The sequence below is a fragment of the Streptomyces termitum genome (assembly GCF_014650175.1).
In the GTDB taxonomy this organism is placed as follows: Bacteria; Actinomycetota; Actinomycetes; order Streptomycetales; family Streptomycetaceae; genus Streptomyces; species Streptomyces termitum.
In genome coordinates, this window is the sequence record NZ_BMUL01000018.1 from 53,931 (window position 1) to 111,601 (window position 57,671).

46 protein-coding genes (2 of these 46 cut by a window edge) are annotated in these 57,671 nt (G+C 73.8%); 24 read left to right on the top strand and 22 right to left on the bottom strand.

Annotated elements, in window-relative coordinates; genetic code table 11:
- Nucleotides 1-49: the end of a bifunctional DNA primase/polymerase gene (locus IE219_RS26850; protein WP_189982065.1), read on the top strand. It extends 725 nt beyond the left edge of the window; only the last 49 of its 774 coding nucleotides appear in the window; its start codon lies beyond the left edge, outside the window; it ends in the stop codon at nt 47-49.
- 25 nt (nt 50-74) lie between these two features.
- On the opposite strand, the gene IE219_RS26855 is transcribed toward IE219_RS26850, so the two are convergent.
- The 7 genes from IE219_RS26855 to IE219_RS26885 form a co-directional block, all read right to left on the bottom strand.
- The gene (locus tag IE219_RS26855; RefSeq protein WP_189982067.1) at nt 75-1,094 is read right to left on the bottom strand and encodes an SCO2278 family lipoprotein; all 1,020 of its coding nucleotides are present in this window, start codon (nt 1,092-1,094) and stop codon (nt 75-77) included.
- Entirely contained in the window at nt 1,057-1,932 is an 876-nt protein-coding gene (gene efeU / locus IE219_RS26860; protein WP_189982069.1) for an iron uptake transporter permease EfeU, read from the bottom strand. Before efeU ends, IE219_RS26855 begins: the two co-directional genes overlap by 38 nt.
- A 28-nt stretch (nt 1,933-1,960) precedes the next feature.
- Nucleotides 1,961-3,211: an iron uptake transporter deferrochelatase/peroxidase subunit gene (efeB, locus tag IE219_RS26865; RefSeq protein WP_189982070.1), complete on the bottom strand. Its 1,251-nt coding sequence runs from the start codon at nt 3,209-3,211 to the stop codon at nt 1,961-1,963.
- A complete protein-coding gene (efeO, locus tag IE219_RS26870) occupies nt 3,208-4,362 on the bottom strand; it encodes an iron uptake system protein EfeO (RefSeq protein WP_189982072.1) in 1,155 nt (384 codons plus the stop codon). Before efeO ends, efeB begins: the two co-directional genes overlap by 4 nt.
- Nucleotides 4,363-4,538: 176 nt before the next feature.
- The gene (locus IE219_RS26875; protein WP_189982074.1) at nt 4,539-5,408 is read right to left on the bottom strand and encodes a heme ABC transporter ATP-binding protein; all 870 of its coding nucleotides are present in this window, start codon (nt 5,406-5,408) and stop codon (nt 4,539-4,541) included.
- Nucleotides 5,399-6,484 (bottom strand): FecCD family ABC transporter permease, encoded by a 1,086-nt coding sequence (locus tag IE219_RS26880; RefSeq protein ID WP_189982076.1) that lies wholly within the window; start codon nt 6,482-6,484, stop codon nt 5,399-5,401. Before IE219_RS26880 ends, IE219_RS26875 begins: the two co-directional genes overlap by 10 nt.
- Nucleotides 6,481-7,485, bottom strand: a complete 1,005-nt coding sequence (locus tag IE219_RS26885; protein WP_189982078.1) for a heme/hemin ABC transporter substrate-binding protein — start codon at nt 7,483-7,485, stop codon at nt 6,481-6,483. Before IE219_RS26885 ends, IE219_RS26880 begins: the two co-directional genes overlap by 4 nt.
- A 127-nt stretch (nt 7,486-7,612) precedes the next feature.
- Between IE219_RS26885 and IE219_RS26890 the strand changes: the two genes are divergently transcribed.
- The 3 genes from IE219_RS26890 (at nt 7,613) to IE219_RS26900 (ending at nt 11,602) form a co-directional block, all read left to right on the top strand.
- Entirely contained in the window at nt 7,613-9,022 is a 1,410-nt protein-coding gene (locus IE219_RS26890; protein WP_189982079.1) for an HtaA domain-containing protein, read from the top strand.
- 115 nt (nt 9,023-9,137) lie between these two features.
- Nucleotides 9,138-10,817 (top strand): HtaA domain-containing protein, encoded by a 1,680-nt coding sequence (locus IE219_RS26895; protein WP_189982081.1) that lies wholly within the window; start codon nt 9,138-9,140, stop codon nt 10,815-10,817.
- 107 nt (nt 10,818-10,924) lie between these two features.
- Nucleotides 10,925-11,602, top strand: coding sequence for a PhzF family phenazine biosynthesis protein (locus IE219_RS26900; protein ID WP_373298893.1), 678 nt, complete (start codon nt 10,925-10,927; stop codon nt 11,600-11,602).
- A 49-nt stretch (nt 11,603-11,651) separates the two neighbouring features.
- Here the strand turns inward: IE219_RS26900 and IE219_RS26905 are convergent, their stop codons facing one another.
- Together IE219_RS26905 and map are read right to left on the bottom strand one after the other, a co-directional pair.
- Nucleotides 11,652-12,308 carry a biliverdin-producing heme oxygenase gene (locus IE219_RS26905; protein WP_189982083.1) on the bottom strand — a complete coding sequence of 219 codons (657 nt, stop codon included), beginning with the start codon at nt 12,306-12,308 and terminating at the stop codon, nt 11,652-11,654.
- Between the two features lie 126 nt (nt 12,309-12,434).
- A complete protein-coding gene (map, locus tag IE219_RS26910; RefSeq protein ID WP_189982085.1) occupies nt 12,435-13,292 on the bottom strand; it encodes a type I methionyl aminopeptidase in 858 nt (285 codons plus the stop codon).
- 61 nt (nt 13,293-13,353) lie between these two features.
- On the opposite strand from map, the gene IE219_RS26915 reads away from it, so the two are divergent.
- Complete coding sequence (locus IE219_RS26915; protein WP_189982086.1) at nt 13,354-13,605, top strand: hypothetical protein; 252 nt, start codon at nt 13,354-13,356, stop codon at nt 13,603-13,605.
- 62 nt (nt 13,606-13,667) lie between these two features.
- Here the strand turns inward: IE219_RS26915 and IE219_RS26920 are convergent, their stop codons facing one another.
- On the bottom strand, nt 13,668-14,975 hold the full coding sequence (locus IE219_RS26920) for an MFS transporter (protein ID WP_229850026.1): 1,308 nt from the start codon (nt 14,973-14,975) through the stop codon (nt 13,668-13,670).
- A gap of 89 nt (nt 14,976-15,064) precedes the next feature.
- Nucleotides 15,065-15,664, bottom strand: a complete 600-nt coding sequence (locus IE219_RS26925) for a hypothetical protein (protein WP_189982089.1) — start codon at nt 15,662-15,664, stop codon at nt 15,065-15,067.
- Nucleotides 15,665-15,757: 93 nt separating this feature from the next.
- Between IE219_RS26925 and npdG the strand changes: the two genes are divergently transcribed.
- Together npdG and IE219_RS26935 are read left to right on the top strand one after the other, a co-directional pair.
- Nucleotides 15,758-16,486, top strand: a complete 729-nt coding sequence (gene npdG, locus IE219_RS26930; protein WP_189982091.1) for an NADPH-dependent F420 reductase — start codon at nt 15,758-15,760, stop codon at nt 16,484-16,486.
- Nucleotides 16,487-16,615: 129 nt separating this feature from the next.
- Nucleotides 16,616-16,813 carry a hypothetical protein gene (locus tag IE219_RS26935; RefSeq protein WP_189982093.1) on the top strand — a complete coding sequence of 66 codons (198 nt, stop codon included), beginning with the start codon at nt 16,616-16,618 and terminating at the stop codon, nt 16,811-16,813.
- A 7-nt stretch (nt 16,814-16,820) separates the two neighbouring features.
- Here the strand turns inward: IE219_RS26935 and IE219_RS26940 are convergent, their stop codons facing one another.
- Entirely contained in the window at nt 16,821-17,615 is a 795-nt protein-coding gene (locus tag IE219_RS26940; RefSeq protein WP_189982096.1) for a site-2 protease family protein, read from the bottom strand.
- 157 nt (nt 17,616-17,772) lie between these two features.
- Between IE219_RS26940 and IE219_RS26945 the strand changes: the two genes are divergently transcribed.
- On the top strand, nt 17,773-21,063 hold the full coding sequence (locus IE219_RS26945) for an AfsR/SARP family transcriptional regulator (RefSeq protein ID WP_373298894.1): 3,291 nt from the start codon (nt 17,773-17,775) through the stop codon (nt 21,061-21,063).
- A 29-nt stretch (nt 21,064-21,092) separates the two neighbouring features.
- On the opposite strand, the gene IE219_RS26950 is transcribed toward IE219_RS26945, so the two are convergent.
- The 3 genes from IE219_RS26950 to panB form a co-directional block, all read right to left on the bottom strand.
- A complete protein-coding gene (locus IE219_RS26950; protein WP_189982099.1) occupies nt 21,093-21,950 on the bottom strand; it encodes an ABC transporter permease in 858 nt (285 codons plus the stop codon).
- Nucleotides 21,947-22,939 (bottom strand): ATP-binding cassette domain-containing protein, encoded by a 993-nt coding sequence (locus IE219_RS26955; protein ID WP_189982102.1) that lies wholly within the window; start codon nt 22,937-22,939, stop codon nt 21,947-21,949. The genes IE219_RS26950 and IE219_RS26955 overlap by 4 nt, the downstream gene beginning before the upstream one ends.
- A 109-nt stretch (nt 22,940-23,048) precedes the next feature.
- Nucleotides 23,049-23,912: a 3-methyl-2-oxobutanoate hydroxymethyltransferase gene (gene panB, locus IE219_RS26960; protein WP_189982104.1), complete on the bottom strand. Its 864-nt coding sequence runs from the start codon at nt 23,910-23,912 to the stop codon at nt 23,049-23,051.
- Nucleotides 23,913-24,284: 372 nt separating this feature from the next.
- Here panB and IE219_RS26965 point away from each other — a divergent pair, with 372 nt between their 5' ends.
- The 4 genes from IE219_RS26965 to IE219_RS26980 all read left to right on the top strand — a co-directional run bounded on the left by IE219_RS26965 (nt 24,285) and on the right by IE219_RS26980 (nt 29,355).
- Complete coding sequence (locus IE219_RS26965) at nt 24,285-25,877, top strand: MFS transporter (protein WP_189982106.1); 1,593 nt, start codon at nt 24,285-24,287, stop codon at nt 25,875-25,877.
- 76 nt (nt 25,878-25,953) lie between these two features.
- On the top strand, nt 25,954-26,622 hold the full coding sequence (locus tag IE219_RS26970; protein ID WP_229850028.1) for a TetR/AcrR family transcriptional regulator: 669 nt from the start codon (nt 25,954-25,956) through the stop codon (nt 26,620-26,622).
- 364 nt (nt 26,623-26,986) lie between these two features.
- Nucleotides 26,987-28,000 carry an endonuclease/exonuclease/phosphatase family protein gene (locus IE219_RS26975; RefSeq protein ID WP_229850030.1) on the top strand — a complete coding sequence of 338 codons (1,014 nt, stop codon included), beginning with the start codon at nt 26,987-26,989 and terminating at the stop codon, nt 27,998-28,000.
- A 122-nt stretch (nt 28,001-28,122) separates the two neighbouring features.
- Nucleotides 28,123-29,355 carry an MFS transporter gene (locus tag IE219_RS26980; protein WP_189982111.1) on the top strand — a complete coding sequence of 411 codons (1,233 nt, stop codon included), beginning with the start codon at nt 28,123-28,125 and terminating at the stop codon, nt 29,353-29,355.
- Here IE219_RS26980 and IE219_RS26985 read toward each other — a convergent pair.
- The 4 genes from IE219_RS26985 to IE219_RS27000 form a co-directional block, all read right to left on the bottom strand.
- Nucleotides 29,315-31,096: an NAD+ synthase gene (locus IE219_RS26985; protein ID WP_189982113.1), complete on the bottom strand. Its 1,782-nt coding sequence runs from the start codon at nt 31,094-31,096 to the stop codon at nt 29,315-29,317. The two genes, IE219_RS26980 and IE219_RS26985, sit on opposite strands and share 41 nt — an antisense overlap.
- Before the next feature lie 137 nt (nt 31,097-31,233).
- Nucleotides 31,234-31,653 carry a CBS domain-containing protein gene (locus IE219_RS26990; RefSeq protein ID WP_189982114.1) on the bottom strand — a complete coding sequence of 140 codons (420 nt, stop codon included), beginning with the start codon at nt 31,651-31,653 and terminating at the stop codon, nt 31,234-31,236.
- A 132-nt stretch (nt 31,654-31,785) separates the two neighbouring features.
- Nucleotides 31,786-32,421: a DUF305 domain-containing protein gene (locus IE219_RS26995; RefSeq protein ID WP_189982116.1), complete on the bottom strand. Its 636-nt coding sequence runs from the start codon at nt 32,419-32,421 to the stop codon at nt 31,786-31,788.
- The gene (locus IE219_RS27000) at nt 32,418-33,095 is read right to left on the bottom strand and encodes a thioredoxin-like domain-containing protein (RefSeq protein WP_189982213.1); all 678 of its coding nucleotides are present in this window, start codon (nt 33,093-33,095) and stop codon (nt 32,418-32,420) included. Before IE219_RS27000 ends, IE219_RS26995 begins: the two co-directional genes overlap by 4 nt.
- Before the next feature lie 932 nt (nt 33,096-34,027).
- On the opposite strand from IE219_RS27000, the gene glnA2 reads away from it, so the two are divergent.
- Both glnA2 and IE219_RS27010 read left to right on the top strand, forming a co-directional pair.
- On the top strand, nt 34,028-35,389 hold the full coding sequence (glnA2, locus tag IE219_RS27005; RefSeq protein ID WP_189982118.1) for a gamma-glutamylpolyamine synthetase GlnA2: 1,362 nt from the start codon (nt 34,028-34,030) through the stop codon (nt 35,387-35,389).
- A gap of 131 nt (nt 35,390-35,520) precedes the next feature.
- Nucleotides 35,521-36,021, top strand: a complete 501-nt coding sequence (locus IE219_RS27010; RefSeq protein ID WP_229850032.1) for a GNAT family N-acetyltransferase — start codon at nt 35,521-35,523, stop codon at nt 36,019-36,021.
- A 4-nt stretch (nt 36,022-36,025) separates the two neighbouring features.
- On the opposite strand, the gene IE219_RS27015 is transcribed toward IE219_RS27010, so the two are convergent.
- Nucleotides 36,026-36,457, bottom strand: coding sequence for a VOC family protein (locus tag IE219_RS27015; RefSeq protein WP_189982121.1), 432 nt, complete (start codon nt 36,455-36,457; stop codon nt 36,026-36,028).
- A gap of 266 nt (nt 36,458-36,723) precedes the next feature.
- On the opposite strand from IE219_RS27015, the gene IE219_RS27020 reads away from it, so the two are divergent.
- From IE219_RS27020 to IE219_RS27030, 3 genes are all read left to right on the top strand, one after another.
- Nucleotides 36,724-37,992: a cytochrome P450 gene (locus tag IE219_RS27020; protein WP_189982123.1), complete on the top strand. Its 1,269-nt coding sequence runs from the start codon at nt 36,724-36,726 to the stop codon at nt 37,990-37,992.
- Nucleotides 37,989-39,236, top strand: coding sequence for a cytochrome P450 family protein (locus IE219_RS27025; RefSeq protein ID WP_189982125.1), 1,248 nt, complete (start codon nt 37,989-37,991; stop codon nt 39,234-39,236). Before IE219_RS27020 ends, IE219_RS27025 begins: the two co-directional genes overlap by 4 nt.
- A 203-nt stretch (nt 39,237-39,439) precedes the next feature.
- Nucleotides 39,440-42,427 (top strand): bifunctional [glutamine synthetase] adenylyltransferase/[glutamine synthetase]-adenylyl-L-tyrosine phosphorylase, encoded by a 2,988-nt coding sequence (locus IE219_RS27030; protein WP_189982127.1) that lies wholly within the window; start codon nt 39,440-39,442, stop codon nt 42,425-42,427.
- A 25-nt stretch (nt 42,428-42,452) separates the two neighbouring features.
- Here IE219_RS27030 and IE219_RS27035 read toward each other — a convergent pair whose 3' ends face one another.
- Together IE219_RS27035 and IE219_RS27040 are read right to left on the bottom strand one after the other, a co-directional pair.
- Entirely contained in the window at nt 42,453-43,370 is a 918-nt protein-coding gene (locus IE219_RS27035; RefSeq protein WP_189982129.1) for a phosphatase PAP2 family protein, read from the bottom strand.
- Between the two features lie 136 nt (nt 43,371-43,506).
- The gene (locus IE219_RS27040; protein ID WP_189982131.1) at nt 43,507-44,541 is read right to left on the bottom strand and encodes a LacI family DNA-binding transcriptional regulator; all 1,035 of its coding nucleotides are present in this window, start codon (nt 44,539-44,541) and stop codon (nt 43,507-43,509) included.
- A 433-nt stretch (nt 44,542-44,974) separates the two neighbouring features.
- Between IE219_RS27040 and IE219_RS27045 the strand changes: the two genes are divergently transcribed.
- The 7 genes from IE219_RS27045 to pulA form a co-directional block, all read left to right on the top strand.
- On the top strand, nt 44,975-46,252 hold the full coding sequence (locus IE219_RS27045) for an extracellular solute-binding protein (protein ID WP_189982133.1): 1,278 nt from the start codon (nt 44,975-44,977) through the stop codon (nt 46,250-46,252).
- A gap of 19 nt (nt 46,253-46,271) precedes the next feature.
- Nucleotides 46,272-47,282 (top strand): carbohydrate ABC transporter permease, encoded by a 1,011-nt coding sequence (locus IE219_RS27050; RefSeq protein WP_189982135.1) that lies wholly within the window; start codon nt 46,272-46,274, stop codon nt 47,280-47,282.
- Entirely contained in the window at nt 47,272-48,141 is an 870-nt protein-coding gene (locus IE219_RS27055; RefSeq protein WP_189982137.1) for a sugar ABC transporter permease, read from the top strand. Before IE219_RS27050 ends, IE219_RS27055 begins: the two co-directional genes overlap by 11 nt.
- 62 nt (nt 48,142-48,203) lie before the next feature.
- Nucleotides 48,204-49,871, top strand: a complete 1,668-nt coding sequence (locus tag IE219_RS27060; RefSeq protein WP_189982139.1) for a glycoside hydrolase family 13 protein — start codon at nt 48,204-48,206, stop codon at nt 49,869-49,871.
- Entirely contained in the window at nt 49,859-50,926 is a 1,068-nt protein-coding gene (locus IE219_RS27065) for a LacI family DNA-binding transcriptional regulator (protein WP_189982141.1), read from the top strand. The genes IE219_RS27060 and IE219_RS27065 overlap by 13 nt, the downstream gene beginning before the upstream one ends.
- 184 nt (nt 50,927-51,110) lie before the next feature.
- A complete protein-coding gene (locus IE219_RS27070) occupies nt 51,111-52,829 on the top strand; it encodes a carbohydrate-binding module family 20 domain-containing protein (protein ID WP_189982143.1) in 1,719 nt (572 codons plus the stop codon).
- Between the two features lie 68 nt (nt 52,830-52,897).
- On the top strand, nt 52,898-57,671 hold the 5' portion of the coding sequence (gene pulA / locus IE219_RS27075; protein WP_189982144.1) for a pullulanase-type alpha-1,6-glucosidase. 521 nt of this gene lie beyond the right edge of the window; 4,774 of the gene's 5,295 nt are visible here — the first part of the coding sequence; its start codon is at nt 52,898-52,900; the stop codon falls past the right edge of the window.

Consider the following 57,671-nt stretch of genomic DNA (forward strand, 5'->3'; position numbering starts at 1 on the left):
CGAGGAGGAGCACGAGGGCCACGGCGTCGCCTGGCCGCTGCCGCGCTGACCCCGGGGCCGGGAGGGCGGCCGGGCTACGAGCCCCGGACGCCCACCACGCCCTGGAGGCGGCCCGCGAAGGCGACCGCGTCCCGGTCCGTGCCCGCGGGCTTCACCAGGACGGCCTGGCTCGACACCCACTCCTTGGTCACCGTGTTCTTGACCTCGCCCTTCATCAGGGCCTTCAGGTCGGCGCCCACCTTCGGCCGGTAGCCGGCGGCGGCCGTCTGCCGCTCGAAGTGGCGGCTGGCGAAGAAGACCAGCGCCCCGCCGTCCTTCGTGGCGAGCGCCAGCGGCGCGAAGTCGCCGTCCACGGCGGCCTGGTCGATGAACTGGGTGGCCAGACCGGGCCGCTGGGCGGTACGGGCCCGCTTCGCGCGCCACTGGTCGGTGTGCGCCCCGGCGGCGAACGGCCCCGCGCTGCCGTCCTTCAGATAGGCGGCGTACGCCGCGCTCAGCTTCCCCGGCGCCACCGCGAGCCCGGTCGCGTCGGCGGGCACCGCCACCGGGTCGCCGCCCTCCTCGGCGAGGGCGGGCAGCGCGTCCTTCCCGACGATCGCCAGATGGGCGGCCTTCCAGGACGCGTCGGGGCCGCCCCGCACGAAGACCACCAGCCAGCGGTCGCCGGCGCGGGCGGTGCCGTCGTCCCGGCCGGCGTCGGTGTCCGCGACGAACCAGCGCGGCCAGCCGGCCTTCCGGGGCAGCAGGTAGCGGGCGTCGCGGAGGACCAGCGGCCGGTGGTCCGGATTGCCGTCGGGCCGGGTCACCGCCTTCGCGCGGAGCCCGGCCTGGTTGATCGCGCCGAACGGGCCGGTGACCCGGTCGGCGTCGAGCTTCGGATCGTTGGCCTGGTCGGCGCGGTTGAACGCGGCGACGAAGCCGGCCAGCGCCGCCGCCGCCTCGTCCGGCGTCGCCCCCGGCACGACCTCCCGCTCGCCGTGCACGGTCACGCAGCCGCTCACGGCCAGCGCGAGCGCGGCCACCGCCGCCAGGGCCCGCGCGGGCCGCCGCCGTACCTCAGACCGCCGGGTCTGCTCCAGCCTCAGCCTTCTCATCGGTCGCCTTCTGCTTCTCCACGCGCACGGACGGACCCGACCCTATCGGGGCGAGGAACAGGACGAGCGTCGGGATCAGATACAGCGCCCACACCGTGACCTGAAGGACCGTCGGGTCGGGCTGGAAGTTGAAGACGCCCTTGAGGAGGGTGCCGTACCAGCTGTCCGGGGGGATCGTCGCCGAGACGTCGAACGCCTTGTCCGCGAGGCCGCCGAGGAAGCGGGCCTCCTGGAGGTCGTGCACGCCGTACGCCAGGACGCCCGCCGCGACCACGACGAGCATGCCGCCGGTCCAGGTGAAGAACTTCGCCAGGTTGATCCTCAGCGCGCCCCGGTAGAACAGCCAGCCCAGCAGGACCGCCGTCAGCAGGCCGAGGACCACGCCGGCCAGCGGCGCGTGGCTGCCGTCGGAGGAGGCGCGGACCGACGCCCACACGAACAGCGCGGTCTCCAGCCCCTCCCGGCCCACGGCGAGGAAGGCGGTGGCGACCAGCGCGCCGGTGCCCATGGCGAGGGCCGCGTCCAGCCTGCCGTGCAGCTCGGACCTCAGGTGCCGGGCGGTCTTCTTCATCCAGAAGACCATCCACGTCACGAGGACGACGGCGAGGATCGACAGCGACCCGCCGAGCAGCTCCTGCGCCTCGAAGGTCAGCTCCTGGGAGCCGAACTCCAGACCGGCGCCGAAGGCGAGGGCGAGGGCGACCGCGACCCCGATGCCGGTCCAGATCGGCTTCAGGGCGTCCCTGCGGCCGGTCTTGACCAGATAGGCGATGAGGATGCAGACGACGAGACTGGCCTCCAGGCCCTCGCGCAGTCCGATCAGATAGTTGCCGAACACGGCGGACTCCCTTGGGTGGTGACGGCGGCTAGGAGAAGAGGCCCCGGCCCCACCAGTCGTCCGCGTCGCGGACGCCCGGCGGGACGGCGAAGACCGCGGAACCGACGTGCTGGATGTACTCGTTGAGGGCGTCCGACCGGGCCAGCGCGGTCTGCACCGGGACGAAGCCGGACCGCACGTCCCGCTGGTAGGCGAGGAAGAACAGGCCCGCGTCCAGCCGGCCGAGGCCGTCCGTGCCGTCGGTGAAGGAGTAGCCGCGGCGCAGGAGGGTCGCCCCGCCGTTGGAGTCGGGGTGGGCGAGCCGGACGTGGGAGTCGGGCTTGAGCGCCTTCAGGAAGGGCTCGTCGTGCTCCTTCGCCTTGCCGACGGCCGCGCCCTCCTTCTTGTCGCGGCCGAAGACGTCCTCCTGCTCGGCGAGCGAGGTGCGGTCCCAGGTCTCGACGTTCATCCGGATCCGCCGGGCGACCAGGTAGGAGCCGCCGGCCATCCAGGCGCCGCCGCCGGTGGCGTCCTTCGCGCCGACCCAGACGTGCTTGTCGAGGCCGGCGGAGTCGTCGCCGGAGACGTTGCGGGTGCCGTCCTTGAAGCCGAAGAGGTTGCGCGGGGTCTGCGCGTCCGGGGTCGTCGAGGACGTCTTGCCGAAGCCCAGCTGGGACCAGCGGACGGAGACCGTGCCGAAGCCGATCCGGGCCAGGCTCCGGATGGCGTGCACGGCGACCTGCGGGTCGTCGGCGCACGCCTGCACGCACAGGTCGCCGCCGCTGCGCGCCGGGTCGAGGTTGTCGCCGGGGAAGCGGGGGAGGTCCACCAGCGCCCCGGGCCGCCGGTCCTTCAGGCCGAACCGGCCGTCGAAGAGGGACGGGCCGAAGCCGAGGGTGAGGGTGAGCCGGGACGGCTTGAGGCCGAGGGCCTCGCCGGTGTCGTCCGGCGGGGCCTCGGGGAGGCCGCCGTGGGCGCCGTCGCCGACCTCGCGGCCGGCCGCCATCCGCTCGGCGGCCCGGGTCCACTCCTTGAGGAGCCGTACCAGCTTCTCGCGGTCGTCGGTGGTGACGTCGAAGGCGGCGAAGTGTAGCCGGTCCTGGACGGCGGTGGCGATGCCGGCCTGGTGGGCGCCGTGGAAGGGGACGGCGGCGCCGCTGTCGGCGACGGGCGCGGCGGTGTCGCCGTCGCGGGTCAGCGCGACGGCGCCGCCGGTGACGGCGGCGCCGAGCGCGAGGCCGCCACCGGCGGCGAGGACGGTGCGGCGGGCGGGGCCCGCCGCGTGCGGCCCGGTGGTCACTTCACGACCGCCGCGGCGAGCTTGGAGAGCGGCTCGGCCAGCGCGTTGACGGCGTCGGAGAGCTCCTTGCGCTGCTCCTTGCCGACCTTGTCGTAGGAGGTGAAGTCGTAACTGGCCTTGTCGGCGCGGTACTGGTCGAGGAGCGTGTTGAGGGCGCCGAACTGCTTGTCGAGTTCGGCGACGAGCGCCGCGTCGTTCTTGGCGGCGACCGGCTTGAGCAGGTCGAAGGACATCTGGGCGCCCTCGACGTTGGCCTTGAAGTCGACGAGGTCGGTGTGGGAGTAGCGCTCCTCCTCGCCGGTGACCTTGCCGGTGGCGACCTCGTCGAGGAGCTCCTTGGCGCCGTTGGCCATCGAGGTGGGGGTGATCTCGGCGGTGCCGACGCGCTTCTTCCAGTCCGCGAGGTCCTTGTCGAGCTGGTCGGCCAGCTGCTTCTCGCGGGTGGTGATCTTCTTGTCGTGCCAGAGCGCCTTCTCCAGGCGGTGCCAGCCGGTCCAGTCCTTCGCCGGGTCCTGGCCCTCCTCCAGACCGTCCTCGCGGACGTCGACCTTGGGGTCGATGTCGCCGAAGGACTCGGCGACCGGCTCGGTGCGCTCCCAGCCGACGCGGGAGTTGGCGTACGCCTTCTTCGCGGCCTCCAGGTCACCGGCGCGGACGGCGTCGGTGAAGACCTTCACGCGGGGCAGCGTCTCCTCGGCCTGCGCCTGGACGTACTGGCGGTACGAGGCGACGGCGGAGTCCATCTCGGCGGAGCGCTTCGGGGCGGCGGCCCCGCCGGTGAGGGTGACGGCCTGGCGGATGCCGGCGCCGGTCATGCCGGGCTTGCAGACGATGGCGTACGCGCCGGCCTTGATCTCGGCGGTGAGCGTGGCCTTGGTGCCGGGGCCGATGTTCTCGCGCTCGGTGACGATCCGGTCGTCCGGGTAGAGGACGTACACCTCGGTGATCTTGGAGCCGCGGTTCTCCACGTTCAGCGTGACGTGGCCGGCCGGGAACTCCTTCCCGGAGACCTCGCAGGCGTCGTCCTTCGCGATGACGGTGATGCCGTCGGCGGCCGCCTTCGGGTCGCTCTTGGCGGTGCATCCGGTGACGGCGGCCAGGACGGCGGCGCCCGCCAGGGCGGTGGCGGCGGTGGTGCGGACGGCTCGCATGGACGGCTCCAGAACGGGGCGAGGAGGGGGACGTGGAACTGAGGCGGACCTAACTTAACCGAGGCTTACCTCAGTCAAACCCGCTCGTCCAGTGATGTGACTCTCACGTCCGGCGGATCGGACACGGGGCGGTCACGGCTCCGCCACGACCGCCCCAACCCTGAGTCAAGAACAGGTCAAGCAGGGTGTTTTGAGGGGATATCGGCCCCGGTGGTCCGCCGGTCGGGCACCACCAGCGGGACGCCCGTCCGCGGGTGGGGGAAGACCTCCACCGGCTGCCGGTACACCCGGCCGAGGAGCTCCGCGCCGAACACCTCCGCGGGCGGCCCCGCCGCCGCCACCGTGCCGCCGTGCACCACCCCCACCCGGTCCGCGTACGCCGCCGCGAGGCCCAGGTCGTGCAGCACGACCACCACCGCGTCCCCGGCCGCCGCCCGCTCCCGGCAGATCCGCAGCACCAGTTCCTGGTGGCGCAGGTCGAGGGCGGCCGTCGGCTCGTCCAGGAGCAGCAGCCCGGTCCGCTGCGCCAGCACCCGGGCCAGCGCCACCCGGGCCCGCTCCCCGCCGGAGAGCGCGGAGAACGGGCGCGCGGCGAACCCCGCCACCTCCGTCGCGGCCATCGCCTCCGCGACCGCCGCCGCGTCCTCGGCCTCCCGGACGGTCCCCGCCCACGGCGCCCGGCCCATCCGGACCACCTCCGCGACCGGGAAGGGGAAGGAGAGCTCGGCGGTCTGCGGCAGCACCGCCCGGCGCAGCGCCAGCTCCGGCGCGCTCCACTCCCCGGCGGCCCGGCCCCCGATCCGTACCGACCCGGCCGCCGGGGCGAGGTCCCCGGCGAGCGCCGCCAGCAGGGTCGACTTCCCGGCCCCGTTGGGCCCCACCAGGGCCAGCACCTCCCCGGCCCGCACCCCGACCGAGGCCCCGTCGAGCACCGCCCGGCGCCCCCGCAGCACCCGCACCCCGTCCGCCTCGGCCGCGAGCCCGCCGTGCGGCACGGCCTCCGGCAGCTCCCTCGTACGCCGTCCGAACACGCCGATCACGCCCAACCACCCTGCTTCCTGCGGGTCCTGCGGAGCAGCCAGAAGAAGAACGGGCTGCCGACCAGGGCGGTGAGGACGCCCAGGGGGAGTTCGGCGGGGGCCGCGAGCGTGCGGGCCGCCAGGTCGCCGGCGGTGAGGACCACCGCGCCGCCGAGCGCGCTGCCCGGGATCAGGAAGCGGTGCCCGGGGCCGTGCGCCATCCGCAGCACGTGCGGGACGACCAGGCCCACGAAGGAGACGATGCCGGAGACCGCCACCGCCGCCGCCGTCAGCAGCGCCACCACCAGGATCAGCGCCACCCGCAGCCGCTCCACCTCCACGCCCAGGTGCCGGGCGGGGCCCTCGCCGAGGGCCAGCAGGTCGAGCCGGCGGGCGTACAGCGGCGCGACCGCCAGGCCGAGCACCGCGCACGGCAGCACCGCGAGCACCTTCGGCCAGGTCGCCTGCGCCAGCGAGCCGAGCTGCCAGAAGGTGATCTGGCTGATCTGCGCGTTGTCCGCGAAGAAGACGAAGAGGCCGATGAGCGCCCCCGCGAAGGCCGTCACCGCGATGCCGGTGAGGATCAGCGTGACCACCTCCGTCCGGCCGCCCGAGCGGGACATCGCGTACACCAGCACCACCGTCACCAGGCCGCCCGCGAAGGCGAACGCGCTCACCGTCCAGGTGCCGAGGAACCCGGCGCCCAGCACGATCGCGCCCACCGCGCCCACGGCGGCCCCGGAGGAGACGCCGATGACGCCGGGCTCCGCGAGCGGATTGCCGAAGACGCCCTGCATCAGCGCCCCGGCGCAGCCCAGGGAGGCGCCGACCAGCACGGCGAGCACCACCCGGGGCAGCCGGATGTTCCACAGCACGCTCTCGGCCGTCCGGTCCAGCGGGTGCCCGCCGAGACCGGTCCGGTGCTGGAGCGAGGCGAGCACGTCCCCGAGCGGGATGCGGTACGCGCCGATGCCGGCGGAGGCGAGGGCGAGCAGCAGCAGGGCGGCCAGCAGCCCGGCCGCGAGCAGCGCGCCCCGGCCGCGCCGGGAGGCCCGTACCGGCTCCGTCCCGGTGTGCGCGGGCGGGTCCTGGAGGAGCGTCACTTCCCCTCCCCGTACAGCTGCTCCACGACGGAGGCGAGGACCCGGTCGGTGCGCGGGCCGTAGTTGAGGAGGACGCCGTCGTCGACGGAGACGATCCGGCGGGCGGCCCCGGCCGGGGTCTCGGCGACGCCGGGGAGCCGCACCAGGCCGTCGGTGCCGCCGACCGACTCCAGTCCCTTGCTCATGACGAGGATCGCGTCCGGCGCCGCCTGGGCGAGGGCCTCGCTGGTGAGCGGGGTGAAGTCCTTGCGCAGCCCGGACTCCTTGCCCGCGTCCACCGCCCCGGCGGCCTCCAGGAGCGAGGCCGCCCCGGAGTCGGCGCCGCCCAGGAGGTAGACGGCGGCCGAGCCGCGCAGGTAGAGGAAGGCGACCCGGGGGTGGTCGGCGCGGGCGGGGATCGTCCTGCGCACGGCGTCGATCCGCCCGGTGGTGCGGGTCCGCAGCTCCTCCCCGGCGGCGGGGACGCCGAGGGCGGCGGCCACGTCGTCGATCCGGCGGCCGACGTCGGCCAGCTCCTTGGCGGCGGGCACGACGACGAGCGGGACGCCCGCGTCGCGGATCTGGGCGACGGCCTCGGCGGGGCCGGTGGTGGCCTCGGCGAGGACGAGGGTGGGCCGCAGGGAGAGCACGCTCTCGGCGGAGACGTCGTGGGCGCGGGTCACCACCGGGAGGTCCGCGGCCTGTTCGAAGGTGGTGGTGACGTCGCGGGCCACCACCCGGTCGCCGAGGCCGAGGGTGAAGACGAGTTCGGCGAGCGAGCCGCTGAGCGGGACGATCCGCTCGGCGGAGGCGACGGTGACCTTCCGGCCGTCGGCCGAGGCGACGGTGACGGGCAGGCGGGGGACGGCGGGGGAGGACAGCGGCTCGACCCGGTCCGGGGCGGCGGCCGCCGCCTTCGCCGCCGGGGCCGCGGGCGGGGTGCTCCCGCCGCCGCACCCGGCCGCCGTGAGGGCGAGGGCGATCACTGCTGTGAGCGCTCCCGCGAGGCGAGTTCTGCGCACCGGGCACCGTCCTGTCGTTCCGCTCCGAGGGTCGTCCGCCCGGTTTCCGGGAGGGAGGGTTCCGGAAGGGGCTGGGTAAACCTTAGGTTAGCCTTACCTCACTCGCCAGCCCTCGGAGGGGTGTTCCATGCTGCTGTCCCGACCCTGCCGGGCCCTCGCCACGGTCCTGTTCGCGGCCCTGCTCGCCGCCCTCGTGCCGGCCGCCGCCGCCCGCGCGGACAGCCGCCCGGTCCAGGGCGGACGGCTCGACTGGGGCATCAAGTCCTCCTTCCAGAGCTACGTCACCGGGCCCGTCGCCCAGGGGAGTTGGAGCCTCACCGGCGGCGCCGCCACGGTCGGCGCCCAGTACCGCTTCCACACCGCCCGGGGCGCGTACGACCCCGCCACCGGCACCTTCGAGGCCGCCTTCTCCGGCGGCGTCCGCTTCACCGGCCACCGCAAGCCCGACGGGAGCCACGAGCTCGACCTCACCGTCAGCCGCCCCCGCGTCGTCGTCCGCGCCGGCGCCGGCACCCTCTACGCCGACGTGACCGGCAAGGACAAGGGCACCGGCCGCACCACCGCCCGCGCCCGGGTCCCGCTCGCCACCCTGAACCTCGCCGGCATCGACATGCGCGGCGCCACCGGCCCCGTCTCGCTGGCGAACGTCCCCGCCGTCCTCACCGCCCAGGGCGCCACCGCCTTCGCCGGCTACTACCCGGCCGGCACCGCCCTCGACCCCGTCAGCCTCACCGTCGACGTCCGCGCGGCGGCCCCGGAGAAGACCCCCGGGAAGGCGCCCGGGGAGACCCCCGCGAAGAGCCCGGAGAAGACCCCCGCCGCCACCGCGCCGGCCACCGGGGCCTTCCGCACCGCCGCCGTCGACTGGGGCGTCCGCCGCACCTTCCGCGAGTACGTCACCGGCGCCATCGCCCAGGGGAGCTGGAGCCTCACCGGCGGCGCCCAGGACGGCGGAGCCCTTTTCCGCTTCCCCTCCGGCACCGGCGCCTACGACCCCGCCCGGGGCACCCTCGACGCCTCCTTCGCGGGCGCCGTCCGCTTCACCGGCACCCACCTCGACCTCACCCTCTCCCGCGTCACCGTCCGCGTGAGCGGCGGCACCGGCACCCTCGGCGCCGACGTCACCACCGGCGGGAAGACCGAGAAGAACGTGCCCCTCGTCACCTTCGAGGCCCCCGCCCTGGCGCCGAAGGACGGCCTCGCCGCCGTCACCGAGGCCCCGGCCACCCTCACCGAGGGCGGCGCCCGCGCCTTCGGCGGGATGTACAGGGCGGGCACCGCGATGGACCCGGTCTCCCTCGCCGTCGCCGTCACCCCGACCGCCGAACTCCCCGCCCTCCCCGACCTCGGCAGCGCCACCGGCGCCCCCGCCCCGGCCCCCACCACGGCCGCCCCCGCGGCGGCTCCCGCCCCGGCCGGGTCCGGGGCCCCGGTGGGCCTCCTCGCCGCCGCCGGTGCGGGCGTCCTCGCCGCAGCCCTCGCCGCACTCCTCCTGGTCCGCCGCCGCCGCGCCGCGCGGGAGACCCCCGCCGGCTGACCCGCCCCCGACCACCGAGCACACCCCCCGCACGGGCCCGCGCACGACGCCCGCGCGACGGCCCCGCACGCCCTCGTACCCCCCGAACCCCCCTTCCCCGCCTAGGAGTTCCGTCATGGCCATCCGCATGCGCCGCCCCGTCACCCTGGCCGCCGCCGTCGCCACGGCCGCCGCCCTCGGGGCCGGCACGCTGACCCTCGCCCTGCCCGCCTCGGCCGCCGGAGACGGCCCGGCCCCGACGCTGTCCCTCGTCGACGGCACCCTGGAGTGGGGCGTCAAGCAGTCCTTCCGCTCCTACCTCGCACAGCCCTTCGCCAAGGGCCGGACCACCCTGGAGGGCGGCGCCACCCAGGCCGCCGGGAACGGCCCCTTCACCTTCGTCGACGGCACCGGCGCCTACGACACGGGCAGCCACGGCACCGCGACCTCCTTCAAGGGCGGCGTCCGCTTCGAGGCCCACGACGGCGCCCTGGACATCCGGATCTCGGACGTGCGGCTGCGGACGGCCGGTTCGGCCTCGCCCACCGGCGAGATCACCGCCGACGTCGTCACCAAGGAGAAGGACGGCTCCCTCACCACCCGCGACGACATCGCCTTCGCCGCCCTCGACATGACGGGCGTCCGGCCCGGCCAGGGCGCCGGCGGCGCGATGGTCTTCAAGGACATCCCCGCCACGCTCACGAAGGACGGCGCCGCCGCCTTCGCGGGCTTCTACCAGGCGGGCGCCGCCCTCGACGCCGCGACCCTCACGGTGAAGGCCGCCCCCCGGCCGACCCCGACCACCCCGACCACCGGCCCCACCTCCCCGGAGCCGACCGCGACCTCCCCCGAGCCGACGGCCACCAGCCCCGAGCCGACGGCCACCGGCCCCCAGCCGACCGCCACCGGCCCCCAGCCGACGGCGACCTCCCCGGAGCCGACCGCCACCGGCCCGACCGGCCCCACGACCCCGACGACCCCCACGACCCCGGCCACCCCGACCTCGACCGCGCCGACCTCGCCGACCGAGACCCCGGCCGAGATCGTCGCGGGCCGCCTCACCTGGGGCGTCCTGGGCCGCTGGCGCACGTACGTCGGCGAACTCTGCGGCGGCACCGTCACCCCCGCCGCCGGGGCCGCCCGGACCGGTTCCGCGTACGCCTTCCAGGTCGCCGGGGCCGACCTCGACGCGGCCGCCCGCACCCTCACCGCCTCCTTCACCGGCCGCGTCGACTTCACCTGCGCCGCCCACGGCATCGACTGGCGGATCGGCGGCGTGAAGATCTCCGCGAGCGGCACCACCGGCACGCTGACCGCCGACGTCACCACCGCCTCCGGCACCACCCGGGGCGTCGTCTTCGCCGAGCTGGACCTGACGAAGGCCGACTGGACCGCGAAGGACGGCGTCGTCACCCTCGCCGCGCTGCCCGCGAAGCTGACGGCGGCGGGCGCCGCCGGGTTCGCCGCCCCCGGCCGCGACGCGGTCTACAAGCCGGGCCAGGCCCTCGACCCGGTCACCGTCTCCCTCGCGGTCGAGGCCGGCGCCACCCTCCCGGAGACCGGCGGCGCGGCGGGCGGCTCCGGCTCCGGCGGCGGTACGGGCTCCGGCACGGCCGGCGGCACCGTCGGCGGCGGTACGGCCGGTGGCGGTACGGTCGGCGGCTTCGGCGCCGGTACCGCGGGCGGCTCCGGCGCGCTCGCCGCCACCGGCTCCTCCGCCCCCACCGGCCTGCTGGCCGGCGCCGCCGCCCTCGTCGCGGGCGCGGGCGCGGCCGTCGTCGTCGCGGCCCGCCGCCGCACCGGCGCCGAGGGCTGACCCGCGCCCGGCCCGTACGAGCCGCCACCCCCCCCATGAGGGCAGGGCCGCACCCCGGAAACGGCGGTGCGGCCCTGCCGTCCGTCCACGGATGGTTGAATTCCGCCATGAACACGACTGGGATGACCGGGATGGAGATCGACGTCCTGCGGGTCTTCTGCGCGGGCGACGGCGGCCACGGCAACCCGCTCGCGGTCGTCCGCGACGGGCGCGTCGTGCCCGACGAGGCGTCCCGGCAGGCGCTCGCCAAGGAACTCGGCTTCAGCGAGACCGTGTTCGTCGACGACCCGGAGCGCGGCGTCGTGGACATCTACACGCCCGGGGTGCGGCTGCCCTTCGCCGGGCACCCGCTCGTCGGCGTGGCCTGGCTGCTCGACCTGGAGGTCGTCCAGCCGCCCGCGGGCGAGGTGTGGGTGCGCGGGGACGGCGAGTTCACCTGGATCGAGGCGCGCGCCGAGTGGGCGCCGCCGCGCACCCTGCGCCGGTACGCCTCCGCCGCCGAGGTCGAGGCGCTGGAGGTGCCCGAGCCGGGGGAGTGGATCTACGCCTGGGCGTGGGAGGAGGAGGCCGCCGGACGGGTCCGGGCGCGGGCCTTCCCGGGCCGGGGCGACGGCATAGACGAGGACGAGGCCACCGGCGCGGCGGCCCTGCTGCTCGCGGCCGAACTGGGCCGGGCCCTGAACATCACGCAGGGCCGGGGGTCGCAGCTGCTGACCGCCCCCGGCCCCGACGGGATCGTGGAGTTGGGCGGACGGGTCCGCCTGGAACGCATGCTCACCCGCTGAACGCGGCACGCGCGCGCCGGGCGTTTCCGTGCCCCGCGCGCGGACGCGCTCACGCGCTGAGCGGGAACTCGGCCCCCAGTTCGCGGAAGACGGCCGTGTTGAAGGCGAAGGCCCGCTTGCACTCGTCGACGATCCGCTGCTTCTCCAGGTCGTCCGCGCGCACCCCGTCGAGGAGTTCGCGGTAGGACCGCTTGAAGGCGGCCGGGTTGCCGATCGCGTCGAAGACGTAGAACCGCACGCCGTCGCCCTTGCGGGCGAAGCCCCAGGTCCGCTCGGCCTTGTCGCGGATGATCTGGCCGCCGGACAGGTCGCCGAGGTAGCGGGTGTAGTGGTGGGCGACGTAGCCGGCGGGCCAGTCGCGGGCGCACTCGGCGACCCGGGCGGCGTACGCCTCGGTGGCGGGCAGCGGGGAGGCCCCGGCGCGCCAGCCGGGGCCGCGCAGGTGGGCGAGGTCCGCCTCCAGGGCGGCGGTGCGGAACAGCTCGGGCCGTATGAACGGCCCGGCGACCGGGTCCTCGCGCAGCGCTTCGGCGCCGTCCTCCAGGGCGCGGTACACGAACCAGAGCTGCTCGGTGTAGCGGGCGTAGGCGTCGACGCCGAGCCGTCCTCCGAGGAGGTCTCCCATGAAGGAGGAGGTCTCCGCCTCCGTGTGCTGCGCGTGCGAGGCCGTGCGGATGAGGGTGGAGAAGGGCGCGGGCGTGTCCAAGGCGTGCCTCCGGGACCGATGGGGCGGGAACCAGTGGCCAAATCATGCAAGGTTAGGCTTGCCTAAGTCAACTGGTTCCCGACGGCCTGTCGGTAAAGGGGTACCCCGGAAGCGCCGGGGGGAACGTCAGGGCAGCGTGAGGATCTCCGCCCCGGTCTCCGTCACCACGAGCGTGTGCTCGAACTGCGCGGTCCGCCTGCGGTCCTTGGTCACCACGGTCCAGCCGTCGTCCCACATGTCGTACTCGTGGGTGCCCAGGGTCAGCATCGGCTCGATGGTGAAGGTCATGCCGGGCTGGATGACGGTGGTGTGGTGGGGCGAGTCGTAGTGCGGCACGATCAGGCCGGAGTGGAACGACGTGTTGATGCCGTGCCCGGTGAAGTCCCGCACCACGCCGTAGCCGAAGCGCTTCGCGTACGACTCGATGACCCGGCCGATGATGTTGATCTGCCGGCCCGGCTTCACCGCCTTGATCGCGCGGTTCAGCGACTCCCGGGTCCGCTCCACCAGCAGGCGCGACTCCTCGTCCACCTCCCCGCACAGGTAGGTGGCGTTGTTGTCGCCGTGCACGCCGCCGATGTACGCGGTCACGTCCAGGTTCACGATGTCGCCGTCGCGCAGCACCGTGGAGTCCGGGATGCCGTGGCAGATGACCTCGTTGACCGAGGCGCACAGCGACTTGGGGAAGCCCCGGTAGCCCAGGGTCGAGGGGTAGGCGCCGTGGTCGCACATGTACGCGTGCGCGACCGCGTCGAGGGCGTCGGTGGTGACGCCCGGCGCGATGTGCTTGGCGGCCTCCTCCATCGCCCGCGCGGCGATGCGGCCGGCGATCCGCATCCGTTCGACGGTGTCGGGGTCCTGCACCTCGGGCCCGGTGTACGGGGTGGGGGCGGGCTTCCCGACGTACTCGGGACGGCGGATCGAGCCCGGGACGGAGCGGGTGGGGGAGAGCTCCCCCGGAACGAGAAGCGACTGGCCAGACATGCCAGCGAGTCTAACGACCGCGGGTGGGGCAGCATGGTCCCGAAGGAAGGAGCCGACGACCATGGCCCTGTTCAAGAAGCGCACGGTCGGAAAACCGGGCGAGTGGTACTACTGCCTGGAACACAAGAAGGTCGAGGAAGGGCCCGAATGCCCGGCGAAGAACCGATTCGGCCCCTACGCCACCCGTGAGGAGGCGTCCCACGCCATGGAGACCGCGCGCGAGCGGAACCTGGAGTGGGAGACCGACCCCCGCTGGCACGACGCCAAGCCCGACGGCACCGACGGCACCGGCGAAGGCGACGGCCGGGCCTAGAAGAGGCACGACGGCCGGGCCCGGGACGGGCGCGCGGCGGTCCGGTCCCGCTCCGGCGGGGTTCAGACCGCCCGCGCCGCCTCCTCCCGCCGGGCCTTGCGGCGCAGCGCGTCCTCGTCGGTGGCGGAGTCGTACCGCAGCAGCTTCGGCAGCACCGCGCACAGCAGCCCCACCGAGACCACACAGGCCACGCCGCCCGTCCAGACGGCCGTGCGGGTGCCCGTCCAGCCCGCCGCCACACCCGCCCTGACCTGCCCGAGCTGCGGTCCCACGCTGTACGAGAGCACCTCGATGCCCGCCAGCCGGCCGCGCAGCTCCTCCGGGATCGTCTGGTTCCAGATCGTCGACCGGCCCAGCCCGCTCAGCATGTCCCCGGCGCCCGCGCACGCCAGGCAGAGCAGCACCAGCCACACGTTCCCGAACCAGCCCGCCGCCGCGATCGACAGGCCCCAGCCCGCCGCGCCGCCCGCCACCAGCAGCCCGTGCCGCCGCACCCGCGAGGTCCAGCCGCTGGTCAGCCCCAGCACCAGCGACCCCACCGACCCCGCCGCGTACATCAGCCCCAGCGACCACACCGCGTCCAGCTCGTCCGCCAGGAACGGGAAGATCGTGTTCGGGAAGGCGAAGAACATCGCCGCCAGGTCGATCGCGTACGTCCCCAGCAGCACCGGCCGCGACCACGCGTACCGCGCGCCCTCCGCGATCGACCGCAGCGACGGCTTCTCCGCGCCGCCCGCCGGGGGCGCCGGGCTCAGCCGCCGGCACATCAGCACCGAGACCGCGAACCCCGCCACCGTCACCCCGTACGCCGGGGCGTGCCCCGCGTAGGCCACCACCAGGCCCGCCAGCGCCGGGCCCCCGATCGACCCCAGCTGCCAGCGCAGCGAGTTCAGCGCCGCCGCGGCCGTCTGCTGCTCGTGCGGCACGATCCGGGCCAGCAGCGAGTCCAGCGCCGGCCGCTGGAGCCCGGCCAGCGCCGACACCCCCGCCGCGACCACGTACAGCGGCCACAGCAGCGGCTCCTCCAGCAGCGCGTTCCCCAGCAGGAGCAGGGCCAGCAGCCCCAGCCCCGCCTCCGTCGCCACGATCACCCGGCGCCGGTCCACCGCGTCCGCCAGCGCCCCGCCGTACAGCCCGAAGACCACCAGCGGCACCAGCTCCACGGCGCCCATCGCGCCCACCGCCAGCGGCGAGTCCGTCAGCTCCTTGATCTGGAGCGGCAGCGCGACCATCGCCAGCGCGCTCGCGCAGTACGTCACCAGCCCCTGCGCCCACAGCAGCCGGAAGTCCCGCGACGCGTGCCAGGGAGCGGTGTCGGGCAGCACGGCCCGCAGACGGGCCCACGGCCCGGGAGAAGCAGAAGAAGACACGAAGCGCCATGCTCCGACCCCGCCCGGCCCCGGGCAAGCGAATTACCCCGCCCCCGCCCGCCCCCGCCCGCCCCGCCCGGGACGAGCCGCTACCAGCGGGACGGCGGCGGCGCCGTGAGGCGGTCGGCCAGCCGCGAGAGCCGGTCGCGCAGCCCGCCGCCGCGCGGCCCCGGCAGCGCGTTCTCGCCCGCCGCCGCGCTCACCAGGTGCTGCACCGTGTCGAGGTCCACCCCCGCCCCCGGCGCGACCGACAGCGCCTCGTGCGCCAGCCCCCGCACCTCCGTGTCCCCGGCGTCCAGCGAGAGCACCGTCGCCCCCGCCCGCCGCGCGTCGTGCACCCGCTGGAGCAGTCCCGCCCCCGGCCGCCCGGGCGCGACGACCAGCAGGGTCGCCCCCCGCCCGGCCGCCTCCAGCCGGCCCAGCCCGGCGGCCAGGTGCGCCGGCGCGTCCGGCCCCACCCGGTGCCGCACCAGCGTCGGCGCCAGCTCCGGCTGCCCCGACCAGGCCGCCTCGTCCACCAGGTGCGCGGCCAGGTGCCACGGCTCGTACGCCTCCGTGCCCACCAGCAGCAGCCCGCCCCGGCGCGGCACCACCGCACCCCGCAGCGCCCCCGCGAAGCGGCGGGCCGCGCCCGGCCACTCCGTCCCCGCCAGCACGTCCCGCAACAACGCCACCCGCACCGCATCCATGGCGCCGCATGATGCCCCGCCCGCCGCCCCCGCGCCGCGCACTCCTCGCCGAACCACCCGAACGGGGACCGAACCGGTGGGTAGGGTCGGGCCATGACTTCCTCGACTCCCGCCCCGGGGACGACCCCCGACCCCGCCGCCAAGAAGGCCCCCAAGGACCCCTGGGACCTCCCCGACGTCTCCCACCTGGTCGTCGGCGTCCTCGGCGGCACCGGCGACCAGGGCCGCGGCCTCGCCTACCGCCTCGCCGCCGCCGGCCAGCGGGTCGTCATCGGCTCCCGCGCCGCCGACCGCGCCGAGGCCGCCGCCGCCGAGATCGGCCACGGCGTCCGCGGCGCCGACAACGCGACCTGCGCCCGCGACAGCGACGTCGTCATCGTCGCCGTGCCGTGGGACGGCCACGCCAAGACCCTGGAATCGCTCCGCGCGGAACTGGCCGGCAAGCTCGTCGTCGACTGCGTCAACCCGCTCGGCTTCGACAAGAAGGGCGCCTACGCCCTCAAGCCCGAGGAGGGCTCCGCCGCCGAGCAGGCCGCCGCGCTCCTCCCGGACTCCCGGGTCACCGCCGCCTTCCACCACCTCTCCGCCGTCCTCCTCCAGGACGCCTCGATCGCCGAGATCGACACCGACGTGATGGTCCTCGGCGAGGAGCGCGCCGACGTCGAGACCGTCCAGGCGCTGGCCGGCCGCATCCCCGGCATGCGCGGCGTCTTCGCCGGCCGGCTGCGCAACGCCCACCAGGTCGAGTCGCTCGTCGCCAACCTGATCTCCGTCAACCGCCGCTACAAGGCCCACGCCGGCCTGCGCGTCACCGACGTCTGAGCCGCCGCCCCGGCGGCCCGCGCCCGGCCGGATCCGCTTTCCGGCCGGAGCCGGAGGGGGGACGCTTCGGGGCATGGGGGACACTGGTCGGGCACCGACACCGCCCGGACCCGACAGGAGCCGACCCCCATGCCCCGTCTCGCCCTCTACGCCCTCGCGGTCTGCGCCCTCGCCGTCGCCGCCGCCGTGATCTCCTTCGTCAACGGCAGCTTCATCGGCGTCGTCTGGGTCCTCCTCGCCGGCCTCTCCTCCAACATGGCCTGGTACTACCTCCGCCGCGCCAAGGCCGAGAAGGCCGCCGCCCTCGCCCCCGCCGAGCCGGCCTAGAAGCGCTCTAGACCCGGCAGCCGACCGGCGTCCCCTCCCAGAAGCGGTACAGGGCCGAGCCGCAGGCCCGGTCCAGGACCGGCACGTCCAGCGACCGCAGCAGGGCGTCCACCCCGTCGAAGAAGGCGCCGTTCAGCGCGGGCACGAACAGCAGCGCGATCACCACGAAGAAGCCGTACGGTGCGTACGGCGCGACCGCGCGCCTCGCCCCGGCCGACAGCCACGGCTCCACCACGCCGTACCCGTCCAGCCCCGGCACCGGCAGCAGGTTCAGGAGCGCCGCCGTGACCTGGAGGAACGCCAGGAACGCCAGCGCGTACCGGAAGCCGTCCGGCACCCCGTCCAGCGCCCCCAGCCAGAACGGGGCCGTGCACGCCACCGCGAACAGCACGTTCGCCAGCGGGCCCGCCGCCGACACCAGGCTGTGCCGCCACCGGCCCGGAATCCGGTCCCGCTCCACGAAGACCGCCCCGCCCGGCAGGCCGATCCCGCCCAGCACCACGAACAGCACCGGCAGCACCACACTGAGCACCGCGTGCGTGTACGCCATCGGGTTCAGCGTCAGATAGCCCTTCGCGCCCACCGTGACGTCCCCGCCGTACAGCGCCGCGCGGGCGTGCGCGTACTCGTGCAGACAGAGCGAGACCACCCACGCCGAGGTCACGAAGAGGAAGACCGGCAGGCCCGGCAGGGCCCCGAAACCGGTCCACACCGCCCAGCCGGTGACGGCCATGACGGCGAGGATCGCCAGGAACACCGGACTGATCCGGCGCTCCCCGCGGCGGACGGCTGCCGAACTCATCACGGACTCCCCCGGAAAGGCGCCCGGCGGCCGCCCCGCACCGGCGGGCACCGGCCGGTGGACGCGGACCGCGCGGACCGGCGCGGACGCCGTGCGGACTGTGTGCGGGAGAACGTACCGCCTCCCGCCGGGGTTCCCCCCGCCGCCCTCACGGAGAATGGGACCCGTGCGTTACTGCCTCCTCGGACCGACCCGCGTCCTCGCCGACGACGGCACCGAGCTGCCCGTCGGCGGCCCCCGCGTCCGCGCCCTGCTCACCGCGCTCGCCCTGCGGCCCGGCCGGGTGCGGACCGCGACCGCCCTCGCCGACGAGATCTGGCACGACGACGAACCCCCCGCCGACGCCCCCGCCGCCCTCCAGGCCCTCGTCGGCCGCCTCCGCCGGGCCCTCGGCCGCGACCGGATCCGCTCCGACGGCGGCGGCTACCGCCTCGACGCCGCCCGCGACGACATCGACGCCCACCGCTTCGAACGGCTCACCGCCGACGGCACCGCCGCCCTCGCCGCCGGAGACCCGGCCCGCGCCGCCGCCCTCCTCGACGAGGCCCTCGCCCTGTGGACCGGCCCCGCCCTCGCCGACCTGCCCGACCGGGACGCCGAGGCCGCCCGCCTCGACGCCCGCCGCCTCGACGCCCGCCGCGCCCGGCACGCCGCCGCCCTCGGCCTCGGCGCCGCCGCCGAGACCCTCCCCGCCCTCACCGCCCTCTGCGCCGCCCACCCCCTCGACGAGCCCCTCCAGGCCCTGCGGATCCGGGCCCTGCGCGACACCGGCCGGGACGCCGAGGCGCTCGCCGCCTACGAGGACGTGCGCCGCACCCTCGCCGACCGGCTCGGCACCGACCCCGGCCCCGCGCTGCGCGCCCTCCACGGCGAACTCCTCGCCCCCGCCCCGGCCCCCGCACCCCTCCCCGCGCCCGCCGGCCCGGCCCCCGCGCCCGGCAATCTGCGGGCCCGGCTCACCTCCTTCGTCGGCCGCGACGAGGAGATCGCCGCCCTCCGCCAGGACCTCGCCGCCGCCCGGCTCGTCACCCTCCTCGGCCCCGGCGGCGCGGGCAAGACCCGGCTCTCCCAGGAGGCCGCCGAACGGTCCGCCGCCACCTGGCCCGACGGCGTCTGGTCGGTCGAACTGGCCCCGGTCCGCGACCCCGAGGCCGTCCCCGAGGCGGCCCTGACCGCGCTCGGCGCCCGCGAGACCGTGCTGCGCGGCGCCGGTGCCGAGGAGCTCCGGGCCGGCGGCGACCCGCTGTCCCGACTCGTGGAGCACTGCGCCGGCCGCCGCGTGCTCCTCCTCCTCGACAACTGCGAACACGTGGTGGAGGCGGCGGCCCGGCTCGCCGAGACCGTCCTCGCCCGCTGCCCCGGCGTGCGGATCCTCGCCACCAGCCGCGAACCGCTCGGCGTGCCCGGGGAGCGGCTGCGGCCGCTCGGCCCGCTGCCGGAGGAGACCGCGCTGCGGCTCCTCGCCGAGCGCGGCGCCGCCGTCCGGCCCGGCTTCGACCCGGCAAAGGACCCCGAGGCGGCCCGCGAGGTGGTGCGCCGCCTCGACGGGCTGCCGCTCGCGGTGGAGCTGGCCGCCGCCCGGCTGCGGGTGCTGTCGGTCCGGCAGATCGCGGACCGGCTCGACGACCGCTTCCGGCTGCTCACCTCCGGCGCCCGCACCGTGCTGCCCCGGCAGCAGACGCTGCGGGCCGTCGTCGACTGGTCCTGGGAGCTCCTGGAGGCGCCCGAGCGGGCCGTGCTGCGGCGCCTCGCCGTCTTCACCGGCGGCTGCGGCCTGGAGGCGGCCGAGGCGGTGTGCGCCGGACCCGAGGGCCTGGACGTGCTCGACCTGCTGGGCGCCCTGGTCGACAAGTCGCTGGTGGTCTCCGCGCCCGGCGAGGACGGGATGCGCTTCCGGCTCCTGGAGACCGTCGCCGAGTACGCGGCCGAACGGCTCGACGAGGCGGGCGAGCGGGCGGCGGCCGAGCGGGCCCACCTCGTCCACTACCGCGAACTCGCCCGCCGCACCGATCCGGAGCTGCGCGGCGCCGGACAGCTCGCCGCCATGGCCCTCTTCGACACCGAGTACCGCAACCTGCGCACCGCGCTCGCGCGGGCCGTCGCCGCCCGCGACGAGGACGAGGCGCTCGTCCTCGTCCACGCCCTGCTCTGGTACTGGCAGCTGCGCGACCTGCGCTCCGACGCCCTCCAGGGCGCCCGGTCCGCCGCCGCCCTCGGCCCCGACCCCTTCGGGCCGCCCGCCGCGCCCGTCGTCCCGCTCACCGAGCCGTGCACCGCCGCCCCGCCGCCGCTCTCCGAGGAGCAGCGCTGGGAGGCCCGGCGCGGCGTCCGGCTGGTCGAGCTCATCAACATGGACCACGAGACGGCCCGCTGGACCAGCCCCGAGGGCGTCGCGCGGCTCCGCGTCATCACCGCCGCCTACGCGCCGGGACTGCCCCAGACCTGCCGGATGCCCGGCTCCTACGCGGTCTTCGCGGTCCTCGTCACCGGCGAGGCGGAGCGGCTGAACGACCTCCTCGACACCACCGTCGAGGCGTGCCGCCGGTACGGCTACGCCTGGGAGCTCGCCAGCATCCTGCACATGCGGGCCAACATGCGGGCCAACCGGGGCGCCTGGGCACAGCGGGCCATCGCCGACGCCGACGAGAGCCTGGAGATCTTCGAACGGCTGGGCGACGCCTGGGGCGCGGCCGAGGCGCTGTCCTCCCGGGCCGAGGCCCACGAGCGGCGGCTGGAGTACGACGAGGCGGCCCGGGACTTCACGGCCGCCATCGGCTACGCGGAGAAGATCGGCGCCGCCTCCCAGCAGGCCCTGCTGCGCGCCCGGTACGCCGACATCCTGGTGGAGACCGGCCGGATCGAGGAGGGCGAGGCGCTGCTCCGCTCGCTCATGGACGACGGCCCCGGCTCGGGCCACGAGGCGCAGCTCGGCGCCCGGCTCTACCTGGCGCTGACCCTGGGCAGGACCGGCCGGACCGGCGAGGCGCGCGAGCACCTGCTGACGCTGCGGCGGGAGTTCGGCAGCGAGACCCTCTCCCTCTTCGAGGGGTTCACGCTCGGCGCGCTGGGCTGGATCGACGTCCTGGAGGGCGACCACGCCGCCGCGTTCGCGCACGCCGCCGAGGGCTTCCGCAGTTCGCTGGGCGACCTGTCGATGATGGTGGCCCCGCAGATGCCCGCCCACCACCTGATCGTCGTGGCGTGGGCGCTGGGCGGCCTCGGCGGGCCGGGGGCGCGGACCGCGGCGGTGCTGCTGGGCGCCCAGGAGGGGCTGCTGCCGGCCGGGCACCGCCGGCAGACGATGGAGCGGGAGAACCTGGCGCGGGCGACGGAGACGGTCCGCGCGGCCCTCGGGGACGACGCCTTCGCGGCGGCGTACGCCGAGGGCGGCGGCCTCTCCCTGGAGGAGGCCGCCGCCCTGCTCGAACGCGCCGCCGACGCGATCTGAGGCGCGCCGAGTCCCGGTGGCCCCGCGGGTCAGGTCTTCTTGCGGAACTTGGAGACCGCCAGCGGGGCGGTGACCAGGGTGATGCCGACGGCCCAGGCGAGCGTCATCCACACGGAGTGGGCGACGGGACCGCCGTTGATCAGGTTGCGGGCGGCGTCGGCGAGGTTGGAGAGCGGGTTGTACTCGGTGAAGCTCTGGAGCCAGCCCGGCATGGTGGTCGGCTTGGCGAAGATCGACGAGCCGAACTGGAGCGGCATCAGGACCAGCATCGCCATGCCCTGGACGGCCTGGGGCGTCTTCAGGCTGAGGCCGAGCAGGATGAAGATCCACATCAGCGAGGCGCCGAAGGCCAGCGACAGGCCGATCGCGGCGAACAGGTCGAGGACCGAGGTGTGGATCTCCAGGCCGAGCAGGAAGCCCATGCCGAGGAGGATCGCGGTGGCCACCAGCATGCGGCCGATCTCGACGACGATCTTCGCGATGAGGACGGAGGAGCGGGCGATCGGCATGGTCCGGAACCGGTCCATGACGCCCTTCTTGAAGTCGTCGTTGACGCCGCTGCCGACGGCCATCGCGATGTTCATGCCCATCATCGCCATCAGGCCGGGCACCAGGTAGTTCACGTACTCCTGCTGGTTGCCCTTGCCGGCCATCGCGCCGCCGAAGACGTACACGAACAGCAGGATGAAGATGATCGGCATCAGGACGGCGTCGAACATCGACTCCGGGTCCTGCTTGATCTGGAGGGCGTTGCGCCGGGCGAGGGCGCCGATGTGGCGGAGGTTGGCCCGCAGGCCGATCCGGCCGTCGGCGGCGCCGGCGGGCCGCCGGGCGGGCGGGGCGCCGGGGGCGTCCACGGGGGACTGGGGCAGGGTGGTGGCGCTCATGCGGCGGCCTCCTCGTGGATCGCGTCGGAATCGGCGGTCTTCTGGCCGGTGAGGGCGAGGAACACCTCGTCGAGGCTGGGCAGGTGGGTGCCGATGTGGGAGATGCCGAAGCCGCGGGCGCCGAAGAGGCCGACGACGGCGGTCAGCTGCTCGTCGCTGAGGATCGGCACGTACAGCGCGTCCTCGTCGGGCACCACGGTCGCGCCGGCGACCCCGTCGAGACCGGCCTCGCGGAGCGCGGCGGCCATCGCGGGCAGGTCGGCCGGGTCGGCCGGGCGGACCTTCAGGGTGCGGCCGCCGACCCTGGCCTTCAGCTCGTCCACCCCGCCCCGGGCGATGACCCGGCCCCGGTCGATGACGGTCAGCTCACTGGCGAGCTGCTCCGCCTCCTCCATGTACTGGGTGGTGAGCAGGACGGTGGCGCCCTCGGCGACCATCCGCTGCACCTCGTCCCACACCTCGTTGCGGGTGCGGGGGTCGAGGCCGGTGGTCGGCTCGTCCAGGTAGAGCACGGCGGGCCGGCCGATCATCGAGGCGGCCAGGTCGAGGCGGCGCCGCATGCCGCCGGAGTAGGTCATGGCGGGGCGCTTGGCGGCCTCGGTGAGGGAGAAGCGCTCCAGGAGCTCGTCGGCGCGGCGGCGGGCGTCGGCGCGGGACAGGTCGAGCAGCCGCCCGATCATGTACAGGTTCTCGAAGCCGGAGAGCTTCTCGTCGACGGAGGCGTACTGGCCGGTGAGTCCTATGGTGCGGCGCAGCTGGCGGGGCTGGCGCACCACGTCGTAGCCGGCGACGAAGGCGGTCCCGGCGTCCGGGACGAGGAGGGTGGACAGGCAGCGGACGAGGGTGGTCTTCCCGGCGCCGTTGGGCCCGAGGACGCCGAGGACGGTGCCCTCGCGGACGTCCAGGTCGACCCCGTCGAGGGCCTTCGTCGCGCCGAAGTGCTTCACGAGGCCCCGTACCTCGACGGCGTTGGTGTGTGATCGCGTCATGCCCCCCATGGAACAGGCCGCCACCGACAGCCCGCCCACAGACGGCCGACAGCCCGCCGCGGGGGATGTCGGCGGGCTGTCGGTGGTGCCGGAAATGGTCGGGCGGGACCTAGTGGAAGGTGTGCTCCTCGGCGGGGAAGGACCCGCCGGCCACGTCCTGGGCGAAGGCGCGGGCGGCGTCGCCGAGCGTCTCGCGGAGGTGGGCGTACTGCTTGCTGAAGCGCGGGGTCTTCCCGGCGGTCAGCCCGGCCATGTCGGTCCAGACGAGGACCTGGGCGTCGGTGCCGGGGCCGGCGCCGATGCCGATGACCGGGATGTCGAGGGTGCGGGTGACCTCGGCGGCCAGTTCGGCCGGGACCAGTTCCAGGACGAGCGCGAAGGCGCCCGCGTCCTGGGCGGCCTTGGCGTCGCGCAGCAGCCGGTGGGCGCCCTCGTCGGAGCGGCCCTGCACCCGGTAGCCCATGGTGTTCACGGACTGCGGGGTCAGGCCCAGGTGGGACATGACGGGGATGCCGGCCTGGACCAGCGCCTCGGTCTGCGGCAGGGAGCGCTCGCCGCCCTCCAGCTTGACCGCCTGGACGCCCGCCTCCTTCACCAGCCGGGTGGCGCTGCGCAGGGCCTGGACGGGCCCCTCCTGGTACGAGCCGAAGGTGAGGTCGCCGACGACGAGGGCGCGCCTGGTGCCCCGGACGACGGCGGCGGAGAGGATGGCCATCTCGTCGAGCGTGACGGGCACGGTGGTCTCGTAGCCGAGGTGGCAGTTGCCCATGGAGTCGCCGACGAGGATCACGGGGATGCCGGCCTCGTCGAAGACGGAGGCGGTCATCGCGTCGTAGGCGGTGAGCATGGGCCACTTCTCGCCGCGCTGCTTGGCGGCGGCGATGTCGTGGACGGTGAGGCGGCGCGAGCCCGTGCCCCCGTACAGCGTCTTCGTGCTGTCGGCGGGCGGTTTCTGGGCAGCCTGAAGCGTCATGGTGAACGGCTCCTTCGTCATCTCGAGGCGCCCTGACGGCGTCCCCGGACCACATCCATGGTGGCACTTCGCCGGGCGGGCGGGGAAGTGGGGCGGCGTGGTGCTGTTCACACGGCGGTGGTACGGGCGCCACACCGGCCGCACGCCCGCCACGCGCCCGTCGCGCCCCCTTCGTACGCCCGTCACGTCCCCTTCGTACACCCGCCGCGCGGCCGGGGCGCGTCGGGGCCGCCGCCCCGGCCGTGCCCCGGAAGCGGTCCGGAAGCGGTCCGGGCCCGGCCCGGGTGCGGTCCGGGTATCCGGACGCAAAGAGTCCCCCATCTTTTTCGATACGAGACGGTCTCGTTTCGTAATGGGTCTAGAGTGGGCCGCATGTCCGCACCGTCCTCCGCCGCGCCCTCGCGCGTCCCCGAAGCCGTCCACCGCCGCCGGTGGGCCGTCCTCGGCGTCCTGATGCTCAGCCTGCTCATCGTCGTCCTCGACAACTCGATCCTGAACGTGGCGGTCAAGACGATCGCCTCCCCGGCCCCCACCGGCCTCGGCGCCACCCAGAGCGAGCTGGAGTGGGCCATCAACTCCTACACGCTCGTCTTCGCCGGGCTCCTCTTCGCCTCCGGCCTCCTCGGCGACCGGCTCGGCCGCAAGAGGTCCCTCCTCTTCGGCATCACCGTCTTCGGCCTCGGCTCCGCCCTCGCCGCCTTCTCCGGCTCCCCGGGCGAACTGATCGCCTACCGGGCCGTCATGGGCCTCGGCGCCGCCTTCGTCATGCCCGCCACCCTCGCCGTCCTCATGAACGTCTTCGAGCGCGACGAGCAGCCCAAGGCCATCGGCATCTGGGCCGGCAGCGTCGGCCTCGCGATAGCCGTCGGCCCCATCACCGGCGGCGTCCTCCTGGAGCACTTCTGGTGGGGCTCGATCTTCCTCGTCAACGTGCCCGTGGTGCTCCTCGCCCTGGTCCTGATGGCCTGGCTCGTCCCCGAGTCCCGCGACCCCGCGCCCGGCCGGATCGACCTCGTCGGCGTCCTGCTCTCCGTCCTCGGCCTCGTCCTCCTCGTGTACGGCATCATCCGCGGCGGCGAGCGGGCCTCCTTCACCGAGCCCGGGGTCCTGCTCCCGGCCCTCGGCGGCCTCGCCGTCCTCGTCGTCTTCGTCCTGTACGAGAAGCGCAGCGACCACCCGGCCCTGGACGTCTCGTACTTCCGCAAGCCGGTCTTCTCGGCCGCCGTCGCCGCCATCGCCCTGGTCTTCTTCGCCCTCATGGGCGTGACCTTCTTCTCCGCCTTCTACCTCCAGAGCGTCCGCGGCTACAGCGCCCTCGACTCCGGCCTGATGCTGCTGCCGCTCGCCGCCGCCCAGATGGTCTTCGCGCCCCGGGCCCGGCACGCCGTCGACCGCTTCGGCGCCCGCGCGGTCTGCGCCACCGGCATGGCCGCCGTCGCCCTCGGCCTCGGCGCCTTCGCCTTCTTCGACGCGGACACCCCGGTCTGGGTGATGTGCCTGGTCTTCACCGTCCAGGGCACCGGCATGGCGCACATCATGCCGCCGGTCACCGTCGCGATCATGCAGTCGCTGCCGCGCGAGAAGGCCGGCTCCGGCTCGGCCATCAACAACACCTTCCGCCAGGTCGGCGGCGCCCTCGGCGTCGCGGTGCTCGGCTCCGTCCTCTCCTCCGTCTACCGGGGCGAGATCGAACCCCACCTCGACGTCCTCCCGCCGGCCGCGCGCGCCGCCGCGGGCGAGTCGCTGGAGGCCACCCTCGCGGTCGCGGAGAAGCTCCACGCCGACGCCCTCGTCACCCCCGCGTACACCGCCTTCCTCGACGCGATGCACGTCACCGCGTACGCCTCGGCGGGCATCGCGGCGGTCGGCGCGATCGTCGTGGGCGTCTTCCTGCCGGGCCGGACCCCGGCCGCGCCCGCACCGGCCCGGCCCGGCGCGGACGCCCCGGAGCCGGCCCGCCGCTGACCCGGCCGCGCGGGGGAGGGGCGGAGGAGACAATGGAGGGGGTGGCGGCTTTCCACGACGACGAGAGGCGGAGCGCGTGTCCTTGACGGACGGCGAGAACCCCGGCGACCCCGGACCGGCCCCCGGCCGGGAGACCGCGCGGCCGGCCTGTGCCGAGGGCGGGGCGCGGCGCGGCCGGCCCCGCAGCGAGGCCGCCGACCAGGCGATCTTCGACGCCGTCGTCGGGATGCTGGAGGCCGGGGTCCCGCTCGGGGACATCTCCATCGAGCGGATCGCCCGCACCGCCGGCGTCGGCAAGGCCACCATCTACCGCCGCTGGTCCGGCAAGGAGGACCTCTTCGTCGAGCTGATCCGCTCGGTCGAGCCGCCCGACCCCGCGCTGCCCGGCACCTCCGTCCGCGACGACCTGATCATGTTCCTGGAGTTCATGCGGCAGCGCGGGCTCGCCAAGCGCGGCTCCGCGCTGCTGCGGAACGTCTTCGCCCAGATGCAGACCCACCCCCGGCTCTGGGAGCAGTACCACCGCACCGCCATCGAACCCCGCCGCCGGGTGGGCATCGAGGTGCTGGAGCGCGGGGTCGCCACCGGCGAGGTCCGGGCCGACCTCGACCTGGACCTGGTCAGCGACCTGTTCGTCGGGCCCCTGCTGCTCCGCACCGTCCTCCACCCCGACGCCGAACTGCCGCCGGACTTCCCGGCCCAGGTCGTCGACGCGATCCTCGCGGGCGTCCGCCCGAGCGCCTGAGCCCGGGCCCCGAGGCCGAGCGCCTGAACCCGGGGCCCTGAGCCCGCTCCCGGTCCCTGAGCCCGCTCCCGGGTCCGGCCCCTGGCCGAAGCGTCCTGGGCCGGACCCCCGCCCGGGTTCCGTTTCCGTTTCGCGGTACGGGTCCCGGCCGGGGTCCGTACCCCCGAAGCCGCACCCCGCGAATGTGCGCGTTCTGTCACAGCCCGCCCGAACCGGCTCTCCGCCGGAACTCCGGCACGCGCCTCGCCCGTCCCTGGGGGAGTGCGCCGGGCCCGGCATCGCCTAGGGTCGTGGCCGGGGCCCGGAGCACCGACGGCACGGCGGCACGGCAAGGCGAGTGAGGACAGCGATGGCGCGGGTGGACATGACGGAGACGGACCACGACGGCGCGGAGAGCGAGCCCTCCGCCCCGCGCGACCGGTTCCGCTCCGGTGCCCGGCGCCTGCTCCGCGACCCCGGGATCTGGCGGCGCGGCATCCTGCTGGCCCTGTGCGCCGTCGTCCTGACGCTCGTGATGGCCTTCCACTCACGGATCCCCAACCGGATCGGCAACCTCGGCAGCCTCACCGAGACCTTCCTCCCCTGGGCCGGCCTCCTCGTCCCGCTGCTCCTCCTGTGCGCCCTGCTGCGCCGCTCCGCCACCGCCCTGCTCGCCCTGCTCCTCCCGACGGTCGTCTGGCTCGACCTCTTCGGCGGCCTGGTCGCCGACAAGTCGGCGGACGGCGGCGACCTCACCGTCGCCACCCACAACGTCAACGCCGACAACCCCGACCCCGAGGGCACGGCCCGTCAGCTCGCCGCCTCCGGCGCCGAGGTGCTCGCCCTGGAGGAGCTGAAGGACGGCATGGTGCCGGTCTACGAGCGGGGGCTGGCGAAGGCGTACCCGTACCACTCGGTCCAGGGCACCGTCGGCCTGTGGAGCAAGCTGCCGCTGCGCGACCCGCAGCCGGTCGACATCCACCTCGGCTGGACCCGCGCCATGCGCGCCACCGTCATCGCCCCGCAGGGCGAGGTCCGCGTCTACGTCGCCCACCTCCCCTCCGTACGGGTCAAGCTCAACGCGGGCTTCACCGCCAACCAGCGCGACACCAGCGCCAACGCGCTGGGCGAGGCCATCTCCGAGGACCGGGCGCCCCGGATCGTCCTCCTCGGCGACCTCAACGGCACCCTGAACGACCGCGCGCTCAACGGCGTCAGCGCCCAGCTCCGCTCCACCCAGGGCGCGGCCGGCGACGGCTTCGGCTTCTCCTGGCCGGTCTCCTTCCCGATGGCCCGGATCGACCAGATCCTGGTGCGGGGCGTCGAGCCGGTGTCGTCCTGGACGCTGCCGAAGACCGACAGCGACCACCTGCCGCTGGCCGCCCGCGTCCGCTTCTAGCCCGCCGCTCCCGGCCCGTCCCCCAGGAGCCCCCCCGCCCCGTGGCGCGGGCACGACCCACGGTCTGCCAGAATTTGTTTTGAAAGAAAACAAACCCTCGGACCGGAAAGGGTCTCCCACCCATGCCCGTGGCCCTGCTCGCCCTGGCCATCTCCGCTTTCGGCATCGGCACCACCGAGTTCGTGATGATGGGCCTGCTGCCCGATGTCGCCGGCGACCTCGGCACCACCGTCCCCACCGCGGGCCACCTCGTCTCCGCCTACGCCCTCGGCGTCGTCCTCGGCGCCCCCCTGCTCACCGCCCTCGGCTCCCGCGTCCCCCGCAAGCGGATGCTGCTCCTGCTGATGGTCCTCTTCACCGTCGGCAACCTCGCCTCCGCCCTCGCCCCCGGCTACGGCTGGCTCCTCGCCGGCCGGGTCCTCGCGGGCCTCCCGCACGGCGCCTTCTTCGGCGTCGGCGCCGTCGTCGCCGCCCGGCTCGTCCGCCCCGACCGGCAGGCCCGCGCCGTGGCCACCATGTTCCTCGGCCTGACCGTCGCCAACATCCTCGGCGTCCCCGCCGCCACCCTGCTCGGCCAGCACCTCGGCTGGCGCGCCACCTTCCTCGTGGTCGCCGGCATCGGCCTGGCCGCCGTCGCCGCCCTCGCCCGGCTCGTCCCCGACCTTCCCCTCGACGACCACCGGGGCCTCGGCCGCGAACTGCGCGCCCTGCGCCGCCCGCAGGTCCTCCTCGGCCTGCTCACCGCCGTCTTCGGCTTCGCCGGCGTCTTCGCCGTCTACTCCTACCTGGCCTCCATGACCACCGAGGTGATGGGCTTCGGCACCTCCGCCGTCACCCTCGTCCTCGCCCTCTTCGGCCTCGGCATGACGGCCGGCGCGCTCGCCGCCGGACCGCTCACCGACCGCGCCCCGCGCGCCACCCTGTACGGCTCGCTGGCCGCCCTCGCGCTCGCCCTGGCCGCCTTCCGGTTCACCGTCCACGTGCCCTGGCTCGCCCTGGTCACGGTGGTGGTGCTCGGCGCCGTCGGCTTCATGACCACCACCCCGCTCCAGATGCTCGTCATGGAGAAGGCGAAGGACGCCCCCACCCTGGCCTCCGCCTCCAACCACTCCGCCTTCAACCTCGCCAACGCGGGCGGCGCCTGGGCCGGCGGCGCCGCCGTTGCGGCCGGCTGGGGCTGGACCTCCCCGGCCCTGGTCGGCTCGGCCCTCGCCGCCGCCGGCCTCGCCATCGCCGTCACCGCCGGCCTGCTGGACCGCGCGGGCGGCCGGCCCGGCGCCTCGCAGGTCGTCGCGCGGGGCGCGGGGGAGCCGGTCAGGACCCCGGTGCCGTCGTCTCCCGCCAGCGGTTCGTGACCGGCAGCCGCCGGTCCTTGCCGAAGCCCTTCGCCGAGATCTTGGTCCCCGGCGGGTACTGGCGCCGCTTGTACTCCGCCGCGTCCACCATCCGCAGCGTCCGCACCACCAGCTCCTCGTCGAAGCCGGCCGCCACGATCGCGTCCTTGCCCTCGTCCCCGTCGACGTACCGGGCGAGGATCCGGTCGAGCACGTCGTAGTCCGGCAGCGAGTCGGTGTCCACCTGGCCGGGGCGCAGCTCGGCGCTGGGCGGCTTGGCGATCGAGTTCTCCGGGATCGGCGGGGTCCGGTCGCGCGCGGCGGCGGCCCGGTTGCGCCAGCGGGCCAGCCGGAAGACGTCCGTCTTGTAGACGTCCTTGATCGGGCCGTACGCGCCGACGGAGTCGCCGTACAGCGTCGAGTACCCCACCGCCAGCTCCGACTTGTTGCCCGGGGCGAGGACGAGGTGGCCCTCCTGGTTGGAGATCGTCATCAGGGTCGTGCCGCGCACCCGCGACTGGAGGTTCTCCTCCGCCAGGCCGGTCGGCTCCAGCGCCGCCCGGTAGGCGTCGACCATCGGCTCGACGGAGACGGTCCGCAGGCGCAGACCGGTGCGCCGGGCCAGCTCCGCCGCGTCCTCCTTCGAGTGCTCGGAGGAGTACTTCGACGGCATCGACACCCCGTGCACCCGGTCCGCGCCCAGCGCGTCGCAGGCGATCGCGGCGACCAGCGCCGAGTCGATCCCGCCGGAGAGCCCGATCACCACCGACCGGAAGCCGTTCTTCGCCACGTACGCGCGCAGCCCGACGACGAGCGCCGAGTAGACCTCCTCGTCGCCGTCGAGCCGGTCCGCGACACCGCCCGTCAGCTCCGGCTCGTACGTCGGCAGCGCCTCGGCCGCCGGACCCTCCAGGACCGCCCGGTCCACCCGCAGCCCGTCGTCCACCACCGTGCCCGGCGCGGGCGCCTCCGGGTCGTGCGCCGGCAGGTCCAGGTCGAGCAGCACGCACCCCTCCGCGAACTGCGGGGCCCGCGCCAGCACCCCGCCCTCCGCGTCCACCACGATCGAGTCGCCGTCGAAGACCAGCTCGTCCTGGCCGCCGGTGCTCGCCAGGTACGCGGTCGTGCAGCCGGCCTCCCGGGCCCGCCGCCGGACCAGCTCCAGCCGGGTGTCGTCCTTGTCCCGCTCGTACGGGGAGGCGTTCAGCGACAGCAGCAGCCCGGCGCGGGCACTGCGCGCCGCCGGCACCCGGCCGCCCTCCTGCCACAGGTCCTCGCAGATCGCGAGCGCCACGTCCACCCCGCGCACCCGCAGCACCGGCAGCGTGTCTCCCTGCACGAAGTAGCGGAACTCGTCGAAGACGCCGTAGTTCGGCAGGTGGTGCTTGGCGAGGCGGAGCACCGGCCGGCCCCGGTGCAGCACCGCCGCCGCGTTCTCCGGCGCGCCCGCCGGACGGCCCAGCCGGGGCACCGCCCGCTCCGAGCGGTCGAGGTAGCCGACGGCCACCGGCACCTCGCCGAGGCCCTCGTCGGCGAGCCGCCGCGCGAGCGCGAGCAGCGCCGCCCGGGACGCCTCGACGAAGGACGGCCGCAGGGCCAGGTCCTCGACGGGATAGCCGGTCAGCGCCATCTCGGGGAAGGCGACGAGGTGCGCGCCCTGCCCGACGGCGTGCCGGGTCCAGCGGACGACCGCCTCGGAGTTCCCGGCGACGTCCCCGACGGTCGAGTCGATCTGATTCAGCGCGAGGCGTAGTTGAGGCACGCCCCCAGTGTAATCGTCAGACCGACGCTATGTCCGGGGAACCGCACCCGCGCGGGAAACGCCGAACGGCCCGGACGGGGGTCCGGGCCGTTCGGGGTGGTGCGAAGACCTCGGGCGCCTCAGAGGACCAGGAGGCTTCAGGAGGCCGCGTACACGCTCGCGCAGAACGCCTTCAGCTGCTCGTCCGAGAGCCGCTGGGCCAGGTCCGCCTCGCTGATCATGCCGACCAGCCGCTTGTTCTCGATCACCGGCAGCCGCCGGATCTGGTGGCTCTGCATCTCCTCCAGGACGGCGCCCACGTCCGCCCCCGAGTCGATCCAGCGCGGCGTGCCCTGGACGATCTCCCCGCAGGTCACCTTCGCCGGGTCGTGGCCCATCGCCACGCAGCGGACCACGATGTCGCGGTCGGTGACGATGCCGCAGAGCCGCTCGTTCTCGTCGGCGACGGGGAGCGCCCCCACGTTCAGGTTGCGCATCATCTGCGCGGCGCGGTCCAGCGTCTCGTGGGCCGGGATCCACTCGGCTCCCGGGTGCATGATGTCCTTCGCCGTGGTCATGGGGTGCGTGCCTTTCCGTCGACGCCGTCACGTGTGCCGTGCGTACGGGGTCCCCGAGCGCCTTCATTCTGCGGGCACGCACCGGCCCCCGCGACCGCAGCGGGTCACGGGGGCCGGGGTGCGGCGGACCGCTCAGGCGGTGGCGCCGCGCTTGCGCAGCATGTCCGCCATCAGGGCGATCTCCGACTCCTGGGCGTCGACCATGCCCTGGGCCAGGTCCCGCTGGAGCGGCACCGCGCAGCGCTCCACACAGCCCTGGGCCATGTGCACGCCGCCCCGGTGGTGCGCGGTCATCAGCTTCAGGTACAGGACCTCGGCCTCCTTGCCGGACGCCTTGCGCAGCGCGTCGAGCTGGGCGTTGGTCGCCATGCCGGGCATGAGGGCGCCGTCCTTGGGGGCGGAGTCGCCGGTGACGGGCATGTCCATCCACGTCATCGGAGCCGTACCGGACTGGACCTTCGGCAGCCCCCACATGTCCAGCCAGCCGAGCATCATGCCCCGCTGGTTGGCCTGGGTGTTGGCGATGTCGTACGCGAGCCGGCGGACCTCCTCGTCCCGGGTGCGGTCCCGGACGATGAAGGACATCTCGACGGCCTGCTGGTGGTGGACCGACATGTCCCGGGCGAAACCGGCGTCCGCGGAGGCGGTGCCCGGCACCGGGGGCGCCTCGTCGCGGTCGGCCGAGGCGACGGTGACCGCGCCCGCGGCGAACAGCACCGACAGGGCGACCGCCGTCACCGCCGCGTACCGCGTGCGGCGGGGGGTCACTGGCCCATCCCGGCGCCGCCCATGCCGTCGGCGCCGACACCGCCGGTGCAGGCCGCGCCGGGCTCCGGGGTCTGGGCGCCCTGGACGTACTTGGTGAAGAAGGCGTCGACGCGCGGGTCGGTGGCGCTGTCCACGGTGACCTGCTTGCCCCAGGCGCTCAGCATGATCGCGCCGCTCTGGCCGTCGACCGGGCTCATCAGCGTGTAGGGGGTGCCGGAGACCTTGTCCTTCAGCTTCTTGACGTCGGCCTCGGCGGCCTTCTTGTTGTACGTCACCCACACGGCGCCGTGCTCCAGGGAGTGCACGGCGTGCACCTCGGGGACGGCCTTGTCGTAGACGTCGCCGTCGCAGTTCAGCCAGACCGGGTGGTGGTCGCCGCCGACCGGCGGCGTGGTGTCGTACTTCACGGCCGTCTCGACGTGGTTGCGGCCGAGCTTCTTCGCGTCCCAGGACTTCTCGCCGGCGATCGGCGCCTTGGCGGCGGCGGCCTTGGCGTCCTCCTCGTCGGACTTCTTCATCAGCACGAAGGTGCCGAAGCCGACGAGGCTCAGCACGACGACGGCGGAGACGCCGATGGTGAGGAAGCGGTTGCGACGCTCCCGGGCCTGCTCGGCGCGGCGCATCTCCTCTATTCGGGCGCGGCGGTCGGCGGAGGTGGAGCGGTTGGCGGCCATGGTGGTCTCGTCCTTCTGGTCATGAAAAGTCAAGGGGGGGTGTGCGACAGGGGAGGGCGGACAGGCCCTAGGTGCGAAGAACTTGAAGGACGTGCAGGTCCGGGGCGCGCGGCCGGACCCCGGGACGCAGCACCGCACCGTCACCGGCCCCCACGTCGAAACGCGGCGGCCGGCCCTCGGTGTGCAGCGGCGGGTCCAGGGGCGGGGCACTGAGCACCGCGGGGGAGAGCGAGGGGAAGAGCGAACAGCCGCCCCCGTCGTACGGGCAGACCACGTAGGTCGCGCGGTCGGCCTCGGGCGCGGAGAGGGGAGCACGGGCCGGTACGGCGCCGGGGGCGGCGGCCCGGAGGCCCGACGAGGCGCCCGGGAGGCTCGACGGCGCGGTCCGGGGGCCCGGGAGGGCGGCCCGGGGGCCTGACAGAGCGGTTTGGGGGCCCGACAGGGCGGCCCCAGGGCCTGACGAGGCGGTCGCGCGGTCCGACAGGGCGGTCGGGAGGTCGGGGAAGGCGGCGCGGGCGACGCCCCGCCCGTGACCCGTATGGCCCCCCGGCCCGTCGCCGCCCGGACCGCCCGCTCCCGAGCCCCCCGCGGACCCGCCGGGCCCGGCCGGACCGCCGCCGAGGCAGACGAAGAGCGCGGCGAGGAGCGTCGCCACGGCACTCACCAGTGCCATGGGACGCGCGTTCCGGGACAGGCGTTCGAGCCGTGTGGCCCCCATGGGCGCCGATCGTAGTGGGCGAAGGCGTCCCGTGGGCCGAACGGGGTACGACTCGGGCCCTTCCCCGGCCCTTCCCCGGTTACCTCTGTCACACCCGGACGGGCAAGATGGGTGTGCAACGTGCGCGAAACCATGTGGTGGGATGCTCAGGTGCCCCCCGATGTGCCCGAGGCGGTGGGATCAGGCGGCCTGACCAGCGAGGATGGGTGTGGAAATGGACAAGCAGCAGGAATTCGTGCTCCGCACGCTCGAAGAGCGCGACATCCGGTTCGTGCGCCTGTGGTTCACCGACGTGCTGGGCTTCCTCAAGTCGGTCGCCGTCGCCCCCGCCGAACTGGAGCAGGCGTTCGACGAGGGCATCGGCTTCGACGGCTCCGCGATCGAGGGCTTCGCCCGTGTCTACGAGTCCGACATGATCGCCAAGCCGGACCCGGGCACCTTCCAGATCCTGCCCTGGCGGGCCGAGGCCCCCGGCACGGCCCGGATGTTCTGCGACATCCTCATGCCGGACGGCTCGCCGTCCTTCGCCGACCCGCGCTTCGTCCTCAAGCGGGCCCTGGCCAAGGCGTCCGACCTCGGGTTCACCTTCTACACCCACCCCGAGATCGAGTTCTTCCTCCTGAAGGACAAGCCGCTCGACGGCACCCGCCCCACCCCCGCCGACAACTCCGGCTACTTCGACCACACCCCGCAGAACGTGGGCATGGACTTCCGCCGCCAGGCCATCACCATGCTGGAGTCGATGGGCATCTCGGTCGAGTTCTCCCACCACGAGGGCGCCCCCGGCCAGCAGGAGATCGACCTCCGCTACGCGGACGCGCTCTCCACCGCCGACAACATCATGACCTTCCGGCTGATCATGAAGCAGGTGGCGCTGGAGCAGGGCGTGCAGGCCACCTTCATGCCGAAGCCGTTCTCCGATTACCCCGGCTCCGGCATGCACACCCACCTCTCCCTCTTCGAGGGCGACCGGAACGCCTTCTACGAGTCGGGCGCCGAGTACCAGCTCTCCAAGGTCGGCCGCTCCTTCATCGCGGGCCTGCTGCGCCACGCCGCCGAGACCGCCGCCGTCACCAACCAGTGGGTCAACTCGTACAAGCGCATCTGGGGCGGCTCCTCCCGCACCGCCGGCTCCGGCGGCGAGGCCCCCTCCTACATCTGCTGGGGCCACAACAACCGCTCCGCGCTCATCCGCGTCCCCATGTACAAGCCCGGCAAGATGGGCTCCTCCCGCATCGAGGTCCGCTCCATCGACTCCGGCGCCAACCCCTACCTCACCTACGCCGTCCTCCTCGCCGCCGGCCTCAAGGGCATCGAGGAGGGCTACGAACTCCCGGCCGGCGCCGACGACGACGTCTGGGCCCTCAGCGACGCCGAACGCCGCGCCATGGGCATCGAACCCCTCCCCCAGAACCTCGGCGAGGCCATCGCCCTCATGGAACGCAGCGAACTCGTCGCCGAAACCCTCGGCGAACACGTCTTCGACTTCTTCCTCCGCAACAAGAAGCAGGAGTGGGAGGAGTACCGCTCCGAGGTCACCGCCTTCGAACTGCGCAAGAACCTGCCGGTGCTGTAGCCGGTCCCGAAGCCTCCGGGAGTTGCCGGAGCGGCGGGCGTTCGCGCGGTGGCTCGGGGCGGGCTCCGCGGAGGGCGTCCGTGTGGGGGAAACCCGTTGCCCCGGGGGCGGTGATGGTTCAGGCTGCCGCCGTGAGCTTGCGTACCGTCGCCACCGAGCGGCTTCTTCTGCATCCGTTGTCCGTCGCCGAGTCCGAGCGCATCGTGGCCCGGGAGGCCGGGCCGGGGGACCGGTGGGCGGAGGGGTATCCGGGGGAGGGGGATGTCGTCGCGGCCGGGGCGTTCCTGCGCGGGGTGGCCGAGCGCGGCGATCCGGGGCCGTACCGGACGTACCAGATGCGGCTTCCCGAGGGCGGGGTCGCGGTCGGCGGGATCGGGTTCCACGGGCCGCCGGACCCGGACGGGGCCGTCACCGTCGGATACGGGATCCTGCCCGGGGTGCGGGGGCGGGGGTACGCCTCCGAGGCGCTGCGGGCGCTCATCGGGATCGCCCGGCAGGCCGGGGCGCGCGCGGTCCGGGGCGACGCCGACCCGGAGAACACGGCCTCGCACCGGGTGATGGAGGCCGCCGGGATGCTCCGGGTGGGGGAGGACAGTGAACTCGTCCACTACCGGCTGGAGTTGAAGGGGTAGGGCCTCAGCGTTCCGAGAGCTCCGTGGGGGCCTCCTGGAGGATCCAGCCGTTGCCGTCCGGGTCCTCGAAGCCGAGGAACGAGTTCCAGGCGGGGCCCTTGCCCTCCTCCCAGCCGCCCGGCCCCATGTGCATCACCGGCGAGGCCGCCACGCCCGCCGCGACGAGCTTCTCGCGGGCCGCCTCGATGTCGGTGACGCAGAGCTGGAGGCCGTGCAGGGTGCCGGGGGCCATCGTCCGGGTGCCGGGCAGCGGGGGCAGGCCGGAGACCAGGGCGATCGAGCAGCGCGAGCCCGGCGGCGTGACCTGGACGATCCGGGTGCCGGGGGCGACCTCGTCGTCCAGGTCGACGGTGAAGCCGCACTTCCCGCCGTAGAACTCCTTCGCCCGGTCCAGGTCGGAGACGGGGACGCGGACGACTTCGAGGGTCCAGTTCATGGGACCACCCTCGCGCACCCCGCCCCCGGCCGCATGTCGTCACCGAGCGTGTCGCGGACATCGCCGAGCGTCTCGCGGTCGTGGCGGCGTGTCGGTCTCGTCGCGCCGACTTGACGGAGAAGTGCCTTGCCTCCGGTCGCGTGACCTGATCTTTTCGCTCCGTGAGTTGAAATGATCGTGAACGGCCGGACCTGAGCCGTACAACCTCCTTATAGTGACCACTCGTTGACCGGGTCGACGCCATGTCACCACAGGAGACAGGACTCATGACGACTGGTTCCCCCTCCCCCGGACGTGCCCCCGACCCGGTGCCGCCGGCCGGCTGCCCGGCCGGTGCCGTCCCCCTCTCCGGCCCCGGATTCCAGACCGACCCGCAGGCCGTCTACCGGGCCATGCGCCGCGATCACGGCTCCGTCGTCCCGGTCGAACTGCCCGGCGGCCTGCCCGCCTGGCTCGTCATCGGCTACCGCGAGGTCCACCAGGTCACCAGCGACGGCGAACTCTTCCCCCGCGACGTCGGCCGCTGGAACCAGTGGCCGAACGTCCCCGACGACTGGCCGCTGCTCCCCATGGTCGGCCGCCCCCTGCCGTCCATCTACTTCAGCGCCGGCGAGGAGCACCGGCGGCACGTCCGGATGGTCGTCCCCGCCCTGGAGGCCGTCGACCCCTTCGAGGTACGGGCCCACGCCGAGCAGCTCGCCGACCGGCTCGTCGACGCCTTCTGCGGGCGCGGCACCGCCGACCTCGTCGCCGCCTTCTGCGAACCCCTCCCCGTCCTCGTCCTCGCCCGCCTCGTCGGCTTCCCCGACGACGAGGGCGCCGACATCGCCCGCGTCCTGAAGGACCTCGCCGACGGCGGTCCCGGCGCCCAGGAGGCCCACCAGCGCTTCGCCGGGCACATGGCCCGGCTGGTCGCCGCCAAACGGGCCGAACCCGGCGACGACGTGACCTCCCGGATGCTCGCCTTCCCCGAGGAGTTCACGGACGAGGAGTACATGCTCGACCTGATGGCGATCACCGCCGCCGGACACCTCACCACCGCCGACTGGATCGGCAACTCCGTCCGCCTCATGCTCACCGAGGACGGCTTCGCCGACTCCATGGCCGGCGGCCGCCACAGCGTCGCCGACGCCATGACCGAAGTGCTCTGGGAGGACGGCCCCACCCAGATCCTCGCCGGCCGCTGGCCCGCCCGCGACACCCGGCTCGGCAACCGCCTGATCAAGGCCGGCGACATGCTCCTCCTCGGCCTCGGCGCCGCCAACACCGACCCGCTGGTCCGCCAGGACGGCTCCAGCGGCGGCGGCGCCCACCTCGCCTTCAGCCACGGCGAGTACCGCTGCCCCTTCCCCGCCCAGGAGATCGCCGAGATCATCGCCAGGACCGGCATCGAAGTCCTCCTCGACCGGCTCCCCGACCTCGAACTCACCGTGAAGCCCGAGGAACTGGTCCGCCGGCCGTCCGCCTTCCTGCGCGGCAGCACCGCCCTCCCCGTCCGGTTCACCCCCGTACCCACGACAGGAGACCTCTCGTGACCTGCCCTCACGCCGCCGCCGCACAGGCCGGGGACACCGTCGTCATCGACCCGATGGTCGGGGACCTCGACGGCGAGACCGCGCGCATCCGGGACGCCGGCCCGCTGGCCCGGATCGACCTGCTCGGCGTGCCCGCCCGGGCCGTCACCCGGCACGCCGACGCCCGCCGCCTCCTGCTCGACCCCCGCCTCGTGAAGGACCTGGACGCCTGGGAGCTGTGGCGCACCGGACAGGTCACCCGCGCCTGGCCCCTCATCGGCATGGTCGACGCCGGCCGCTCCATGTTCACCGTCGACGGCGAGGAGCACCGCCGACTGCGCACCAAGACCTCCCAGGCGCTCACCCCGCGCCGCCTGGAGGCGATCCGCCCCGACATCGAGAAGTTCACCGCCGAACTCCTCGACGCGCTCGCGGCGGGCGGCGCGGACGGCGCCGTCGTCGACCTCAAGGCCGTCTACGCGCAGCCGCTGCCCATGCGGGTCGTCGGCATGCTGATGGGCGTCGACCCCGAGGCCAACACGATGCTCACCCGCCAGTACAAGAAGTTCTTCTCCATGCTCACCCCGCAGGACGAGCGCCTCGCCCTCCTCGCCGACCTCGACGTCTTCTACGCCGACCTCGTCCGGCAGAAGACCGCCCACCCCACCGACGACCTGACCTCCGCCCTGATCCTCGCCGACGAGGGCGGCGAACCGCTCACCGAGGAAGAGGTCGTCGGCAACCTCAAGGCCATGGTCGCCGCCGGGCACGAGACCACCATCGGCCTCATCCTCAACGCCGTGCGCGCCCTCCTCACCCACCCCGACCAGCTGCGCCTGGTCCTGGCCGGCGAGATCTCCTGGGAGCAGGTCATCGAGGAGACCCTGCGCTGGGACACCCCCACCACCCACCTGCTCATGCGGTTCGCCACCGAGGACATCGAGGTCGGCGACCAGGTCATCGCCGAGGGCGAGGGCGTCGTCATCTCCTACCGGGTCATCGGCCGCGACCCCGAACAGCACGGCCCGGAGGCGGACGCCTTCGACCTCACCCGTCCGGCCCCGATCCGGCACATGACCTTCGGCCACGGCCCGCACATCTGCCCCGGCGCCGCCCTCTCCCGCGTCGAGGCGGGTATCGCCCTGCCGGCCCTCTTCGCCCGCTTCCCGCGCCTCGCGCTCGCCGTGCCCTCCGGGGAACTCCGCAACCTGCCGGTGATGACGCAGAACGACCTGGAGTCCTTTCCGGTGCTGCTGAACGACTGATCGGATGAGGGATCTTGGATCCGGGAGGTTGGACATGGGATCCCGGACGTTGGATCCGGGATCCCGGATCCCGGATATCGGATCCAAGATCCTGGATCCGATATCCGGCCCGCCCCGCCGCCCCCCGCCACCCGCACGCCCCCGCCCCCTCCTGCGGATAGGCTCGACGCCGAAGGCGTGCGGGCTTGGAGGGAGCGGCGGAGATGACGGTGCCGGGGCGCAGGAGCAGTACGTTCTCACGGCTGCTGCGGCACGGGTTCACCGACCCTTCCGCGGCCGAGCGGCTGCTGGACCTGCCCGCGCTCGACGCGCTCCGGGGGGATCCCGTACTCCTGGACGCGCTCGGGGCCACGGCCGATCCGGACCTGGCGCTGCGGGGGCTGGTGCGGCTGGCGGAGGCGCAGCCGGAGACGGAGCGGGCCGCGCTCACGACCACGCTGGTGTCGGCGAAGCCGTTCCGGGACCGGCTGCTCGGGGTGCTCGGCACCTCGGAGGCGCTCGCGGACCACCTGGCGCGGCACCCGAGGGACTGGGAGACGCTGGTCACGTACGAGGCGGTGGACCTGCATCCGGGGGTGGCGGAGTTCGAGCGGGGCCTCGCGGAGGCGGGCGACGAGGTCGCGCTGCGGGTCGCCTACCGCCGCTGCCTGCTGGGGATAGCGGCGCGCGACGTGTGCGGCACGACCGACGTCGCCCAGACCGCCGCCGAGCTCGCGGACCTGGCCACCGCGACCCTGCGGGCCGCCCTCGGCCTGGCACGGGCGGCCGCCCCCGCCGACGCCGCCCAGTGCCGGCTCGCCGTGATCGCCATGGGCAAGTGCGGCGGCCACGAGCTGAACTACGTCTCCGACGTGGACGTCATCTTCGTCGGGGAGCCCGCCGAGGGCGCCGACGAGGGCAAGGCGCTCCAGGCCGCGACCCGGCTCGCCGCCCACCTCATGCGGATCTGCTCCGAGACCACCGTCGAGGGCACGATCTGGCCGGTCGACGCCAACCTCCGCCCCGAGGGCCGCAACGGGCCGCTGGTGCGCACCCTCTCCTCCCACCTGGCCTACTACCAGCGCTGGGCCAAGACGTGGGAGTTCCAGGCGCTGCTCAAGGCCCGCGCGGTGGCCGGCGACCCGTCCCTGGGCGCCGCCTACCTCGACGCCGTCTCCCCGATGGTCTGGCAGGCCGCCGAGCGGGAGAACTTCGTCACCGACGTGCAGGCCATGCGCCGCCGCGTCGTCGACAACATCCCGGCCGACCGGATCGACCGCGAGCTCAAGCTCGGTCCCGGCGGTCTGCGGGACGTCGAGTTCGCCGTCCAGCTGCTCCAGCTCGTGCACGGCCGCAGCGACGCCACCCTGCACAGCGGCACCACCCTCGACGCGCTCGCCGCCCTCGCCGCCGGCGGCTACGTCGGCCGCGCCGACGCGGCCCAGCTCGACGAGGCGTACCGCTTCCTGCGGGCGATGGAGCACCGCATCCAGCTGTACCGGCTGCGCCGCACCCACCTGGTCCCCGAGGACGAGGCCGACCTGCGCCGCCTCGGCCGCTCCCTCGGCCTGCGCACCGATCCGGTCGCCTCCCTCACCAGGGAGTGGAAGCGGCACGCGGCCGTCGTCCGGCGCCTCCACGAGAAGCTGTTCTACCGCCCGCTGCTCGACGCCGTCGCCCAGCTCGCCCCCGGCGAGATCCGGCTCAGCCCGCAGGCGGCGGGCCAGCGCCTCGAAGCCCTCGGCTACGCGGACCCGGCGGCCGCCCTGCGCCACCTGGAGGCGCTGGCCTCCGGCGTCAGCCGCAAGGCCGCCATCCAGCGGACCCTGCTGCCGGTGCTGCTCGGCTGGTTCGCGGACTCCGCCGACCCGGACGCGGGCCTGCTCGGCTTCCGCAAGGTCTCCGACGCCCTGGGCAAGACCCCCTGGTACCTGCGGCTGCTGCGCGACGAGGGCGCCGCCGCCGAGAACCTGGCCCGGGTCCTGTCGGCCGGCCGGTTCGCCCCCGACCTGCTGCTGCGGGCCCCCGAGGCGGTCGCCATACTCGGCGACCCCGGCGGCCTGGCGCCGCGCGGCCGCGACCACCTGGAGCAGGAGGTGCTGGCCGCGGTGGGCCGCGCGGACGGCGCCGAGCAGGCCGTCGCCGCCGCCCGCGGGGTGCGCCGCCGCGAGCTGTTCCGTACCGCCGCCGCCGACCTCATCGACTCGTACGGCACCGAGGACAGCCCCCGCACCTCCGACCCGGGCGCCCTGGTCGACCGGATCGGGCAGGCCGTCACCGACCTCAACGCCGCCACCCTCGCCGGCGCCCTGCGCGCCGCCGTCCGCGCCGAGTGGGGCGACGAGCTGCCCACCCGCTTCGCCGTCATCGGCATGGGCCGCTTCGGCGGCCACGAGCTGGGTTACGGCTCCGACGCCGACGTCCTCTTCGTGCACGAGCCGCGCGAGGGCGTGGACGAGCAGGAGGCGGCGCGGGCCGCCAACCGGGTCGTGGTCGAGATGCGCCGGCTGCTCCAGCTGCCCACCACCGATCCGCCGCTGCTCATCGACGCCGACCTGCGCCCGGAGGGCCGCAGCGGCCCGATGGTCCGTACCCTGGCCTCCTACCGGGCCTACTACCAGCGCTGGTCGCTGGTGTGGGAGGCGCAGGCGCTGCTGCGGGCCGCGCCGATGGCCGGCGACCGGGAGCTGGGGGAGCGGTTCGTCGAGCTGGTCGACCCGCTGCGCTACCCCGTCGAGGGGCTGGGCGACGACGCGGTCCGCGAGATCCGCCGGCTGAAGGCCCGCATGGAGTCCGAGCGGCTGCCGCGCGGCGCCGACCCGACCCTGCACGCCAAACTGGGCCGGGGCGGGCTCAGCGACGTCGAGTGGACCGTCCAGCTGCTCCAGATGCGGCACGGCTGGGCCGAGCCGGGGCTGCGCACCACCCGGACCCGGGAGGCGCTGGCCGCCGCGCACGCCGCCGGGCTGATCCCGGGGGAGGAGGCGCAGACCCTGGACGAGGCGTGGGTGCTGGCGACCCGGGTGCGCAACGCGGTGATGCTGGTCCGGGGCCGCGCCGGCGACACCTTCCCCCCGGAGCCGCGCGAGCTGGCCGCCGTGGGCCGCTACCTGGGGTACGGCCCCGGGCACGTCGGCGAGATGGTGGACGACTACCGGCGGATCACCCGGCGGGCCCGCGCGGTGGTGGAGGAGCTGTTCTACGGGGCCTGAGCGCCCGGGGCCGCGGCCCCGGGGGTCACGCGTCGGAGCGGACCCGCTCCGGCCGGGGCCCGGCCCCGTCGCGCCGCTCCTCCGCGGAGGCGGCGGCGGAGGCCGCGGCGGGCGGCTCGGCGGTGGCCGGTTCGATCAGCTTCGGGAGGCGCTGGGGCCAGGTGCCGTACCAGAAGTAGGCGACGAGGAAGCCGAAGGCGAGGCAGAGCAGGCCGCCGACCGCGTCCAGCCAGAAGTGGTTGGCGGTGGCGACGATGACGACCAGCGTCGCCGCCGGGTAGAGCAGGCCCAGGACGCGGGCCCAGGGCGCCTTCGCCAGGAAGAAGATCGTCAGACCGCACCAGGTGGACCAGCCGATGTGCATGGACGGCATGGCCGCGTACTGGTTCGACACGTGCTTGAGGTCGCCGGAGGCCATCGAGCCCCAGGTGTGGTGCACCAGGACGGTGTCGATGAAGTCCTTGCTCTCCATCAGCCGGGGCGGCGCGAGCGGGTACAGGTAGTAGCCGACCAGGGCGACGGCGGTGGTGGCGAAGAGGACCGTGCGGAACGCGGCGTAACGGCCCGGCTGCCGTCGGTACAGCCACACGAGCACACCGATGGTGACGATGAAGTGCAGCGTCGCGTAGTAGTAGTTCATGGCCACGATGAGCCATGTCACCGAGTTCACCGCGTGGTTGACCGCGTGCTCGAAGGCCAGGCCGAGCGAGCCCTCGGCCTTCCAGATCCAGTCGGCGTGCTTGAGCGCCTCCGCCTTCTGCTCCGGCACCGCGTTGCGGATCAGCGAGTACACCCAGTAGCTGATCGCGATCAGCAGCAGTTCGAACCAGATGCGGGGGCGGCGGGGGCTGCGCGCGCGCAGCCACGCCCACCGGCCGTCGGCCACGATGGGTGACGACGGGGTCGTCCGGTCGTCCAAACTCTTCACGGTCGTTTCACCCATAGGCAGAGAGTTTGCCAGATGCGCTCCCCCGACTGATCATCCCGCGGTCGGGTTCCCGGCGCACCCCGTCCGCCTTGAGGACTACGGCCCGTCCGGGGGATCCCGGACGGGTCCGCGAAGGTCCGCCGGACAGGGCCTAGGCCCTGTCCGGCTGTGCGGGCGGGGCCGAGGCGGTGGAGCCGCGGACGACGAGCTCCGGCATGAAGACGAACTCGGAGTGCGGCGCGGGGGTGCCCCCGACCTCCTCCAGGAGGGCCCGCACCGCGGCCTGCCCCATCGCCTGCACGGGCTGCCGGATGGTGGTGAGCGGCGGATCGGTGAACGCTATGAGGGGGGAGTCGTCGAAGCCGACCACCGAGACGTCCCGGGGCACCTGGAGACCCTGCTGCCGGGCGGCGCGGATGGCGCCGAGCGCCATCATGTCGCTGGCGCAGACCACGGCCGTGCAGCCCCGGGAGAGGAGCGAGGCCGCGGCGGCCTGCCCGCCCTCCAGGGTGTAGAGGGAGTGCTGGATCAGCTCCTCGGACTCCTCGGGGGAGAGGCCGAGCCGCTCCCGCATGCCCTTCTGGAAGCCCTCGATCTTGCGGAGCACCGGCACGAAGCGCTTGGGGCCGACGGCGAGCCCGATGCGGGTGTGGCCGAGGGCGGCGAGGTGGGTGACGGCGAGCTGCATCGCGGCCCGGTCGTCGGGGGAGACGAACGGCGCCTGCACCTTGGGGGAGAAGCCGTTGATGAGGACGTACGGGACGCCCTTGCCGCGCAGCTGGTCGTAGCGGCGGGTGTCCGCGGTGGTGTCCGCGTGCAGGCCGGAGACGAAGATGATGCCGGCCACCCCGCGCTCCACCAGCATGTCGGTGAGCTCGTCCTCGGTGGACCCGCCGGGGGTCTGGGTGGCGAGCACCGGGGTGTATCCCTGCCGGGTCAGCGCCTGGCCGATGACCTGGGCGAGGGCCGGGAAGATGGGGTTGTCCAGTTCGGGGGTGATCAGCCCGACGAGGCCGGCGCTGCGCCGGCGCAGCCGGACCGGACGCTCGTAGCCGAGCACGTCGAGTGCGGCAAGCACGGATTCGCGGGTGGCGGTGGCCACACCGGGCTTGCCGTTGAGCACGCGGCTGACTGTGGCTTCACTGACCCCCGCCTGGGCTGCGATGTCGGCAAGCCGCGCGGTCATGGGAGTGGACTGTACCGGTCACGCGGCGTATTGCCCACCGGCTGTCACGCGGCGACGGCGTCGCAAGGCCGGTCGCAAGCCGGCCCGCAAAGGCTTGCAGTTCTTGCGGCGGGGGCCGGGAAACCGGGGGACGGCGGGGGCGGAAGGGGTCGGTTCCGCGCGGCGGGGGCGGGTCCCTCCCGTCCCGTCGGCCTGGGGAAACGGGACGGAACGGCGGAAGTCGTACGCCGGAAGCACTGTCAAGCGGCGCGACGGCAACCTTCGGGACACGCGGATGTAACGATCCCCGGTTCTTGCAGAAAATCCACGCAAGCTCTTTCGGCTCGTTTTCATCCCTGTTACGTTCCTGGCAACCCGGAGCGCCGCGAGGGAGCGGTCGCATGAGGCAGGTTCCAGCCCCTCGTCACCCCGGGATCATGTTGAAGGAGTTCACATGCGGCGTGGCATAGCGGCCACCGCGCTGGTCGCGGCCCTGGGCGTCACCCTGGCGGCGTGCGGCGGAAGCGACGGCGGTTCCAACGGCGGCTCGAAGGGCTCGGGCGAGCTCTCCGGCACCGTGACGTGGTGGGACACCTCCACGGTCGGCTCCGAGGACAAGGTCTTCAAGAAGATCGCCGAGGACTTCACCAAGAAGCACCCGAAGGTCACCGTCAAGTACGTGAACGTGCCCTTCGGTGAGGCGCAGAACAAGTTCAAGAACGCCGCGCAGGCCGGCTCCGGCGCCCCCGACGTGATGCGCTCCGAGGTCGCCTGGACCCCCGAGTTCGCCGACCTCGGCTACCTCGCCCCGCTCGACGGCACCCCCGCCCTGAAGAACCAGGAAGACTTCCTGGAGCAGGCCGCGGCCTCCACCAAGTACAAGGGCAAGACCTACGCCGTCCCGCAGGTCATCGACTCCATGGGCATCTTCTACAACAAGAAGATCCTCAAGGAGGCCGGCGTCGAGGCCCCGGCCAGTATCGCCGACCTCAAGACGGCCGCTGCCAAGATCAAGGAGAAGACCGGCAAGACCGGCCTGTACCTCCGCGGCGACGACCCGTACTGGTTCCTCTCCTTCCTGTACGGCGAGGGCGGCGACCTCGTCGACGCCGACAAGAAGACGGTCACGATCGACTCCGAGGCCGGCGTCAAGGCCATGAAGACCGTCAAGGACCTGGTCGACTCCAAGGCCGCGATCACCGACGCGACCAACGGCTGGGACAACATGCAGGCGTCCTTCAAGGACGGCAAGGTCGCCATGATGATCAACGGCCCGTGGGCCGTGGCCGACACCTACACCGGCAAGGAGTTCGCCGACAAGGCGAACCTCGGCATCGCCCCGGTCCCGGCCGGCTCCGCCGGCCAGGGCTCCCCGCAGGGCGGCCACAACCTCGCGGTGTACGCCGGCTCCAAGAACCTGGACGCCTCCTACGCCTTCACCGAGTACATGTCCTCGCCCGAGGTGCAGGCCCAGATCGCCAAGGAGCTGAGCCTCCTGCCGACCCGCCAGTCCGTGTACCTGCAGAAGGAGGTCGTCACCAACCCGATGATCGCCTTCTTCAAGCCGGTCATCGACAAGGCCGTCGAGCGCCCCTGGATCCCCGAGACCGGCAGCCTCTTCGCCCCGCTGGGCGTCGAGTACACCAAGGTCCTGACCGGCCAGACCACCCCCGAGCAGGGAGCCAAGGCGGTGGGCGACAACTACCGCAAGCTCCTGAAGGACTGGAAGTAAGAGGAAGGCGGACCGGCTGATGGCTGTGGACACCCCCAGCCAGTCGGTGGCGAAGGCCGCGGGCGACGTCGTCGCCCGCGGCCCGCGCCGCGGGACTGGCTCGCGACGGGCGCCGAAGCGCTCGCTCGCCACGCACTGGTACGCCTGGGCCATGGTGGCCCCGGTGGTGATCGTGATCGCCGTGATCATCGGCTATCCGCTGGTCCGCGGACTGTACCTGTCACTGACCGACGCCAACGAGCGCAACGTCGCCCGCACGATCGGCGTCAACGAGATCCCGGCCACCTACGAGTTCGTCGGCCTGGACAACTACACGGACGCCCTCACCGGCAGCCAGTTCCTCGGCACCCTGGGCTGGACGGTCGTCTGGACCGTCTCCTGCGTGACGCTGACCTTCGCCCTCGGCCTGGTCCTCGCCAACGTCCTCAACCGCAGGATCGCCGGCCGCTCCGTCTACCGGATGCTGCTCATCCTCCCCTGGGCGATCCCCGGCTTCGTCTCCGTCTTCGCCTGGCGCTTCCTCTACGACGAGCGCCGCGGCATGCTCAACCAGATCCTCTCCGGCCTCGGCATGGACGCCGTCCCGTGGCTGAACGACCCGCTGATGGCCAAGTTCTCGGTCATCGCCGTCAACGTCTGGCTGGGCGTCCCCTTCATGATGGTCGCCCTCCTCGGCGGCCTCCAGTCCATCCCCGGCGAGCTCTACGAGGCCGCCGAGATGGACGGCGCCAACGCCTGGCAGCGCTTCCGCAACATCACCCTGCCCGGCCTGCGCTCGGTCTCCACCACGGTGGTCCTCCTCTCCACCATCTGGACCTTCAACATGTTCCCGGTGATCTTCCTGCTCACCCGGGGCGGGCCCGGCGAGGCCACCCAGATCCTCGTCACCCAGGCGTACAAGTTCTCCTTCGAGATCAGCCCGCGCGACTTCGCCCAGTCGTCCACGTGGGGCGTCCTCATCCTGGTGCTCCTGATGATCTTCGCCGCGTTCTACCAGCGAGTCCTCCGCAAGCAGGGAGATGTCTGGTGACCACCACGACCCCCACCCCCCAGACCCTCAACGCCCCGATCCGGGGCCGCCGCTCGCCTCGGCGGGGCTGCACCTCAGCCTGATCGTCGCCTCCGTGATCGCCGTCTTCCCGGTGCTGTGGGTCCTGCTGACCTCGCTCAAGCCCGCGAAGTACGCCTCCACCACGGACTTCTTCAAAGAGACGACGTTCGAGAACTACACGAACCTGCTGAGCGACACCCCCTTCCTCACCTGGTTCGGCAACTCGCTGCTCGTCGCCGGCCTCACCACGGTCGTCGGCGTCTTCATCTCCGCCACCACCGGCTACGCGGTCAGCCGCTTCCGCTTCCCCGGCAAGCGCGGCCTCATGTGGACCCTGCTCATCACGCAGATGTTCCCGGTCGCCGTCCTCATCGTGCCGATCTACAACATCATGTCGACGATGGGGCTGCTCAACGAGCCGCTCGGCCTGGTCATCACCTACCTGACCATCGCCGTCCCGTTCTGCGCCTGGATGATGAAGGGCTTCTTCGACACCATCCCGCGCGAGATCGACGAGTCGGGCTACGTCGACGGGCTGACCCCCTTCGGCACCTTCTGGCGGCTCATCCTGCCGCTGGCCAAGCCCGGCATCGCGGTGACCGCCTTCTACTCCTTCATCACCGCCTGGGGCGAGGTCGCCTACGCCTCGGCGTTCATGGTCGGCGACGAGAACATGACGCTCGCCGGCGGTCTCCAGAAGTTCGTCAACCAGTACGGCGCCCAGTGGGGTCCGATGTCCGCGGCCTCCGTGCTCATCGCCATCCCCGCCGCCCTGGTGTTCCTCTTCGCCCAGCGGCACCTGGTCACCGGCATGTCCGCCGGCGCCGTCAAGGGCTGAGGGACCTGGCCACCGCCCCCGTACGCCTCTTCGCACGCCCCTCCTCCTTACCAAGGGAAGACATGACCCAGCACCTCGCCGCCCCCGCCGCCGCCCCCACCACCGGCACCGACACGGGCTGGTGGAGAGACGCGGTGATCTACCAGGTCTACCCGCGCAGCTTCGCCGACGGCAACGGCGACGGCATGGGCGACCTGGAGGGCGTCCGCGGCCGGCTGCCGTACCTGAGGGACCTCGGCGTCGACGCCGTCTGGCTCTCCCCCTTCTACGCCTCCCCGCAGGCGGACGCCGGCTACGACGTCGCCGACTACCGGGCCATCGACCCGATGTTCGGCTCGCTCCTCGACGCCGACGCGCTGATCCGCGAGGCCCACGACCTGGGCCTGCGCATCATCGTGGACCTGGTCCCCAACCACTCCTCCGACCGGCACGAGTGGTTCCAGCGCGCCCTGCGCGAGGGCCCCGGCTCCCCGCTGCGCGACCGCTACCACTTCCGCCCCGGCCAGGGCGCGGACGGCGAACTGCCGCCCAACGACTGGGAGTCCATCTTCGGCGGCCCCGCCTGGACCCGCACCGAGAACCCGGACGGCACCCCCGGCGACTGGTACCTGCACCTCTTCGCCCCGGAGCAGCCCGACTTCAACTGGGAGCACCCGGCCGTCCGCGACGAGTTCCGCTCCATCCTGCGCTTCTGGCTCGACATGGGCGTCGACGGCTTCCGCGTCGACGTCGCCCACGGCCTGGTCAAGGCCGAGGGCCTGCCCGACCTCGGCGCCCACGACCAGCTCAAGCTGCTCGGCAACGACGTCATGCCCTTCTTCGACCAGGACGGCGTCCACGAGATCTACCGCTCCTGGCGCCGCATCCTCGCCGAGTACGGCGACGACCGCGTCCTCGTCGCCGAGGCGTGGACCCCGACCGTCGAGCGCACCGCCAACTACGTGCGCCCCGACGAGATGCACCAGGCGTTCAACTTCCAGTACCTGGGCACCCACTGGGACGCCGCCGAGCTGCGCGCCGTCATCGACGCCTCGCTCGCCGCGATGCGCCCGGTCGGCGCCCCCACCACCTGGGTGCTCTCCAACCACGACGTCACCCGGCACGCCACCCGCTTCGCCAACCCGGCGGGCCTCGGCACCCAGCTGCGCACCCCCGGCGACCGGGCCCTCGGCCTGCGCCGGGCCCGCGCCGCGACCCTGCTGATGCTGGCGCTGCCCGGCTCCGCCTACCTCTACCAGGGCGAGGAGCTGGGCCTGCCCGACGTCACCGACCTGCCCGACGAGGTCCGCCAGGACCCGTCGTTCTGGCGGGCCAGCGGCCAGGACGGCTTCCGCGACGGCTGCCGGGTGCCGATCCCGTGGACCGCCGAGGGCTCCTCGTACGGCTTCGGCACCGGCGGTTCCTGGCTGCCGCAGCCGGCCTCCTGGGGCGAGCTGAGCGTCGAGGCCCAGACCGGCGACCCCGGCTCCACCCTGGAGCTGTACCGCAGCGCGCTCGCCGTGCGCCGCGAGCGCCCCGAACTCGGTGCGGGCGACGCCGTCGAGTGGCTGGAGGCGCCCGAGGGCGTGCTCTCCTTCCGCCGCGGCGGCTTCGTCTGCACCGCCAACACCACCGGCCGGGCCATCTCCGTCCCGCTGCCCGGCCGGTACCTCCTCTCCAGCGAAGAGGTGCGGATCGTCGACGACGCGGCCGAGGTCCCGGCCGACACCACCGTCTGGTGGGCGGTGTGACGATCCCCCCGCCGCGGGGCACCGCCACCGGTGCCCCGCGGCTCGCGGACATCGCGGCCCAGTCCGGGGTCAGCGAGGCCACCGTCAGCCGCGTCCTCAACGGCAAGGCGGGCGTGGCCGGCGGCACCCGGCACCGGGTGCTGGCCGCGCTCGACGTGCTCGGCTACGAGCGCCCGGTCCGGCTCAAACGCCGCAGCGCCGGCCTGGTCGGCCTGGTGGTGCCCGAGCTGACCAACCCGATCTTCCCGGCCTTCGCGCAGGTCGTCGAACAGGTCCTGGCCGGGCACGGCTACACGCCGGTGCTCTGCACCCAGATGCCCGGCGGCGCCACCGAGGACGAGCTGGTCGACCAGCTGGTGGAGCGCGGGGTGGCCGGCATCGTCTTCCTCTCCGGGCTGCACGCGGACGCCACCGCCGACCCGGGGCGGTACGCCCGGCTGACCGAGCGGGGCGTGCCGTACGTCCTCATCAACGGCTACCACGAGCGGATCGACGCCACCTTCGTCTCCCCGGACGACCGGGCCGCGGCCCGGATGGCGGTCCGGCACCTCGCCGAACTCGGCCACGAGCGGATCGGCCTGGCCATCGGCCCGACCCGGTACGTGCCCTCGCGCCGCAAGGCGGAGGGCTTCGCCGCCGAGCTGTACGAGGTGCTGGGCGTGGAGCGGGCGGAGGCCGAACGCTTCGTGCGGCCCACCCTGTTCGGCGTCGAGGGCGGCCACGCGGCGGCCGAGATCCTGCTCGACGAGGGCTGTACGGGCATCGTCTGCGGCTCCGACCTGATGGCGCTCGGCGCCGTGCGGGCGGCCCGCGCCCGCGGCCTCGACGTGCCCGGGGACGTCTCCGTCGTCGGCTTCGACGACTCCCCGCTGGTCGCCTTCACCGATCCGCCGCTGACCACCGTGCGCCAGCCGGTGCAGGCGATGGCGACGGCCGCGGTCGGCGCGCTCCTGGAGGAGATCGAGGGCAATCCGGTGCAGCGCACCGAGTTCGTCTTCCAGCCGGAGCTGGTGGTGCGCGGTTCCACCGGGCAGTCGCCGCAGCCCCGCGCGTAACCCTGTGCGCAATCCCTTGCGAAGGCGTGCGGGAGGTATTGACCGCACGCCTGTACGCCCCTACGGTCGCGGCTGAAAAGTATTGCTGAACCTTTCGGCAACGTCTTGCGAATCGCATCCCGGTGAGCGGCTCCCCCCGAGCGGCTCCCGCTCCACGACAGGGACGTCGTACAGGAGGAAGCACATGGCAAGAAGGACCCTGGCCGCCGCGCTCGCCCTTGTGGCGGGAGCCGCCGCAGCCGTCACGGTCAACGCTCCCGCCCAGGCCACCCCGCCCGGCGAGAAGGACGTCACCGCGGTGATGTTCGAGTGGAAGTTCGACTCGGTGGCCCGTGAGTGCACCGACCGCCTCGGCCCCGCCGGCTACGGCTACGTCCAGGTCTCCCCGCCCCAGGAACACCTCCAGGGCGGCCAGTGGTGGACCTCGTACCAGCCCGTCAGCTACAAGATCGCAGGCCGCCTCGGCGACCGCGCCTCCTTCAAGAACATGATCGACACCTGCCACGCGGCCGGCGTGAAGGTGGTCGCGGACTCGGTCATCAACCACATGGCCAACGGCTCCGGCACCGGAACCGGCGGCACCCCGTTCTCCAAGTACGACTACCCGGGCCTCTACTCCGGCTCCGACATGGACGACTGCCGCGCCTCCATCTCCGACTACCGGGACCGCGGCAACGTCCAGAACTGCGAACTGGTCCAGCTCCCCGACCTCGACACCGGCGAGGAGTGGGTCCGCGCCAAGATCGCCGGATACCTCGACGACCTCCTCTCGCTCGGCGTCGACGGCCTGCGCATCGACGCCGCCAAGCACATGCCGGCCGCCGACCTCGCCGCCATCAAGTCCCGGCTGACCGACCCGAACGCCTACTGGAAGCAGGAGGCCATCCACGGCGCCGGCGAGGCCGTCTCCCCGAGCGAGTACCTCGGCACCGGAGACGTCCAGGAGTTCCGCTACGCCCGCGACCTCAAGCGGATCTTCCAGAACGAGAAGATCTCCTACCTCAAGAACTTCGGCGAGGCGTGGGGCTACATGCCCTCCGGGAAGTCCGCCGTCTTCGTCGACAACCACGACACCGAGCGCGGCGGCGACACCCTCAACTACAAGGACGGCGCGAACTACACCCTCGCCTCCGTCTTCATGCTCGCCTGGCCCTACGGCTCCCCGGACGTCCACTCCGGCTACGAGTGGACCGACAAGGACGCGGGACCGCCGGGCGGCGGCCAGGTGAACGCCTGTTACACCGACGGCTGGAAGTGCCAGCACGCCTGGCGCGAGATCTCCTCCATGGTCGCCCTCCGCAACACCGCCCGCGGCACGGCCGTCACCGACTGGTGGGACAACGGCGGCAACGCGATCGCGTTCGGCCGGGGGAACAAGGCGTACGTCGCCCTCAACCACGAGTCCTCCCCGCTCAGCCGCACCTTCCAGACCTCCCTGCCCGCCGGCACCTACTGCGACGTGCAGTCCGCCACCCCGGTCACCGTCGACGGCTCCGGCCGCTTCACCGCCACCCTCGGCGCGAACACCGCCCTCGCCCTCCACACGGGCGCCATGACCTGCGGCTCCGGCACCACCCCGCCCACCACGCCGCCGACCACGCCCCCCGCCACCGCGGGCGCCGCCTTCAACGCCACCGCCACCACGGTGATGGGCCAGAACATCCACGTCACCGGCGACCGCCCCGAACTGGGCAACTGGTCCCCGGCCGCCGCCCCCAAGCTCGACCCGGCCGCCTACCCCGTCTGGAAGCTGACGGTGAACCTGCCCGCCGGCACGGTCTTCGCGTACAAGTACGTCCGCAAGGACGCCGCCGGAAACGTCACCTGGGAGTCCGGTGCCAACCGCACCGCGACCGTCCCCGCCTCCGGACAGCTCGTCCTGAACGACACCTTCCGCCCCTGAGCCCCACCCCCTTCACGGGCCGCCCCGCCGGGGCGGCCCGCCCTTTCCCGTACCTCCAGGGAGCCCCCGTGATACCCAAGAGAACGGCGGTGGCACTCGCCGTCGCCCTGTGCGCCGCCCTGGCGCCCGCCGTCCCCGCGACGGCCGCACCCCGCCCCCCGGCGCCGCCGTCGGACCGGTCGCTGGCGGCCGAGCCGGCGCGCCAGGACCTGACCCGTGAGCAGTTCTACTTCGTGCTGCCGGACCGGTTCGCCAACGGTGATGCCTCCAACGACCGGGGCGGTCTGACCGGCAGCCGTACCGCGACCGGTTTCGATCCGTCGGACAAGGGCTTCTACCAGGGCGGTGACCTGAAAGGCCTCACGCAGCGCCTCGACTACATCAAGGGCCTGGGGACGACGGCGATCTGGATGGCGCCGATCTTCAAGAACCGTCCGGTGCAGGGCGAGGGCAAGGACGCCTCGGCCGGCTACCACGGCTACTGGATCACCGACTTCACGCGGGTCGACCCGCACTTCGGCACCAACGACGACCTCAAGAAGCTCATCGCCGCCGCCCACGCCAAGGGCATGAAGGTCTTCTTCGACGTCATCACCAACCACACCGCCGACACCGTCGACTACGCCGAGAAGAAGTACGGCTACCGCTCCAAGGGCGCCTACCCCTACCTCGACAAGGACGGCCGCCCCTTCGACGACCGCGCCGGCATGGGGAAGGTCGACGCCGACTCCTTCCCGTACACCCCCGTCGAGAAGGCGAACACCAAGGTCCCCGCCTGGCTCAACGACCCGACGATGTACCACAACCGGGGCGACTCCACCTGGGAGGGCGAGAACGCCGAGTACGGCGACTTCGTCGGCCTCGACGACCTGTGGACCGAACGCCCCGAGGTCGTCGAGGGCATGAAGAGGATCTACGAGACCTGGGTCCGCGACTTCCGGATCGACGGCTTCCGCATCGACACCGTCAAACACGTCGACCTCGACTTCTGGACCCAGTGGGCCACCGCCCTCGACGCTTACGCCAAGAAGCGCGGACGCGAGGACTTCTTCATGTTCGGCGAGGTCTACTCCGCCGACACCACCGTCACCGCCCCCTACGTCACCCGCGGCCGGCTCGACGCCACCCTCGACTTCCCCTTCCAGGACGCCGCCCGCGCCTTCGCCTCCCGGAGCGCCGGCGCCGACCGCCTGGCCAAGGTCTTCCGCGACGACTACCGCTACACCACCGACAAGGCCAACGCCTACGAGCAGGTCACCTTCCTCGGCAACCACGACATGGGCCGCATGGGGACCTTCCTCAAGCAGGACAACCCCGGCGCGAGCGACGCCGAACTCGTCCGCCGCGCCACCCTCGCCAACGAAATCATGTTCCTCTCCCGGGGCAACCCGGTGATCTACTCCGGCGACGAACAGGGCTTCACCGGCGCCGGCGGCGACAAGGACGCCCGCCAGCCCCTCTTCGGCACCGGCATCGCCGACTACCTCGACGACGACCAGCTCGGCACCGACCGCACCCACGCCACCGACGCCTACGACACCGGCCACCCCCTCTACCGGTCGATCGCCGCCCTCTCCAAGCTCACCCGGGAGAACCCGGCCCTGCGCGACGGAGTCCAGGAAGAGCGCCACGCCGAGGACTCCGTCTACGCCTTCGCCCGCACCGACCCCAAGCAGCGCACCGAATACCTCGTCGCCACCAACAGCGCCACGACCCCGAAGACCGTCACCGTCCCCGCCGGCTCCGCCCGCTACCACCTCCTCTACGGCGGCCGGGGCACCGCCGCCGCGAAGGACGGCGCCGTGACCGTCACCGTCCCGGCGCTCTCCTCCCTCGTCCTCAAGGCCGACGCCCCGCTCCCGGCCCCCGCCGCGCGGCCCGCCGTCACCCTCAAGGCCCCCGCCGCCGGCGCCACCGGCACCGTCGAGCTCACCGCCGACGTCACCGGCGGCGGCCTCAACCGCGTCGTCTTCGCCGCCCAGGTCGGCAACGGCCGCTGGCAGACCCTCGGCACCGCCGACCACGCCCCCTACAAGGTCACCCAGCACGTCACCGCCCCCGCCGGCACCGCGCTGCGCTACAAGGCCGTCGCCGTCGACACCGCCGGCCGCACCGCGAGCACCACCGCCGCCACCACCGCGGGCGCGCCCCCGGCCCCCGAGAAGCCCCTCGCCGTCGAGCGCCCGTACGCGATCGTCCACTACCGGCGCGAGGACGGCGACTACGACGGCTGGACCCTCAGGGCCGCCGGCCAGGAAGCCGCCTTCACCGGCCGCGACGCCCACGGCGCCTTCGCCTGGGTGAAGCTCCCCGAGGGCGCCACCGCCGTCCCGTACACCGTCGAGAAGAACGGCACCGCCGACGGCCCGCAGCGCACCGTCCCGCTCGCCCGCACCGGCGAGGTCTGGATCACCCAGGGCCGGGACGGCCAGTCCGAGACCGCCCCGGCACCCGCCCCCCGGGACACGACCAAGGCCGTCATCCACTACCAGCGCGAGGACGGGAAGTACGACGGCTGGGGCCTCCACCTGTGGAACGGCGCCGCCCAGCCCACCGACTGGTCCAAGCCCCTCCTCCCGGCCCGCACCGACGCCTACGGCGCCGTCTACGAGGTCCCGCTCGCCGAGGGCGCCACCTCCCTCTCGTACATCCTCCACAAGGGCGACGAGAAGGACCTGCCCTCCGACCAGTCGATCGACCTCGCCGCCACCGGCAACGAGATCTGGATCCTCGCCGGACGGCAGCAGCGCCTCCTGCCCGCCTCCGGCGGCGCCCCCTCCCTCGACCTCACCAAGGCCGAGGCCCAGTGGATCGACCGCACCACCGTCGTCTGGAAGGCGAAGGCCGACGACTCCACCAGCCGGCAGCTCGTCTACGCCCCCGACGGCGGCATCACCGTCACCGACGGAGCCCTCAGCGACGAGGGCCGGTGGATCCGCCTCAACCCCGGCGGCCTCAGCGACGCCCAGAAGGCGAAGTTCCCGCACCTCAAGGACTATCCCGCCTTCACCGTCGACCCGCGCGACGCCGACCGGATCCGCGCCGCCCTGCGCGGCCAGCTCCTCGCCACCCAGCGCGCCGCCAACGGCGCCCTGCTCGCCGCCACCGGCGTGCAGACCGCCGGGGTCCTCGACGACCTCTACGCCGCCAGGGCCACCACGGCCGCCCTCGGCCCGGTCTTCGACAAGGGCCGCCCCACCCTCTCCGTGTGGGCGCCCACCGCGCACTCCGTCGCCCTCGAACTCGACGGCCGCACCGTGCCCATGCGCCGCGACGACGCCTCCGGCGTCTGGTCCGCCACCGGCAACAGGTCCTGGACCGGCAAGCCCTACCGGTACGTCGTGAAGGTCTGGGCGCCCAGCGTCCAGAAGCTTGTCGAGAACCGCGTCACCGACCCGTACGCGACCGCCCTCACCACCGACTCCGCCCGCAGCCTCGTCGTCGACCTCGCCGACCCGAAGCTCGCCCCCGCCGGCTGGCAGGGGCTGAGGAAGCCCGCCGCCGTGCCGCTGCGCGACGCCCAGATCCAGGAACTCCACGTCCGCGACTTCTCCGTCGCCGACCCCACCGTCGAGCCCGCGCTGCGCGGCACCTTCGGCGCCTTCACCGACAAGGACAGCAAGGGCTCCCGGCACCTCAAGGCCCTCGCCGACTCCGGCACCTCCTACGTCCACCTCCTCCCGGCCTTCGACATCGGCACCGTCCCCGAGAAGAAGTCCGACCGCACCGAACCCGCCTGCGACCTGAAGGTCTACGCCCCCGACTCCGAGGAGCAGCAGGCGTGCGTCGCCGCCGCCGCGGCCACGGACGCCTACAACTGGGGCTACGACCCGCTGCACTACACGGTCCCCGAGGGCTCCTACTCCACCGACCCGAACGGCACCCGCCGCACGGTCGAGTTCCGCCAGATGGTCCAGGCCCTCAACGGCCAGGGCCTGCGCACCGTCATGGACGTCGTCTACAACCACACCGTCGCCGCCGGACAGTCCGACAAGTCGATCCTCGACCGGATCGTCCCCGGCTACTACCAGCGCCTCGACGCCGCCGGCGCCGTCGCCACCTCCACCTGCTGCGCCAACACCGCCCCCGAGAACGCCATGATGGGCAAGCTCGTCGTGGACTCGGTCGTCACCTGGGCCAGGCAGTACAAGGTCGACGGCTTCCGCTTCGACCTCATGGGCCACCACCCGAAGGAGAACATCCTCGCCGTCCGCAAGGCCCTCGACGCCCTGACCGTCGCCAAGGACGGCGTCGACGGGAAGTCGATCGTCCTCTACGGCGAGGGCTGGAACTTCGGCGAGGTCGCCGACGACGCCCGCTTCGTCCAGGCCACCCAGAAGAACATGGCCGGCACCGGCGTCGCCACCTTCTCCGACCGCTCCCGCGACGCGGTCCGCGGCGGCGGCCCCTTCGACGAGGACCCCGGCGTCCAGGGCTTCGCCTCCGGCCTCTACACCGACCCCAACACCTCCACCGCCAACGGCACCCCGGCCGAGCAGAAGGCCCGCCTCCTGCACTACCAGGACCTCATCAAGGTCGGCCTCACCGGCAACCTCGCCGGCTACACCTTCACCGACACCTCCGGCCGCACCGTCAAGGGCTCCGAGGTCGACTACAACGGCTCCCCGGCCGGCTACGCCGCCGTCCCCGGCGACGCCCTCTCCTACGCCGACGCCCACGACAACGAGAGCCTCTACGACGCCCTCGCCTTCAAGCTGCCGACCGGCACCTCCCCGGCGGACCGGGCCCGCATGCAGGTCCTCGCGATGGCGACCGCCACCCTCTCCCAGGGCCCGTCGCTCTCCCAGGCCGGCACCGACCTGCTGCGCTCCAAGTCCCTGG

What these genes read in the sequence shown, in the direction of transcription:
- IE219_RS26895 (WP_189982081.1), top strand. Translation starts at nt 9,138, where the DNA reads ATGGCCATCCGCATGCGCCGCCCCGTCACCCTGGCCGCCGCCGTCGCC.
- efeO (WP_189982072.1), bottom strand. Translation starts at nt 4,362, where the DNA reads ATGCGAGCCGTCCGCACCACCGCCGCCACCGCCCTGGCGGGCGCCGCC.
- IE219_RS27060 (WP_189982139.1), top strand. Translation starts at nt 48,204, where the DNA reads ATGACCCAGCACCTCGCCGCCCCCGCCGCCGCCCCCACCACCGGCACC.
- IE219_RS27050 (WP_189982135.1), top strand. Translation starts at nt 46,272, where the DNA reads ATGGCTGTGGACACCCCCAGCCAGTCGGTGGCGAAGGCCGCGGGCGAC.
- IE219_RS27030 (WP_189982127.1), top strand. Translation starts at nt 39,440, where the DNA reads ATGACGGTGCCGGGGCGCAGGAGCAGTACGTTCTCACGGCTGCTGCGG.
- IE219_RS26945 (WP_373298894.1), top strand. Translation starts at nt 17,773, where the DNA reads ATGGGACCCGTGCGTTACTGCCTCCTCGGACCGACCCGCGTCCTCGCC.
- IE219_RS26955 (WP_189982102.1), bottom strand. Translation starts at nt 22,939, where the DNA reads ATGACGCGATCACACACCAACGCCGTCGAGGTACGGGGCCTCGTGAAG.
- IE219_RS26935 (WP_189982093.1), top strand. Translation starts at nt 16,616, where the DNA reads ATGCCCCGTCTCGCCCTCTACGCCCTCGCGGTCTGCGCCCTCGCCGTC.
- IE219_RS27045 (WP_189982133.1), top strand. Translation starts at nt 44,975, where the DNA reads ATGCGGCGTGGCATAGCGGCCACCGCGCTGGTCGCGGCCCTGGGCGTC.
- IE219_RS26940 (WP_189982096.1), bottom strand. Translation starts at nt 17,615, where the DNA reads ATGAGTTCGGCAGCCGTCCGCCGCGGGGAGCGCCGGATCAGTCCGGTG.
- IE219_RS26915 (WP_189982086.1), top strand. Translation starts at nt 13,354, where the DNA reads ATGGCCCTGTTCAAGAAGCGCACGGTCGGAAAACCGGGCGAGTGGTAC.
- IE219_RS26975 (WP_229850030.1), top strand. Translation starts at nt 26,987, where the DNA reads ATGACGGAGACGGACCACGACGGCGCGGAGAGCGAGCCCTCCGCCCCG.
- IE219_RS26890 (WP_189982079.1), top strand. Translation starts at nt 7,613, where the DNA reads ATGCTGCTGTCCCGACCCTGCCGGGCCCTCGCCACGGTCCTGTTCGCG.
- npdG (WP_189982091.1), top strand. Translation starts at nt 15,758, where the DNA reads ATGACTTCCTCGACTCCCGCCCCGGGGACGACCCCCGACCCCGCCGCC.
- IE219_RS27040 (WP_189982131.1), bottom strand. Translation starts at nt 44,541, where the DNA reads ATGACCGCGCGGCTTGCCGACATCGCAGCCCAGGCGGGGGTCAGTGAA.
- map (WP_189982085.1), bottom strand. Translation starts at nt 13,292, where the DNA reads ATGTCTGGCCAGTCGCTTCTCGTTCCGGGGGAGCTCTCCCCCACCCGC.
- IE219_RS26855 (WP_189982067.1), bottom strand. Translation starts at nt 1,094, where the DNA reads ATGAGAAGGCTGAGGCTGGAGCAGACCCGGCGGTCTGAGGTACGGCGG.
- panB (WP_189982104.1), bottom strand. Translation starts at nt 23,912, where the DNA reads ATGACGCTTCAGGCTGCCCAGAAACCGCCCGCCGACAGCACGAAGACG.
- IE219_RS26900 (WP_373298893.1), top strand. Translation starts at nt 10,925, where the DNA reads ATGAACACGACTGGGATGACCGGGATGGAGATCGACGTCCTGCGGGTC.
- IE219_RS27000 (WP_189982213.1), bottom strand. Translation starts at nt 33,095, where the DNA reads ATGGCCGCCAACCGCTCCACCTCCGCCGACCGCCGCGCCCGAATAGAG.
- IE219_RS27035 (WP_189982129.1), bottom strand. Translation starts at nt 43,370, where the DNA reads ATGGGTGAAACGACCGTGAAGAGTTTGGACGACCGGACGACCCCGTCG.
- IE219_RS27020 (WP_189982123.1), top strand. Translation starts at nt 36,724, where the DNA reads ATGACGACTGGTTCCCCCTCCCCCGGACGTGCCCCCGACCCGGTGCCG.
- IE219_RS26925 (WP_189982089.1), bottom strand. Translation starts at nt 15,664, where the DNA reads ATGGATGCGGTGCGGGTGGCGTTGTTGCGGGACGTGCTGGCGGGGACG.
- IE219_RS27070 (WP_189982143.1), top strand. Translation starts at nt 51,111, where the DNA reads ATGGCAAGAAGGACCCTGGCCGCCGCGCTCGCCCTTGTGGCGGGAGCC.
- IE219_RS27015 (WP_189982121.1), bottom strand. Translation starts at nt 36,457, where the DNA reads ATGAACTGGACCCTCGAAGTCGTCCGCGTCCCCGTCTCCGACCTGGAC.
- IE219_RS26965 (WP_189982106.1), top strand. Translation starts at nt 24,285, where the DNA reads ATGTCCGCACCGTCCTCCGCCGCGCCCTCGCGCGTCCCCGAAGCCGTC.
- IE219_RS26980 (WP_189982111.1), top strand. Translation starts at nt 28,123, where the DNA reads ATGCCCGTGGCCCTGCTCGCCCTGGCCATCTCCGCTTTCGGCATCGGC.
- IE219_RS26990 (WP_189982114.1), bottom strand. Translation starts at nt 31,653, where the DNA reads ATGACCACGGCGAAGGACATCATGCACCCGGGAGCCGAGTGGATCCCG.
- glnA2 (WP_189982118.1), top strand. Translation starts at nt 34,028, where the DNA reads ATGGACAAGCAGCAGGAATTCGTGCTCCGCACGCTCGAAGAGCGCGAC.
- IE219_RS27055 (WP_189982137.1), top strand. Translation starts at nt 47,272, where the DNA reads ATGTCTGGTGACCACCACGACCCCCACCCCCCAGACCCTCAACGCCCC.
- IE219_RS26950 (WP_189982099.1), bottom strand. Translation starts at nt 21,950, where the DNA reads ATGAGCGCCACCACCCTGCCCCAGTCCCCCGTGGACGCCCCCGGCGCC.